Source organism: Sphingomonas gei (genome assembly GCF_004792685.1).
Taxonomy (GTDB): Bacteria; Pseudomonadota; Alphaproteobacteria; order Sphingomonadales; family Sphingomonadaceae; genus Sphingomonas; species Sphingomonas gei.
The window spans coordinates 1-55,800 of record NZ_SRXT01000007.1; the positions used below are offsets into that span (position 1 = coordinate 1).

The following is a 55,800-nucleotide window of genomic DNA, read 5'->3' on the forward strand; positions in this document are numbered from 1 at the left end:
GCGGATCGGCCCGACGGGGTCCGCACGCCACGGCCGGACGGGCCGCGCCAGGGCTGGTTCCGCCCGCGACCGGACGGCACGGGCACGCCGCCGGCGACACGACCGCGCGGCGGCCGGCCGGAGGGAGTATGGACGCGTCCCGAGCGCAGCGCGCCGTCGGTGTCCACCCCGCCGCGGGCTTCGTCGTCGCCTTCTGCTGAACCGCGCGCGTCTCCGCCGCCGCGCTCCTCGCCGCCGGCGCGATCGTCCGATGGCGGCGTGCGCGAACGCCGCGTGCCCGACCCCGACAAGCGGCTTTAGGGGGCGATCAGTTCGAAACGACCTGTTCCCCGGCGAAGGCCGGGGTCCAGTCGCGATGAGGCTTGAGAGCACGGTCTCCGTGCGTCAGTTCGCCGAGTCTGGGGCCCGGCCTTCGCCGGGGAACGGATTCAGGGAGCTGGATCAGGGTCCGGGCGGCTCGACGGGTGGTTCTGATCCCGACGAGCGGCTTTGGGGAATGCCCCTCCCTCTTAGGGAGGGGTTGGGGGTGGGTAAGAAAATGTCGGGCTCGCTGCCCGGTCTTTTCTTTTTCGAGCAGCTCGATGGGCTCGCCTTCGGCTCGCACCCACCCCCAGCCCCTCCCTTGCAGGGAGGGGAGTCAGCAAGCCTTGAACGGCAGCAACGTCTCGTATTGCGCGAGCGACGGCGCCGCCGCGATGACGCAGCGGTGGCGCAGCAGGAAGGCGTGGCGGACGATCTCGGCCTGTTGCTCGAGCCCGTATTTCTCAAACGGCTGGCCGGGCTTGAGCGCGTAATCGTAGCGGCAGAAGGGGTGGCGCTTGAGCGGCAGGAAAATGCCCTTCTGATGCTGCCAGATATGCGTCATCTCGTGGAGGAACAGCGCCTGGACGCCGAGCGGCGACTGGCTGAAATCCTCATGGTAGATCCCGCTCTTGGGATGAAAATGGATCGTCCCGCGCGGCGCCATCGTCGTGTTCGACGGCTGGAAGAATATCCACTTGCTGTTCGCGACTTTGGCGAGCGAATAGTCCACGGCATTTCCGAAGACCGATGCGCAGAGGCGGGTTTCGCCTTCGGTTAGCGGGCGGCTAGTCATTCCGGCAGCATGACGACTTCACGACTATTTGTCACCGGGGTTTGTCGGGAGTCCGATCGAACCCCAGGGTCTGTTTCATTTGGGCTGATTTGTTCCCCTGTGAAAACAGGGGTCCAGGGTCACAAGCGGGGTGTTCTCGGCTCCTGGGCCCCTGCGTTCGCAGGGGAACTGACCTGCTTCAACGTGAGTGGAATCATCTCTAGTGCAATGCCGACTTGTCTAGCACCATGCCACCGTTCGGCCGGATCGCCATCGTCGGCGTATCGACGGGCGATCCATATGACCTGCTCGGCCTGACAGGAGCCGGCGCGAACAATGCGTCGTCGCCGACGACGAACTTGCCCGCCTGGGCGGAGAGCGCGGTCACTTCGGCGCTGAGGTTGCGCGCGGCGGCCGAGGTCTGCTCGACCATGGCGGCGTTTTGCTGGGTCGCCTGATCCATCGTGCCGATCGTTGCGCTGATCTGGGTGATCGCAGTCGATTGTGCCTGATTGTCGGTGGCGATTCGGCCGAGCCATTCGTGCACTTCGCACACGCTGGCTGAGATGCCGGCGAGTGCGGAATCGACCTTCCGCACCATTTCCACCGCGGCAACGACCTCGGTCTGGGTTGCGGTCAACTGGTCGCGCGCGCGGCCCGCTTCTTCCTCGGCGCGCATCGCCAGTGCCGAGACGAGATCGGCGACCACTGCGAATCCGCGCCCGGCTTCGCCCGCACGGCCCGCCTCGACCGCGGCATTCATTGCGAGAACGCGCGTCTGGAAGGCGATCTTGTCGAGCCCCTCGATGACGCTGTCGATCCCCCTGGTGCTGTCGCTGACGCGGTTCATCGCCTGTACCGCGTCATCGGTGATGGCGCGGCCATCCGAGACGGCATCGATTGCGCCACCGGCGCGATCGACGGTGCGACCGGCAGCGTCGGCCGTTGCCTTGAGCTGGCCGTCCATCTGCGTGACTGCGGCCGAGGTCTCCTCGAGGTTCGCGGCGTTGCCCTCCGTGCGGCGGGCGAGGTCTTCGGACGCGCGGGCGATCTCGCTCGAGCCGTTGCGGATCGCTGCGGCGCTCTGGATCACCGTGCCGAGCAGCGACCGCAGGTTGGTCAAAGCCTCGTTGAAATTGGCTTTCAGCGCTGCATAGGCCGGCGGGAAGTCCGCGCGGATCTCCGCCGTCAGGTTGCCGTCGCTGAGCGCCGCGAGGCTCTCGCTGAGAGTCGCGGTGACGGCCTGTTGCTCGGCGGCGAGGCGGGCGTCGGCCGCCGCACGCTCCACCGCGGCCACGCGGAATTGCTCGACTGCCTGGGCGATCTCGCCGAGTTCGTCGCCGCGCCCGCGATGCGGAACGATCGCGGGCTCGCCTTTCGCCAGGCGCGCGGTTACCAGCGAAACTTCGACGAGCGGCCGCACGACCCTGCGCAGCAGGACGACCGCGCACGCGCCGATCAGTCCCAGGAGGACCAGGGCGAGAACGCCGAGAATGACGATCGTCGCGGCCAGCAGGCTGCTCGCGTCGCGCTCGACGGCGGACTGATAGGCAGTCGCATCCGCGACGAGCTTGTCGATCTGGGCACGATGCTCGGCGTAGCGCTGCGAGAGTGCGGCATAGCTTTGGGCCGCGGCGGTTCGGTCGCCGCGTGCGATCGCGGGAAGATACCGGTCCTCGATCTCGTGCCAGAAGGCAGCGGCGGGGCCGTGGGTGGCGCCGGTCACCCCCTGTTTCAGGGCGGGGTCCAGATTCGACTCGCTCCAGTAGACGTGGCGTACGTCATACTCTTCATGCAGTTTGCGCAGGCGCTTGCGCGCCTCGTCCAGCCGCCGGGGCTGCTGAAGCAGCAGCGTGGCCTCGAGATAGGATTCGATGACATATTCGGGGGGCGGAAGAACATCGGCGATCAGATCGGCGGTCTGGCGCGACTTGAGCTGCATCGCGCCGCCCATGCGGATCGCGTCGACTCGCGTGGCGGCGACGACGCCGCCGACCATAACCAACGCCAGGAGAGCCGCACTCCCCGCGCGCACCATGTTCGCGATCGTCATCCGAGCATTCCGCTTTGCCTCGATCCTCCATTATAGGACCGTTGGGCCAGGCGTGGGCTAAAGACGGTCTGCGGGCCGGCTGCGCTTGGCCGCTCAGGCGGCGCGGAGCCAGTGTTCGGCCTTGTCGAGCGCGGCGGGATCGTCGACGTCGATCCAGTCGAGGTCGCTGCAGTCTATCGTGAGCGCGGTGCCCGAGACGGCGAGGACGCGCATGCCTTCGGTGAGCGAAGGCGATTCGAGGCTGTTCAGCGCGGCGAACAGGCCGGGGCCGATCGCGAAGACGCCGGTGTCGAAACAGTCATAGTCGGGGAGGTGCTTGCCGATCGCGACGATCGCCTCGCCTTCGGTGCGCACGCAAGTGACGTCGTCGAGGTCGACCAGGTCGCTGGTGATGTTGCGGTCGATCGCGAGGCGCGCGCCGCGGCCCGCGCCGGCCCGGGCGACGCGCGCATAGAGCGCGGGATCGACGAGATGGTCGCACATCGCCAGCACGGCCTGCTCGCCGGCGAGCGCCGGTTCCGCTGCGAGCACCGAGACGCCGTTGGGCTGGCGATAGTCCCGCGTGCGGACGGTCTCGACCGCCAGCGGCCAGCGGCCCGCGGCGAGATATGCCTCGATCTGCTCGGCCTCGTAGCCGAGCACCACCACCACCCGCGCCAGCCCGGCCGCGGCGAACCCGTGGATCGCGTGATCGATCAGCGGGCGTCCGCCGACCGGGCAGAGCGGCTTGGACGGCGCCGCGGAACGAAGGCGGCTGCCTTCGCCCGCGGCGAGCAGGATAGCGGTGGTGATCATGGACTCAGGCAGCGGCGATGAATGCCTCGACCGCGGTCTGGGCGAGATCGTCGGTCATCTGGGTGCGCGGATGCTTGCAGAAATAGGCCGAGGCGGCGTCGATCGGGCCGCCGAGGCCGCGATCCTTGGCGAGCTTGGCGCAGCGGATCATGTCGATCGCGACGCCGGCGCTGTTGGGCGAATCCTCGACCGAGAGGCGCAGCTCGAGGTTCATCGGCACGTTGCCGAACATCGAGCCTTCCATGCGCAGGAAGCAGACCTTGTTGTCGTTCTGCCACGGCACATAGTCCGACGGGCCGATATGGACGTTCTCGTCCTCGAGCCGCTCGGCCGCGACCGACTGGACCGCCTCGGTCTTCGAGATCTTCTTCGAGGCCAGGCGGCGGTGGTTCGACATGTTGAGGAAGTCGGTGTTGCCGCCGGTGTTGAGCTGGTAGGTGCGCTCGAGCTTGACGCCGCGCTTGGCGAACAGGTCGGTCAGCACGCGGTGGACGATCGTCGCGCCGAGCTGGGCCTTGATGTCGTCGCCGATGATCGGGACGCCCGCCGCGGTGAAGCGATCGGCCCATTCGGGGTTGCTGGCGATGAAGACGGGGATGTTGTTTACGAAGGCGACGCCGGCTTCGAGCGCGCATTCGGCGTAGAATTCGGATGCTTCCTGGCTGCCGACGGGGAGGTAGTTCATCAGCACGTCGGTCTTGGTCGCGCGGAGCACCGCGATGACTTCTTCCTTGGTGGTCTCGCGGTCCTTGGCGACGATGAAGGTGCGATCGTCGTTATAGTCGGCCATGTGCTCGGCGACGCCGTCGAGGATGCGGCCCATCTGGACGGTGGTGCCGGTGGTCTCGATGCTCTCGCAGAACACCGCGGTGCAATTGGGCTTGGCGAAGATCGCCTCGGCGACGTCCTTGCCGACCTTGCGCGCGTCGACGTCCCATGCCGCGACGACATGGATGTCGCTGGGGCGGTAGCCGCCCAGGTCCCAGTGCATCAGGCCGACCGTGTCATTCGCGCCGTCGCGGTAATGCGAGAGCCCCTGGACGAGGGAGCTGGCGCAGTTGCCCACGCCTACGATCGCGATGTTGATGCTCTTCATTGCAGTTCAGGTCCTCTGAATGGGGATTGTGACGATGATTGGGATGCCGGTCCTGCACTGCGCAGGAGGCGGGTTTCGACGGAGCGATGCCAGACGAGGCCGGCGATCAGCACTGCGGTGAGCGGGAGCAGCTCGAACCAGAAGAACAGGCGCGGATCGGCGGCGAGGCAGGCGAGGAAGATCGCGAGCACGCGGGCATTGGCGGTCAGCAGCCGCATCAGCCCGAGCGGCGCGGCGGCGGACTCGCCATAAGCGCGGCCGAACGCAGCCGGATCGGGGGCGCGGCGCAGTGCCTCGTCGAAGCGGAAGGCAATGCGGTCGACGCTGCCGGCGACCGAATCGTAGAGGCGGACCAAGGGATTGGCGCTGGGCTCTGGCTGAGTCGCAGCTACGCCCTTGCAGCGGCGGTGGAAGCGGGCGCGCTCGCCTTCGTAGAGGCTCGACTGGACGGCGTGGAGGATTCCGGCGGCCCAGGCGAGGATCCAGCCCTCGACCGTGCCGACCGAGACGGCGAGCCCGATATAGAGAAGCGCGAACACGCCATGGTCGCAAATCCCGTCGAGCGCGCGGCCGAGCGCGCTGGCGGTGCCGGTGGCGCGCGCGATCATCCCGTCGAGTCCGTCGGCAATCAGCCATCCGGTCGAGAGGGCGAGGCCGAGGAAAACGAAGGGCCAGCTATGCCAATTGGCATAGGCAAGGGCAGCGAGCGTGCCGAGCGCCAGCCCGAGCACCGAGACCGCGTTGGCCGAAATGCCACGCGCTATGAACCAGGGAAGCAAGCGCCGCCCTGCCGGGTGAATGATCCAGAGGTTGGTCGGATCCTCGATCCGGCGATCCCGCGACCCGTCCGGCGGAGGAATAGTCATCGGCTCGTCACATACAGCGCGGGCCGCGCAATCATCAAGTCATTTGCGTCGAATATGCATGTAAGATGAAACGCGGGGCGGCAGGCGGGGCAACCGCGCGCCCGGCGTAACTGTCACAATCACTGTCATAATTCGGGGCTGGAGAGCGCGGGCGCATCGTCGCGGCCAGTCGCGGTGGCGGCCCGCCGAGCGCTTCGTTCGCCCTGAGCCCGTCGAAGGGCACCGTGCCGCGCCCGGTGCCCTTGGGATAGCCGTGCTTCGACAGGCTCAGCACGAACGGGGTTTTGGCGCAGTCTTCGTTGTTTACGCGAGTGGCTCGCCGAGATCCTCGTGCACCATGTCGATCTCGCGGACGCCGCGGCTGCGCCGGGCGGTGTCGACCAAGGTGCGGAGCGTCTCGCGGCGGGCGCGGGCATGGTCGACGTCGCGGATCACCAGCGGGGCGTCGCGGGTGGTCTCGTCGGACGAGGTGATGCTGATCGTGCCGAGATCGGCGAGCTGGTTGACGATGGTGAAATCGATGCGGACGTCCTTGATCCGATAGAGTTCGATCTCGTCGATCGATTTCCGCACGATGCCGCGGTGGAGGATCAGCCGGTCCTCGGTGACTTCGTAGGTGGTGGCGAGATTGGCGACCCATTTGGCGAGCAGGATCGCGACGCCGGCGACGAATGCGACCGGGAACAGCCAGGCCCAGCCGTCGACCGGGCGCTGGGCGAGCGCCCAGATCGAGCCGACCAGGCCGGCGAGCAACAGAAGAATCGTCCCCCAGCCGGCGAGCGTGCCGCGCAGCCAGCCGAGTGTGGAGGAACGGAAACAGTCGATCGCTTGCGGCATGATGGGCCTCCCTTGGCGGGGGAGGATAGCGGAACGGGGAGGGCGGGGAAGAGCCTAAATCCTCCCCCGGAAACCGGGGAGAGGTGGCGCCGAAGGCGACGGAAGGGGCCTCTCCACGAGCGTGTCGCCTGCGGAGGCGCCCCCTCCGTCAGCTTCGCTGCCACCTCCCCCGCTTCGCGAGGGAGAATTTTTAGAGAGTCGGTGGCGGATCGCCTGCGCCGACCACCTGCGCCTGCACCTCGAGCTTCTTGCCGCTGGCGAAGGCCAAAGCGAGCGGCACGCGGGTGCCGGGCTTCACGTTCGGGCCGAGATCGAACAGCATGACGTGGCGGCCGCCGGGAGTGAAGTCGAGCGCGTCCTTGGCGGGCACCGGCACGTCGCGGGTCGGCCGCATCGATTTGACTCCGCCCTGGTCCATCGTCTCGTGGAGTTCGGCGCGCAAGGCGGCGGGCGTCGATACCGCGAGCAGGGTATCCGCCTGCGCGCCGCCCTGGATCGTGAAATATGCCGCGCCGGGCCGGCCGGCGACCGCGGGGAGACGCACCCACGCCTTGCCTGCACTCAGTGCGGCGGGCTGGCCGCAGCCTGCCAGCAGCAGCGCCGCCGCAACGATCCCCGAAAATCCACGCATCCCGCTCTCCCAATTCGGGAAGGTTCCTAGAATTCCGTCCGTCTTGCGGCAAGCGGAAGCGCACCTATATCGCTTTCGCAACTGCTTCTCCGGCGTCGCCTGATCGGGGCGCGGGGCGGGCAAGTTTTTGACTTTGAACAACGAACATCTGGGGGCCACGAGGGACCATGGCTAAAGTTATCGGGATTGATCTGGGCACGACCAACAGCTGCGTCGCAGTGATGGAAGGCGGCAAGCCCAAGGTTATCGAGAATGCCGAAGGCGCGCGCACGACGCCTTCGATCGTCGCCTTCGCCAAGGACGGCGAGCGGCTGGTCGGCCAGCCGGCCAAGCGCCAGGCAGTGACCAACGGCGACAACACCATCTTCGCAGTCAAGCGCCTGATCGGCCGCCGTTTCGACGATCCGATCACCAAGAAGGACACCGAACTGGTGCCTTACACGATCTCGCGCGGCCCGAACGGCGACGCGTGGGTCAAGGCGGGCGGCGAGGATTATTCGCCTTCGCAGATCTCGGCGTTCACGCTGCAGAAGATGAAGGAAACCGCGGAGAGCTATCTCGGCGAGACCGTCACCCAGGCAGTGATCACCGTCCCCGCTTACTTCAACGACGCCCAGCGCCAGGCGACCAAGGACGCCGGCAAGATCGCCGGCCTCGAAGTGCTGCGCATCATCAACGAGCCGACGGCGGCTGCTCTGGCCTATGGGCTCGAGAAGAACGACGGCAAGACGATCGCGGTCTATGACCTTGGCGGCGGCACGTTCGACATCTCGGTGCTCGAAATCGGCGACGGCGTGTTCGAAGTGAAGGCGACCAACGGCGACACCTTCCTGGGCGGCGAGGACTTCGATTCGAAGATCGTCCAGTTCCTGGCGGACGAGTTCCGCAAGGCCGAGGGCATCGACCTCACCAAGGACAAGCTCGCGCTGCAGCGGCTCAAGGAGGCCGCCGAGAAGGCCAAGATCGAGCTGAGCTCGGCGCAGACCACCGAAGTCAACCTGCCCTTCATCACCGCCGACGCCAACGGGCCGAAGCATCTGGTCAAGGCGATCAGCCGCGCCGATCTGGAGCGTCTCGTCGACGATCTGATCCAGCGCACGCTCGAGCCGTGCCGCAAGGCACTTGCCGATGCGGGGCTCAAGGCGAGCCAGATCGACGAAGTCGTGATGGTCGGCGGCATGACTCGCATGCCCAAGGTGCGCGAAGTCGTGAAGCAGTTCTTCGGCAAGGAGCCGCACACCGGCGTCAACCCCGACGAAGTCGTGGCGATCGGCGCGGCGATCCAGGCGGGCGTGCTGCAGGGCGACGTCAAGGACGTGCTGCTGCTCGACGTGACTCCGCTGTCGCTGGGCATCGAGACGCTGGGTGGCGTGTTCACTCGAATGATCGACCGCAACACCACGATCCCGACCAAGAAGAGCCAGGTCTATTCGACTGCCGATGACAATCAGCAGGCAGTGACCATCCGCGTCTTCCAGGGCGAGCGCGAAATGGCGGCGGACAACAAGATGCTCGGCCAGTTCGACCTGATCGGCATTCCGCCGGCGCCGCGCGGCGTGCCGCAGATCGAAGTCACTTTCGACATCGACGCCAACGGGCTGGTCAATGTCAGTGCCAAGGACAAGGGCACCGGCAAGGAGCAGCAGATCCGCATCCAGGCTTCGGGCGGGCTCAGCGATGCAGACATCGACCAGATGGTCCGCGACGCCGAGAGCTTTGCCGAGGACGACAAGAAGCGGCGTGCCGCGGCGGAAGCCAAGAACAATGCCGAGAGCCTGATCCACACCACCGAGCGCCAGCTCGCGGAGAATGGCGACAAGGTCGACGAGAGCCTCAAGGCCGAGATCCAGGCGGCGGTCGACGCGGCCAAGGCGGCGGTCGAGAGCAACGACGCCGACGCGATGCAGGCCAAGAGCCAGGAACTCGCGCAGGTGGCGATGAAGCTCGGCCAGGCGATCTACGAGAAGCAGGCTGCCGAGAATGCGTCGCCGAACGCGGACGGAGCAGCCGCGGCGAACGAGGCGGGCGGCGAGGAAGTCGTCGATGCCGAGTTCTCCGAGGTGGACGACAACAAGGCGTAAATAGAATGAGCCCACTCCGTCATGCCGGCGAAGGCCGGCATCTCAGGCCGCAAAGCATGCGGCCTGAGGCCCCGGCTTTCGTCGGGGTGACGGACCGGGGGCGGGGGCCGAGTAAATGACCACCGAAGTCGATTATTACGAACTGCTCGAATGCGAGCGCACCGCCGACGATGCGACGCTCAAATCGTCGTATCGCAAGCTCGCGATGAAATACCACCCCGACAAGAATGGCGGGTGCAAGGATCACGAGGCCAAGTTCAAGGCAGTCAGCGAGGCCTATGAGTGCCTGAAGGATCCGCAGAAGCGCGCGGCCTATGATCGTTTCGGCCATGCCGCTTTCAAGAACGGCATGGGCGGCGGCGGTGGCCAGGGGCATGGCGCGCAGGATTTCGGCGCGTTCAGCGACATCTTCGAAAGCGTGTTCGGCGAGTTCATGGGCGGGCGCGGCGGACGGCCGAACCTGCGCGGCGCCGATCTGCGCTACGACATGGAGATCAGCCTCGAGGATGCCTGGCACGGCAAAGCGAGCGAGATCACCGTCGACGTCTCGGGAATCTGCGACAGCTGCGCGGGCACCGGCGCCAAGCCGGGGACGCACGCGCATCAGTGCAAGCAGTGCAATGGCCATGGCAAGGTCCGCGCGCAGCAGGGCTTCTTCATGGTCGAGCGGACCTGCCCGGTCTGCCACGGCGCCGGCGAAGTGATCGCCGACCCCTGCCGCGACTGCCGCGGCGAGGGCCGCACCGACAAGACCAAGACGCTCAAGATCAACGTGCCGCCGGGTGTCGACGAAGGCACGCGGATCCGGCTGAGCGGCGAAGGCGAGGCGGGTGCGCGCGGCGCGCCTTCGGGCGACCTCTACATCTTCCTCCACGTCGCCAAGCATGCGCTGTTCGAGCGACAGGGAACGACGCTGTTCGCGAACACGCCGATCAGCTTCACGACGGCGGCTCTGGGCGGCGAGATCGAATTGCCCGGCCTCGACGGCGAGATGATCAGCGTCAAGATCGCGCCGGGCACCCAGCCGGGCCGCGAAGTGCGGCATCGCGGCGCGGGCATGCCGGTGCTCCAGGGGCGCGGGCGCGGCGACCTGGTGGTGCGGCTCGAGGTCGAGATGCCCAGCAAGCTGAGCGCCAAGCAGCGCGAATTGCTCGAGGCATTCCGCGCGACCGAAACCGGGGACGAATGCCCGCAATCGAGCGGGTTCTTCGCCAAGGTTAAGAAGGTCGTCGGCGGCTGATTTCAGGCACGATTGCGCGCCCGCCGGTTTCGCGATAGCCTTCATCTTCCGGCAGCTTCTGGGCGCGTGCTGCCATTGCGATTTCTGGCCGAGGTGCAGTGGCAACGACCCTGCGCGCGGCAGGGGCGAGGGCGCATGACCGATGACGAACGTCAGACTCTGACGCAGACGCTGGATGCGCTCGATCGGCTGATGCGCATGTTCCAGGCCGAGCGGATGGTCTATCTCGCCTGCGCTTTCGCGTCCTTCGCATTGCTGATCTATGCCGGCGTGCTGATGTTCAGCTCGGGCAAGATCGACCCGACCCAGCTCGGGCTGATCTTCGGCGCGAGCGGGCTGACGTCGATCGCCGGGGGGCGCGTCGTGCTGTTCCTCAATCGCGCATTCAATCTGGTCGAGGACATCGTCCGCCGGCTCGCGGGGTTGCCCGGCCGTGCTGGATAAGGACGAGGCGAACGACCTGATCGCCGGGCTCGAGCGCGCGTCGCAGCGCTCGCGGCCCTATGTCGTCTTCGGGCTCGTCGCGATCGTCGCGGGGTTCGTGATCCTGGCGGTCTATCTCAATTATCAGCGCCAGGCCGCCGAGGACCTGCGCCGGGCCGCCGAGCAGCGCGCCGCCGAGCAGACGGTCAAGGTCGCCGATCTGACTGCGACGCTGACCAATGCGCGGCTGGTGGCGCGCGAGGCGCATCCGCCCGAACGCGCCGCCGAGCAATGGGAGCGCCTGTCGCGGCTGCTGCAACTGGCAAGCGGCGACGTCCGCGCGCTCGGGGACAGCGTCAACGCCGAGGTGGCCGAAGCCGCATCCGTCAAGGCCGGCGTGGCGCCGGTGGCGTCGCCCACCGCCACGCCCTCGGCGCGCGCGACCGCCGACGCCGTGCCGGCGCCTGCCGCGCCGCCACCGGTGGTGCGATTGTTCGTGCACATCGCCGATGAGAGCCAGCGGCCCGCCGCACAGGCGCTCGCCAGCGGCTGGGCCGGGCGCGAGATCGACGGCATTCCCGTGGTCGTGCCCGGGATCCAGCTCGCGCGCAGCGATCCCGAGAATACGCTGCGTTGCACCAAGGCACCGGCATGCGCGCGGCTGGTGCGCGTCTCGGGCTGGGTCAATGCCAGTCTCGCCAGCCCGCAGCTCAGGCCGATCGATGTCAGCCGACTCTATGTCAAATCGCGCGGGATCCGGCCGGGCAGCTACGAATTGTGGTTCGCGCCCGGCGAGATCGCGCCGGCGCGGGGTGTGTCTGCGAAATGAACGGCGTCTTCTGAAAGATCCGGCGTAAAGTCTCGCTTTCGTTTCGGAAGATCGCGATGCACGGGCCACCTAGAAACAGTTGAGTCCAGTTCCGATCAATAGAACCGGAATATTTGGACGCCGATTGCGCAAAAGGCTATGCTCGGTCCCCGGGGGGGGAGATTGCGATGCTCGCACGGCTCATCAAGGCGCTCTCGCGCCTGTTCCGTATATTCGGCTCCGGCAATTGGAATGAACCTCCCGATGGGGGCGAGCGCGCGATACCTGTTCCGCCCGTGGCCGAACCTGGCAAGCCGGGGCCTACGCCGCCCCCGACTCCCCCGTCGCCACCGCCCGCCCCGCCACCGCCGGTGGGCCCGACGCTCGCAATGCCGCAGCTGATGGCGATAGCGGGCGAATTTCCGCCGCACGCGGGCGGCGCGGCTTCGGCCGGTTTTACGCTCGGGATGATCCAGAGCTTCGCGGGGCGCAGCGGCGCGTACGGCGCGCCGCCGGCCGACGGGCGGCTGTTGCCGGTGGCGAGCAACCAGCCGCTGATGGCCGTGATCGGACTGACCTATGGCGGCGACGGCATTCAGCTGGCGCTGCCCAACCTCACCGGACGCACGCCGGTGGGCGGCCTGCAGCTGGGGCTCGAGCAGCCGCAGACGCTGGCGCTGACCTATCTGATCGCGACCGAGGCGGCGAGCGGTGCGCCGCTGCTGGGCATGATCGTCGCGTTCGGCGGCAATTATGCGCCGGTGGGGTGGTCGGCCGCCGATGGAACGATGCTGCCGATCTCGGCCAATGTGCCGCTCTATCAATTGATCGGGCAGACCTTCGGCGGCAATCCGGTAGCGTTCAACTTGCCCGATCTGGACGGCTTCGCCGCGATCGGCGCCGGGCACGGACCGGGATTGCCGCCGGTTGCGCTGGGCGGGCGCGTCGGCGAACCGGTGCCCGCGGTGGGGCTGAATTACCTGATCAATGTCGGTGGCGAGGCGCCACCCGCGAGCGGCGATGGTGCGTTTCCCCAGTTCGGGAGCTGGCTAGGGCAAGTCGTTGCCTATGCGGGGCCCGCGGCCCCGCCAGGCTGGGCGCCGTGCGACGGGTCGCTGCTCGATGCCGGGCAATATCCGGCTTTGTTCGCGGTGCTGGGCACGACTTATGGCGGGAGCGCGCAAGCGTTCGCGTTGCCCGATCTGCGCGGGCGGATCTTGCTCGGGGGGTAGGCTGTCCCGCAATTCGGTTCCTCTCCCTGTGGGAGAGGTAGCGCAGCTTGACGGCTTGCCGCCTAGCGGAGCTAGGTGAGGGTTTCCTGCTATCGAGAGGGTGATCCCCTCACCCAGCTCCGACTAGGGCCCGCTGAAGAAAGCGGACCCAAGTCTGCGCAACCCTCTCCCGACGGGGAGAGGGAAGGTTAATGCCCGTCGTCGCTCCAGTGGGGCGGGTCGGAGGCGAGTTTGATCACGCCGTAGGTGGCGCCGATCGCGTGGAGGTCCCGATTGGTGTCGCCCGCGCGCGGGGCGCCGATCGGGCGGACCCGGCCTGTCTTGTCGGAGAGCTGGATCGTGCCGGCCCAGCCGATCGTCATGTCGATCGCGCGGCCTTCGATGTGGCGCGAGGTGAGCGAAGGCTGGAAGGCGATGCCGAACAAGTCGACCATCTCCTGCGCGCCCTGTTTCGAGGCCGCGAGATTGCCGTGATCCCAGGCGATCGCGCAGCCGGGAATAGCTGGCACATCCTTGGGCGCGATCGAGCCGTGCGCGATGCGCCAGCTATAGTGCATCAGCTGCGCGCGGGTGCGGTTGCGCCGGGTGGCCGAGACCTTGACGGTGGCGCCCGCCGCCTTGAGCGCTCCGACAAAGGCAGTGACGGCGTCGCGAAAGGCGGGGACGAGATCGCCGATCGCGGCGCTGTTGGGGAAATTGGCCTGGTTGGCGTGCCACCATGTTCCCCCGCTAAGTGCCGCGGTGGGAGCGGGGGCGCCGGCTGCGCGAGTCGACAGCGCGTTCCAGGTCCGGCCGCCGGGATCGATGCGGGCATCGGGATTGGTCGCGCCGAGGACGCGGGTCTGGAAGGCTTCGATCGCGGCGATGGTGAGCGGCCCGCAATTGCCGGTGGTCGGCAGCAGTGTCTGGCGGGTATCGGCGAGCCAGTCGTTGAGCAGATGCTGGATGACGATGACGTCGGCGAGTGCGTTGGTCGCGCCTCTGCCTACCGGTGCTCCGATTGCCACGGCTGTTCCCCTGTTGCCCGGGGACAGGATACTCCAAAATGCGCGTCCGCGAAAGTCAGCGCGCGCGCAGCGCCTGCTCGAGCGCGTGGCCGAGGCTGGCAAGCGTGTAGGGCTTCTGGATCACTTGCGCGCCTTCGTGCTCAGCGGGCAGGCGGAGCTGCTCGCCATAGCCGGTGGCGAAGATGTAGGGCACGCCTTTGCCGCGCAGCGCATCGGCGATCGACAGGCTGGTTTCGTTGCCGAGATTGACGTCGAGCACGGCGATCTCGAAGGTGTCGCGATCGATCTCCTGCTGCGCCTGGCGGATGCTGGCCGCGGTGACGACGCGCGCGGCGCCGAGACGCGTGAGGATGTCCTCGGCATCCATCGCGATGATCAGGCTGTCCTCGACGAGCAATGCCGTGCCCGCCAGCACGTCGCGGCGGACATCGCCGTCGCTGGCGATGCTGACCGGAGCGGCCGGCACGCGCGCGGGATCGTCGGCGGCGACATGGCGGGCGGGGATGCAGAAATCGGCCTGGAGCCCGGTCAACGCGTAGCGGACTTCGGCCTTGCCGCCGAGATCATAGGGGATCGAGCGCTGGATGATCGTGGTGCCGAAGCCCTGGCGGGTGGGCGCCTTGACCGCCGGGCCGCCGCGCTCGCGCCACTCGATGGTCAGATCGCCTTCGTCGTCGAGCTGCCATTCGACGTGGACGGTGCCGCTGTCCGACAGCGCGCCGTATTTGGCCGAGTTGGTCATCAGCTCGTGGAACACCAATGCCAGCGTCGAGAAGGCATTGGGATGCAGCAGGACGGCAGGGCCGTCACAAACGAGGCGCTGGCTCTTGCCGCCGAGATAGGCCGCGGCTTCGGTCTCGATCAGGCGGCGCAGCGGGGCGGCGCTCCAATTGTCCTGGGTGATCTGATCGTGCGCGCGGGCGAGGCTCTCGATGCGGCCTTCGAGCAGCGCGACGGTGCTGCGCGTGTCGGCCTGCGGATCGAGCGACTGGCGGACGAGCCCGCGGATCAGGCTGAGGATGTTGCGGACGCGGTGGTTGAGCTCGGCGATGAGCAGTTCCTGGCGCTCGGAGAAGCGACGGCGCTCCTCCTGCGCATCGTCCGAAAAGCGCAGCACGACTTCGATCATCGAGACGCGCAGCATTTCGCCGACGCGGATTTCGGAGGCCGAAAACGGAGTAGCGCGGCCGCGGACTTCCTGGCTCCACAATTCGAAGCTCTTGCGCGGCGTGAGGCGCGCGCCATTGGGACCGAGCTGGGCGGGCTTATGCGGATCGCCGCCCCATTTGACCGTGCGCACCCTTTCCTGGCGGAACAGCAGGACGTAGTCGCGCGGGCTACGCGAGATCGGAATGGCGAGCATGCCGGCAGCGATATCGCCATAGGCCTCGGCCGAGGCGAGGGTGTCGGCGATCCGGTCGGTCGCGAAGATGCGTCCGGCCGCCATCGCGTTGAGCCGGCGGACGAGCGCGGGAAGCGCGTCGGGCGGCGGCGTCAGCCCGCTCTGGGAGCATTTGCCGTCGATCCAGATCGCGATGCCGTCGCACGGCACGGTCTCGCGCAGCATCGCGCCCAGCCAGTCGGGATTGTCGAGCAGAGTCGCGTCGCCGGCTATCGCGGCGAGTAGCCGGTCGCTGCTCGCGCGGGCGCGCGTCTCATAGGCCTGGAGCTCGCGCCGCTCGCGGCTTTCGAGCTTGAGTGCGAACATCTGGCCGAACAGTTCGGCGATCGAGCGCCGCTCGAAGCTCGGGCGGCGGGCGCTGTAATGGTGGCAGGCGAACAGCCCCCATAATTGCCCCTCGACGATGATCGAGATCGACAGCGACGCGCCGACGCCCATGTTCCTGAGATATTCGATATGGATCGGCGAGACCGAGCGCAGCACCGACAGCGACAGGTCGATCGCCGCGCCGCGCTCGTCGAGCCGTGGCAGGATCGGCACCGGATCGGCGTCGATATCGGCGATGATGCGGAACGGCGTGCGGACATAGAGCTTGCGCGCCTGTTGCGGGATGTCCGAGGCGGGATAGCGCAGGTCGAGGAAGCTGCCGATGCCCGCACGCGCGGCCTCGGCGACGACTTCGCCCGAGCCGTCGCGATCGAAGCGATAGACCATCACCCGATCGAAGCCGGTCAGCGCGCGGACCTGCCGGGCGCCTTCGCGGTAGAAGCTTGTGCCGTCGTCGGTGGCGTCGAGGCGCGCCATCATCGCGCGGATCGCCGAGCCGGCATCCGTTGCGACTTCGTCGCTGCTGTCCTCGCCCTCGACGATGATCAGGTCGCCGATCATGTGGAGCGCGAAATCGAACCGCCGGCCATTGGGAAGCGTGAGGCCGAACATGCGCTCGACCGAATCCGGCCCGCGCAGCATCGCCAGCCGATTGCGCAGCGTGTGGACGGCATGCTCGCCGAACAACGGGATCGCCGAGCCTCCGAGCAACTCGCCGGCGTCGATGCCTAAGAACTGATCGATGTTCGCCGAGGCGCGGCGGACCAGCCAGTCGGTCGACAGCGCGAGCAGGAACCCGAAGGGCTGAATGGCCCCCAGTTCGTGAATCGGTTCGCGATCGCAATTGGTGAGGTCGACCTCGAACTGATCGCTATCCGCCAAGTTCAGCCTTTCGCCCAGCGCTTCGCCGATTGTTCAAAGGCCGAGAACACATTGCGCGCGGCGATCAGGGCGGACTGGAGCTGGGCAGGCTGATACAGGATCGTTTCGAAGCCGACCAGTAAATTTCGCCAATTTTCAGACGGTTGATTTGCATCAAGATAGGCCCGGGGGAAGCCGCTTGGCAGCTGGCGGGCGAGGAAGCGGCCGCCGAGGCGCGAACCCTCGAGGACGTAGAGCGCGCCGGCGATGGCAGGGATGTTCCACTCTTCCCGTTCGCCGTCATCCCGGCGAAGGCCGGGATCCAGATTGGTAGAGGGCATCGCTTGTGACTCTGGACCCCGGCTTTCGCCGGGGTGACGAAGTTGGGAGGTGCGGAGGAAGGCGAGGTCTTCGCGTAACAGGTGCCCGCGCTTGCGGTCTTCCCAATCCGCAACGATCCGCTCGCCGGGAAGCGCCGCCTCGAGCGGCAGCAGCACCTCGGCATGCGCGCGGAGGAACGCGGCGTAGCGCTCGCGGTCGGTCAGGTCGAACGCCGCGAAGGCGGCGTCGACGCGGTCGTGCGCCTCGGCGGTGCCCGTGCGGAGCGCCTGGTGGACTGGGTTCAAGCGAAGACGCGCTCGAAGATCGTGTCGACCTGGGCGAAGTGATAGCCGAGGTCGAACTTGTCCTCGAGCTCCTCGACCGACAGCGCCGCGGTGACTTCGGGATCGGCCTTGAGCAATTCGAGCAGCGAGAGCTCGCCATCCGATTCCCACACCTTCATCGCGTTGCGCTGGACGAGGCGATAGCTGTCCTCGCGGCTGACCCCCGCCTGGGTGAGCGCGAGCAGGACGCGCTGTGAGTGGACGAGGCCGCCCATCCGATCGAGATTCTTCTGCATCCGTGCCGGGTAGACCAGCAATTTGTCCATCACCCCTGAGAGCCGAGCGAGGGCGAAATCCAGCGTGATCGTCGCGTCGGGGCCGATATAGCGCTCGACCGACGAATGGCTGATGTCGCGCTCGTGCCAGAGCGCGACATTCTCCATCGCGGGGATCGTCGCGCTGCGGACCATGCGGGCGAGGCCGGTGAGGTTTTCGGTGAGCACCGGGTTGCGCTTGTGCGGCATCGCGCTGCTGCCCTTCTGGCCGGGCGAGAAATATTCCTCGGCCTCGAGCACTTCGGTGCGCTGCAAGTGGCGGATTTCGGTGGCGAGACGCTCGATCGACGATGCGATCACGCCGAGCGTGGCGAAGAACATCGCGTGGCGATCGCGCGGGATGACTTGCGTGGAAACCGGCTCGATCGCGAGGCCGAGCTTCGCGGCGACATGCGCTTCGACGCGCGGATCCACATTGGCGAAGGTGCCGACCGCGCCCGAGATCGCGCACGTCGCGATGTCCGCGCGCGCGGCGACGAGGCGCTCCCGGTTGCGCTTGAACTCGGCATAGGCCTGGGCGAGCTTGAGCCCGAAGGTGACCGGCTCGGCATGGATGCCGTGGCTGCGGCCGATCGTCGGGGTGAGCTTGTGCTCAAAAGCGCGGCGCTTGAGGATCTCGAGCAACTGATCGAGATCGGCGATCAGGATGTCCGCGGCGCGGGCGAGCTGGACCGCGAGGCAGGTGTCGAGCACGTCGCTGCTGGTCATGCCCTGATGCATGAAGCGCGCTTCGTCGCCGACCTGCTCGGCGACCCAGGTAAGGAAGGCGATGACGTCGTGCTTGGTCACTGCCTCGATCGCGTCGATCGCGGCGACGTCGATCGCCGGCTTGGTCGCCCACCAGTCCCACAAGGCCTCGGCCGCGGACTTGGGCACTACGCCCAGCTCGGCGAGCGCCTCGGTGGCGTGCGCCTCGATCTCGAACCAGATCGCGAAACGCGTCTCGGGGGACCAGATCGCCGTCATTTCGGGCCGCGAGTAACGGGGAACCATGGGATGCCTTTCGCCGGGAGTTTGGCGCGCCGATAGCAAGCGCGCCCTAGACTTTCCAGCGGAAGCGCCCGGTGATCGGCCAGTCGCGCAATGCATCCTCCTCGCGCGCGCCGCGGCCGATATTGTGGAGGATCCTCGGCGCGTGCGCGCCGGGCACGTCGGAGACCAGGCCGATATGCGTGGCAGCGCCGCCGACGATCGACGTGAAGATGTCGCCGGGCTGCCAGCCCTTGCCGTCGGCGGGGATGGGCAATTGCGCTCCCATCCGCGCGAGGAAGACGGCGAGGTTGGGCACGCGGCGATGATCGATGCTGGGATCGGGCCGCTTCAGGCCCCATTTCCTCGGATAGGCGGCGAACGCCCTGCGCATGTCGGCATGGACCAGCGCCTGCAAGTCGACCCCGAAAGCGTCGCGATAGGCGCGGATCAGCACGTCGGTGCACACGCCCTTGGCGCGCGGCACGTCGCCGTTCGGGAAGGCGAGGGCGGTGTAGGCCGGGTCGTAGCGCAGCGTCGTGCCGATCTGGGCGCGGGCGACGGCGATCAGCTTGCCGGCCCGGTCGCTCGATTGCAGGCGCGACTGGGGGGCGGCCGCGGCGGGCGCCCGTGTGCCGCACGCGCTCAGTCCGGCGGCGATACCCAGCAACAGCGTTCGGCGATCGATCATCATGCCATCCTGCACGAGCCGTTGCCAGTGCGCCACAGCGCAAACGAAATGCGACGAAACGTCAAATTCCAGAGATGAGCTGTTCACCGGTCGTTCATGCCGGGGAACAACGGCTTCAGTTCATAGGTTCATGTTTGTGAATAGGGACAGTTCATCCGCTCCACCAGCGTAGATCGGCAGGAGCGAACACCAGGAGCTACAACAATGCTGAAGACAGTTCTTCTTGCTACGTCCATGCTTATTGCTGCGCCGTGCTTTGCGCAGGACAAGCCCGTGACCGAAACTACGCAAACCAAGCCGCAGGCGCCGGCATCGACTCAGCCGACGGCACCAGCTCCCGCGACGACCGACGACGCCGCGCCGGGCACGCAGGGCGCGGGAACGGCCGAGGCGCCCGCCGCCGAGCCTGCGCCGGCGACCGAGGCCGCACAGCCCACGCCGAACCAGCCGGCGCCTGCCCAGCCCGTAGCTGCGCCGGCCACGACGGTGGCGCCCGCATCAGCACCGGCCCAGCCGGCCGCGGCTCCGGTGCCCGCCAAGCCGGCGGCGACGCCCGAGCAAGTTTCCCAGGCAGTGACTCGCGACTTCGGCACGTACGACAAGGATGCCAATGGCAGCCTGACCCAGGCCGAGTTCGGCGCGTGGGTGGGCAATTTGCGCAAGGCGTCCGAGCCGAGCTTCGTGCCGGGCTCGCCGGAAGCGAACACCTGGCTCGGCCAGGCCTTCACCGCCGCCGATACTGACAAGAACAAGACGGTCAACCAGGCCGAGCTGGCGACTTTCCTGACCCCCAAGCCCTAAGTTTCGTCGCGCACCGCATGGCGCATCCGAACGGCCGCCGGATTGTCTCCGGCGGCCGTTTTCGTGCTGGCTCTAAATCAGTCCCTGTGCGCGCAGGCTGGTATGGCCCTCCGCGCCGAGGATGATGTGATCGTGCACCGCGATGCCGAGCCGCTTGCCGGCTTCGGCGACCTGGCGGGTGATCTCGATATCGGCGCGGCTGGGCGAGGGGTCGCCCGAGGGGTGGTTGTGGACGAGGATGATCGCCGCCGAGCCGAGGTCGATCGCGCGGCGGATGACTTCGCGGACATAGACCGGGGCCTCGTCGAGCGAGCCCTCGTTCATCAATTCGTCGCGGATCAGCATGTTGCGCGCGTTGAGATGGAGCACGCGAACGCGCTCGATCGCGTGGTGCGCCATCTCGGCGCGGAGATAATCGAGCAAGGCCTGCCAATTGGCAAGCACCGGCCGCGCGGCGACCTGGCCCCGGAGCAGGCGCAGCGCCGCTGCGTGGGCGGCCTTGAGCGCAGCGACGCTGGTCTCGCCCATGCCGGGGATTCGGGCGAGCGCCTCGGCATCGGCGGTCAGCAGCCCGGCGATGCCGCCGAACTCGGTTAGCAGCGCCTTGGCGAGCGGCTTGGTGTCGCGCCGGGGGATGGCGAGCGCGAGGAGATATTCGATGAGCTCGTGATCGAGCAGTGCATCGGGGCCGCCTTCGAACAGGCGCTGGCGCAGGCGGGCGCGGTGGCCGGTGTTGTCGGGCTCGGTCGCCATCCCGCCTGTATAGATCAGCGCGTGCGCAAGTCGATCCGCCGGAAGTTTATCGGTTCCGGGGGGGCTCACGAATGCGCGGTCATCACCGCGAGCACCCGCTCCGCCTGTTCTGCCGGGAGTCGATCGAGCGCCTGGGTGAGGATCACGCCGGTCCGGCACTGATCGGTCTCGCTGAGCGCGCGCGCCGCGGACCCGTCGAGAAAGGCGGCGAGCTGGCGGTCGCCGAGGCCCGCGCGCTTCATCTGCGTGACCAGCGCCTCGCCGTCGGCCGGCGCCAGCGTGTCGACCTGGCGCTTCGCGGGGGTTTTCTGGCCCGCCGCGATCGCGCGGAACTGGACCGCGCCGATATCCGCGAGCAGCTTCTGGACCTTGGGCGACGGCGTGCTGCCGGGCTGGATCGCCGAGAAGGTATATTGGGCACACATCTTGTCCGATTCCGCGGCCAGCCCGTTCATCAGCGCGGCCTGACTCTTCTGAAAGGCCTGGAGCTCGGGAGAGGGCGCTAGCGCCAACTCGCGGACATGCGCCTTGCGGAATGCCGCCATCCGATTGAAGCCGAGCAGATTGAGCGAGGCGGGCGTGGCACCGGCACGATGTTGCGCGACCATTTCGGTTTTCAGCGCGGCATAGTCGTTCGGGAAATACTGGCGAAAGGCCTGGAACATCGGCCCCATGGTCGGATCGTTCTGCACCGCGGTTTCGAACTCGGCCTCGAGCTTTCCGGGGCGGTTCTCGAAGCTGTTCCATGCCAGTTTACCTAGAAAAAAACCGGCAATTACGGCGATCAGGGTGCCGAGAATCTTGGCTGCCGATGGATTTCGGACTGAAGCGGCCATTCGCATTCCTTTGTGTCTTGGAAATCCCGTTGCCGTTGCCGGCCACCCGATCTAGCCGAGAAGCCGCGCGGCTGGGAAGCGCCTGCGCAGCCCTCGGGTTCGGGCGCTGGTGTTGACTCGGACCCGAGCCCTTCCTAAAGCGCCCCTGCCTTGGCGGGCTCGCCGCTCGGCACATGCGTCTGGCCTGCCGGAAACGGTTGATAGGAGAGGCAATTGGCCGAGAACGAGCCCGGACTGGACCCCTTGCCCGAGGATGCCCGCCTGAACGCGCTCGACGCGCGATTGCGGCGAGCAAAGACGGAAGAGGCGATCAGAAGCGGCGCCGTGGATACCAAGGGCGATGCCAGCTATCGCCTCGGGAACCGCGTGCTGGCCGAACTGATCGGCAGCATGGTTGGAGGGGCAGTGATCGGCGGTACGCTCGATTGGCTGCTGGGAACCTCCCCATGGCTCCTGCTCGTGCTCCTGTTCCTCGGAATAGGCAGTGCGTTCAGGAACATCATCAGGATTTCGAACCAGCGCTCGAAGTAGCTCTTCGGGCGCTTTGGCTAATGAAACGGATCAACGCGCGTGGCGGCTGAATCAGGCAAGATCGACCCGATGCACCAGTTCGAGGTGCAGACGATCTGGGACGGCTTCAACATAGCCGGGCACCAGATCGCCTTCACGAACTCGGCACTGTGGATGTGCATCGCGGCCCTCGTCCTCTGGGCATTCATGCTCGGCGGCATGAAGCGTGCCGTCGTGCCCGGCCGCTGGCAGATGCTGGTCGAGAATTTCACCGGCTTCATCGATTCGATGCTGGCGCAGAATATCGGCAAGGAAGGGCGGGCCTATCTGCCTTATATCTTCTCGCTGTTCATGTTCATCCTGTTCGCCAACGTGCTCGGGCTGCTGCCCTTGGGCCTGGTCGGCATCCACCCGTTCACCTTCACCAGCCACTTCACCGTCACCGGCGTGCTGGCGATCCTGAGCTTCTCGATCGTGCTGATCGTCGGCTTCTGGAAGCACGGGCTCAAGTTCTTCAGCCTGTTCGTGCCGCACGGCACGCCTTTGTGGCTGATCTGGCTGATCCCGGCGATCGAGTTCGTCTCGTTCATGGTACGCCCGTTCAGCCTGGGCCTGCGACTGTTCGTCGCGATGATCGCCGGGCATATCCTGCTCAAGGTGCTCGCGGGCTTCGTGATCAACGCCGGCAATGCCGGGATCATCCCCGGCCTCGGCGTCGGCATCCCCAGCTTCGCATTGATGGTCGGCATCTCGGCGCTCGAGATCCTCGTCGCCGGCATCCAGGCCTATGTCTTTGCCTTGCTCACGTCGCTGTACATCAACGACGCCGAGCATCTGCACTGAGTTTTTCCGTAACGTTATCAACTGAATACACGCAGGAGTGATTTGAAATGGACGCAGAAGCAGCAAAGCTCATCGGTGCGGGTCTCGCGGCGATCGGCGCCGGCATGGCCGCCATCGGTGTGGGCAACGTGTTCGGCAGCTTCCTCGAAGGCGCGCTGCGCAATCCGGGCGCGGCCGACGGCCAGCAGGGCCGCCTGTTCATCGGCTTCGCGGCTGCCGAGCTTCTCGGCCTGCTCGCGTTCGTCGTCGCGATGATCCTGATCTTCGTCGCGTAACTAGATCCACCCCGTTCGGGCCGAGCTTGTCGAAGCCCGGGCGCCCCACAGGCGAAATGCCTGCGGATAGGCGCCCTTCGACAGGCTCAGGGCGAACGGGGGAGGACTGACACGGAAACCCAATGCCTCAGATCTCCCAACTCGCCGAAACCTTCGCGTCGCAGCTGTTCTGGCTGCTGGTGACGTTCGGCTTCGTCTTCTTCGTCGTGGGCAAGATGATGCTGCCCAGGGTGATCTCGACGGTCGACGCGCGCGATCAGTCGGTCGCCGGCGACCTCGCGGCTGCCGAGGCGGCGCGTGCCGCTGCCGATCAGGCGGAAGAGAATTGGCGGGCTGAGGAAAATGCCGCACGCGAAGGCGCCCAGAAGCGCATTGCGGAGGCGCGTGCCCAGGGCAATGCCGCGGCCGCGCAAAGGCTCGCCGCGGCGCATGCCGAGACCGACGCGCGCATCGCGGCAGCCGAGGCGCAGATCGCCGCGGCGACAGCTGCGGCGAGCGACGAGATCGAGGCCGTGGCGGCCGATGCGGCACGCGACATCGTCGCGCGCTTCTCGGGCGCCGAAGTCACGGCCGCAGAGGCCCAGAATGCAGTGAAGGCGGCGCTCAATGGCTGAGGCAGCAACTCCCGTGACGACCGATCCCGTTGCGCAGAACCTCACCGCCGCCGAGCATGGCAAGGGCATGGCGGTTCCCGAAACGGGCACCAAGGCAGTGACGATCGAGCATGGCGGGCCGAGCGAGGCGCATGCCGATCCGTCGCTGTTCGGGGTGCTCGACGCCACCGTCTGGGTGTCGATCGCGATGGCGGTGTTCATTGCGATCCTCGTCTGGAAAAAGGTGCCCGGGCTGATCACGCGCGGACTCGACAACCAGATCGCGGCGATCCGCACCCGGCTCGACGAAGCCAAGGCGCTTCGTGCCGAAGCAGAAGCGCTGCGCGACGAATATGCGCGCAAGATCGCCGGTGCCGAGGCGCAGGCGCAGGCGATGCTCGCCCATGCCGGCGAGGAAGCCAAGGCAGTGCTCGCCAAGGCCGACGCCGATGCGACCGAGCTGACTGCCCGTCGCGCGCGCATGGCCGAGGACAAGATCGCCGCCGCCGAGCGCGCCGCGATCCAGGCAATCCGCGCCAAGGCGGCCGATGCGGCGACTCGCGCGGCGGCGGCGATCATCGCCGAGAAGCACGGCGCCCAGGCCGACAAGGCGCTGGTCGACAAGACCATTTCGGGGCTCGGCCGGCTCAACTGAGACTGCGGACCTTTTGCCTGATCCGTTCCCCCCGCAAAGGCAGGGGGCCAGGCTCGACAAATCCGGTGCGCTGGACTGTCCTCTCGAACAGCATCGCGGCTGGGCCCCGGCCTTCGCCGGGGAACAGTGCGCTTCAAACTTGCGGGATCACTCGCTAAGGCCGGGCGATGGCTCCTCAACAACCTGACAAGCAGCCCCCTCGCCGTGACGGACAGGGCGCCATACGCTGGCTCGGGATCGGTGGCGGGATTTCGCTCGTGCTGGCGGTGCTTGCCGCCCTGCTCGCCTGGCAGCGTGCGTCCGACGAGCATCGCGCGGCGCACGACGTCAAGGCCCGTGTCGAAGCCGAGATGAACCGAATCGAGGCCGAAGCGCGAAGGATCGAGCGCGAAGCATCGAAATGAATGCATCCGCCGCGGGAACGGTGTCCGTCGTTATATTGACGTTTACGTAACTCGCCGGATTTTCGGTAGTTGGCTTTAACTTCGCCGTTGATCTGATTCGGCGGCGAATTCATTTGCTCTTGTTGCCGCGCTGGGCAAAGCGAATGCGATGATCCGGAAACGCCTGAGGGTAGACCGCGTCGCGCTGCTATTGGGGCTGGCTCTGATCTGCGCGGCGGTTGCCGGCACCTTCCTGCTGCTTCGCGCCGACCAGCGCGCCGATGCCGCAGTCGTCGAGACGCTGCGCGTCCAGGAGCGGCTGAACAGCCTGATCACGCGTGCGCAGGAGGCGCTGCTCGGCGAGAGCGGCTATCTGATCGCCGGCGACGAGCGCTTCATCGGGCGTTATGGCGAGGCACGCGACAAACTCTATGTCGAACTTGCCGCGCTGACGCGCCAGGTTGCCGGCTATCCGGCGCAGAGTGCGGCGGCGCGGCGGCTGGATCGCTGCTGGCGCTCGCGGCTGGCTTATACCGACGGAAGAGTCGCGTTGGTGCGCGCGGGACGGGCGGAGGAGGCCCGGCGCTCGCTGCGCATGGTGCTCGACCGGCCGATCACCGACCGTTGTCGCGCGATCGTGGCCGCCTTGAAGGCCGAAGCGGTGCGGCAGTTCGGCGTGCAGCGCAAAGCGGCGGATCGCCAGGCGACCTTGCTGTCGGGCTGGTTGCTGCTGTGCGCGGCGGCAGTGATGGCGTTTGCGCTGCGCTCCACTTTGATGGCGCTTTCTACCGCGAACAAGGTCTCGGCAGCGCGCGATCAGTTGCTCAACGCCAATGCGCGCCTGCACGAAGAGGCGGCGAGCCGCGAAGCCGCGGAGGGCGAGTTGCGCCAGCTGCAGAAGATGGAATCGATCGGCAAGCTGACCGGGGGGATCGCACACGACTTCAACAACATGCTGGCGATCGTGATCGGTTCGCTGGATCTGGCCCGTCGCCGGATCCAGCACGACGTCAAGCGTGCGCAGGAGCATATCGACACTGCGATGTCGGGCGCGCAGCGTGCCGCCCAGCTTACCTCGCAGTTGCTCGCGTTCGGGCGCCGCCAGCCGCTCGCGCCCAGCGCGTTCGATGCCAGCCAGCTGATCCGCCGTCTGTCCGAACTGCTGCGGCGGACGATCGGCGGCACGGTCGATTTCCAGATCGATCCGGCGAGCGGGCTGTGGCCGATCTGTGCCGATGTCGGCCAGCTCGAGAGCGCGCTGGTCAATCTGTCGCTCAATGCGCGCGACGCGATGATCGATGGCGGCAGGCTGGTCGTCAGCACGGCAAACGTAACGCTCGATCGCGCTTACGCGGCGGCGCATCCCGACGTGGCGCCCGGCGACTATGTCCGCATCACCGTGCGGGACAGCGGCGGTGGGATGCCCGCCGACGTGCGCGATCGGGCATTCGAGCCCTTCTTCACCACCAAGCCGATGGGCAAGGGCACGGGGCTCGGGCTGAGCCAGGTCTATGGATTCGCCAAGCAATCGGGCGGCCATGCCGCGATCGAATCCGAGCCCGGCAAGGGCACTGCGATCAATCTCTATCTCCCGCGCCACAAGGGCAAGGTAGCCGCGACCGAAAGCTGGCACGCCGGACCGGAAACGCGGCTGCCCGGCGCGCAGGGGAGCGAGATCGTCCTCGTCGTCGACGATGAGGACAAGGTGCGCCAGCTCGCGGTCGATGCACTGCGCGAACTCGGCTATATCGTGCTGTCGGCACCTGGCGGGGAATCCGCCCTGACCTTGCTCGAAACCCAGCCGCGCGTCGATCTGTTGCTTACCGACGTGCTGATGCCCGGGATGCACGGTACGCAGCTGGCGGCGCAGGTCGAGACGCGGCGCCCCGAGATCAGGCTGCTCTACATGAGCGGCTATCCGAGCGACGGGATCGTCAGTGATGGCGTGGTAGCGGACGGCGTCGCGTTGCTGTCCAAGCCATTCACCGTCGCGCAGCTTGCCGCCAAGGTGCGGCTGGTGCTGGATGGCGAGAAGGCGGCGACCGCTTAAAGTTGGATCCACTTGCGTTGCAGCAAGCCAGTTCCCCTGCGAAGGCAGTGGCCCGGAGGCCAGAGCGCACCGCTTGTAACCCTGGTCCCCCTGCTTTCGCAGGGGATCGGATCAGGTGACTGGATCAAACTCAGCGCGGCTTGCGGAAGCGGAAGACGAACTGGTCGGTCTTGCCGCGGATCGACGGGTCGAACACGATCGCGGTGTGCGGATCGGCGGCGTTGGCGAGCAGCGGCAGGCTGCCGTCGAACTTGAACCCCGCGGCCTGGATTTCCGCGCGCGCCGCCGCCGGATCGATGCGGTGGAGCTTGTCGGGCGCGGTGAAGCCGGGATCGTTGGCCGCGACGTGATCGACCACCAGCAGCACGCCGCCCGGCTTGAGCGCATCGTAGAGCCGCTTGGCCATCGCCGCGGCGAAGCCGGGGGGCGACATTTTGAGGTGGAGATCGTGCCAGTTCTGCACCGTGACGATCGCGTCGAGCGGCTCGGCGAACTTCACGGTGCCGAGCGAATCGCTGAGCGGCGTGACGTTGGCAAACCCCGCGACGGCGGCTTTCTGCTCGTCGCCATACGCCGCACGGTACTGGATGAACTCGGCGGGCTGATAGGCATAGACGCGACCTCTGGGGCCGACGGTCCTGGCGAGGATCCGAGTGAAATAGCCGCCGCCCATGATGAAGTCTGCCACCTTGTCGCCCGGCTTGACGCCGGCGAAGGCGAGCAGTTCGCCGGGATGGCGGGCGGCGTCGCGCTCCTTGTCGGCGGCCGGGCGGGCGGAATCGGCGAGCGCGGCGGTGACCGCGGGGGAGACGGCCTGGGCTTGGGCGGCGAGCGGGGCGGCGAGTGCGAGCAAGGCGACGGAAAGGGTGAGCTTCATGGCGACTCTCCTGCGGTGTCTTGCAGGGTTATGGCACCTATTTTCTCGCTCGTCACCTGCGGTGCTCCTGCGATAGCAGGAGCCGAGAGTCGCGAAGGAGGGGCGCTTGTGATTCTGGGCTCCTGCTTACGCAGGCGCACTGAGAAGGTGGGTACGAACGGCGGCATAACGGGTAGCGAGGCGAGCGCGGACTCCCTAAGTCGGTCGCAATGTCCGACCCCAATTCCCCCAACCGATTCAACGAGGAACAGGCCACCTACGCCGTGCGCGGCGAGGGGGCGCCCGATCTCGACGCGGGCGTGGCCGCGATCCGCAACGTGCTCAAGACGTTGCCGGTGCGGCCCGGCGTGTACCGGATGCAGGATGCCCGCGGCGACGTGCTGTACGTCGGCAAGGCGCGGGCGCTCAAGAATCGGGTGAACAATTACACTCAGGTCACAAGGCTGTCGAAGCGGCTGCAGCGGATGGTGGCGCAGACGCGGTCGATGACGATCGTCACGACCAACAACGAGGCCGAGGCGCTGCTGCTCGAGGCACAGCTGATCAAGCGCTATCGCCCGCCGTACAATGTGCTGCTGCGCGACGACAAGAGCTTCCCGTTCATCCTGCTGCGGCAGGACCACGCCTTTGCGCGGGTCCAGCTCCATCGCGGCGCGCGGCGCTACAAGGGCGATTATTTCGGGCCGTTCGCGGGGGCGGGGCAAGTGCGCAAGACGCTCAACGCGCTGCAGAAACTGTTCCTGCTGCGCAGCTGCACCGACGGCTTCTTCGCGACGCGCGACCGGCCGTGCCTGCTCTACCAAATCCGCCGCTGCTCGGCGCCCTGCGTCGGCCGGATCGATGCGGACGCCTATGCCGAGCTGGTGAACGATTCGCGCGACTTCCTGATGGGCAAGAAGACCCAGGTCCAGGCTAAGCTCGGCGCGCAGATGGAGGCGGCGGCGGCGAATCTCGATTTCGAGCTGGCGGCGATCCTGCGCGACCGATTGAAGGCGCTGACCTTCATCCAGGGCAGCCAGGCGATCAACGCCGAGGGCGTCGGCGATGCCGACATCTTCGCGCTCGCCTGCAAATCCGGGGTGATGGGAATCCAGGCCTTCTTCATCCGCGGCGGGCAGAATTGGGGGCATCGCAGCTTCTTCCCGGCGCACACCGCCGAAGTGCCCGAGGACGAAGTGCTCAGCCAGTTCCTGATGCAATTCTACGAGGAAGTGCCGCCGCCCAAGACGATCTTCGTCGATCGCAATCTCGAGGAGGCCAAACTGATCGCCGAGGCGCTGGCCGAGCGCGCGGGGCACCGGGTCGCGCTCGGCGTGCCGCAGCGCGGGCCGCGCCGCCGGCTGCTCGAACAGGCGCAGCGCAACGCGGTCGAGGCGCTCGACCGGCGGATGGCCGAAAGCACGACGCAGGCCAAGCTGCTCGCCGAAGTCGCCGATCTGTTCGAACTGCCCGAGCCGCCCGAGCGGATCGAAGTCTATGACAACAGCCATATCCAGGGGACCAGTGCGCTCGGCGCGATGGTGGTCGCGGGGCCGGAGGGGTTCCAGAAGGGCCAGTATCGCAAGTTCAACATGAAGCGCCCTGAGACCATTGCAGGCGACGATTACGGGATGATGCGCGAGATGTTCAGCCGGCGCTTCGGCCGCGCGCAGGACGAGGATCCCGACCGGACGCAGGGCAATTGGCCCGACCTGGTGCTGATCGACGGCGGGCGGGGCCAGCTCAACGCCGTCAAGGGCGTGCTCGAGGATCTCGGCATCGAGGATGTCTGCCTGGTCGGCGTCGCCAAGGGGCCGCATCACGGGCGCGACGGGCGCGAGGTTTTCCACTTGATGGACGGGCGCGAGCTGACCCTGCCGGTCAATTCGCCGGTTTTGTTCTTCCTCCAGCGGCTGCGCGACGAAGTCCACCGCTTCGCGATCGGCGCGCATCGCGACAAGCGCAGCAAGGCGATCGGGGCGAGCCCGCTCGACGAGGTTCCGGGGATCGGGCCGGCGCGCAAGAAGGCGCTGCTGATGCATTTCGGCACGGCGCGGGCGGTGCGCGGCGCGAGCCTCGAGGATCTGCGCAAGGCGCCGGGGGTGTCCGCGGCGGTGGCACAGCAAGTGCACGACTATTTCAATTCGCGCTGAACGCGCGGGCATCTGCATCGAAGCTGCACTGGAATGGCACGCGAACGGCTCTTGAGTGCGGCGCGGCAAAAGCGCTAGCGTCGAGGCACTTGATCGGGGGATTGCATGCTGGGGCGAATGACGGTGGCGGCGGTGCTGGTATGCGCGCCGGCGATGGCGTGGGCGGGGGACAAGCCGCTCTATCAACCGGCGCCGGCCTGGGTGAAGCCGGCACCTCCGCTCGACGTCTCCAAGCTCGGCGATGCGGATCCGATCCTGCTGGTGATGGACCAGCAGCAGCGCTTCGCGAATGGCGAAGTCTCGGTCTATGCCGACATGGCGATGCGGATCGCCTCGCCTCAGGTGCTGACCCAGGCCGGCACGGTGCCGCTGCCCTGGGACCCCGCCAAGGGCGACCTGATCGTCCATCGCATCGAGATCCTTCGCGGTGCCGAGCGGATCGACGTGCTGGCAGGAGGCAAGCGCCTCCAGGTCCTCCAGCGCGAGCAGCAGCTGGAACGCGCCACGTTGAACGGCATGCTGACCGCGACGCTGCCCGTCGAGGGGCTGCGGGTAGGAGACGTCCTGCGCGTGAATTTCTCGATCACGCGCAAGGACCCGGCGTTGCACGGCCATGTCCAGTCGATGGCGCAGTTGCTCCCGGCACCGATGCGGCTGCAGTTCGGCCGCGTGCGCCTGCTCTGGCCCAAGGCGATGGACCTGCGCTGGCGCGCCTACAGCAAACTGCCCGATCTCAAGCCGGTGACCACGCCGGACGGCTATAACGAACTCGTCATCGACTTGCCGACGGCCAAGCCGGCGGACGTGCCGAACGACGCGCCGCTGCGCTTCCGCCCGTTGCCGCTGCTCGACGCCACCGATTATGCCGACTGGGCCGATCTGTCGCGTGACATGGCGCCGCTGTACGGCACCGAGGGCAGCATCGCGCCCGGCGGCCCGATCGCCGCCGAAGTCGCGCGCATCGCCGCGGCGACTGCCGATCCGCGCCAGCGCGCCGCCATGGCGCTCGAGACCGTGCAGGACAAGATCCGCTATCTGTTCCAGGGCATGGACAATGGCGACTATGTTCCGCAGGCGCCCGCCCAGACCTGGTCGGCGCGCTACGGCGACTGCAAGGCCAAGACGTTGCTGCTGCTCGCGATGCTGCGCGCGCTTGGGATCGAGGCCGAGGCGGTGGTGGTGAGCACCGATATGGGCGACCTGGTGTCGAAGCGGCTGCCGATGCCGGGCGCGTTCAACCATGTCATCGTCCATGCCACGATCGCCGGAGAATCGCTGTGGCTCGACGGCACCGGCGGCGGTTCGCGGCTCGAGGATCTGGGCGACGTGCCGCCCTTCCGCCACGCACTGCCGCTGCGCCCTGCGGGCGGTGGGCTGATCGAAATGCCGCTGCGACCCAACACGCGTCCGATCACCGATGCCGAAGTCGAGCTGGACGGTCGCGCGGGCGTGCTTTTCCCGATGCCTTATACCGTAAGGGTGACGGTGCGCGGCGCGCAGGCCGAGCTGCTCCGCGTGGTCGCCGCGCAGGCGGGCAAGGAGCAGCTCGACAAGAGCATCGACAATCTGGTGAGCGGATTGCTCAACGAGCCCGAGACCGTCGAGCGCAGCTTCAAATATGACGAAGCCAGCGCCAGCGCGATGATAACGGCTTCGGGCATCACGTATCCGAACTGGTCGAAGGAGGATGGCCGGTATCGCGTGGCGCTGGACAATGCGGTTTCGGGCATCACCTTCTCGCCCGATCGGGCGCGTCCGGCGTGGCGCGAGATCCCGGTGAGCAGCGGCGACTATGCCGATACGCGCGTGCGGACGCGGATCCGCCTTCCAGGCGGCGGCGGGTTCGAAACCGAGGGCGACCGCACGCTGCCGGCGACGCTGGCCGGCGTGGCGCTCAAGCGCAGCGTGACGCTGGACGGCGGCGTGCTGACCGTCGACGATCGCGCGGTCACCGGCATCGCCGAAGTCAGTCCGGCAGACATCCCGGCGACGCGGGCCCAGGTGGCGCAGGCCAAGGGGCGACTGCTCAAGGCGATCGCGCCGAAGGAGACGCCGCCGTTATATCTGCAGGTGGAAGCGGCGCGGCGCGGCAAGGCGCTCGATCCGATCCTCGCCGTCTACGCGAAACAGATCGCACAGGCGCCCGACGAGTCGAGCAGCTATTCGGATCGCGCCTGGTTCCTCGACCGCATCTATGATCGCAAGGGCGCGATCGCGGACCTGACCAAGGCGATCGCGCTCGAGCCGACTGCCGATCGCTATCTATGGCGCTCGCGGCTCTATTCGGCGCTGAAGGACGATTCGCATGCCATGGCCGACGCGCGCGCAGCGCTCGAGATTGATCCGGGTTCGGCATCGGCGGTGGGGCGCGTCGCCGAACTGCTTGCCGAGCAGGGCAAGCGCGACGAGGGTCTCGCAATGCTAGCCGAACGCGCCGACCAGGGCGGCGACGACAAGAACAGCTATGTGAACAGCCAAGCGACGTTGCTCGCCGGTGGCGGGCGTTTCGACGATGGCATTGCGCTGCTCGACACGCTGATCGCCTCGGCGCCGGGCAAGGCCGATCTGCTCAACTCGCGCTGCTGGCTGAAGGCGACCGGCAATGTCTCGCTCGACACCGCGCTCAAGGATTGCAGCAAGGCGATCGAACTGGCCGAAAGTCCCGCGTCGATCCTTGACAGCCGCGGTCTGGTCTATTTCCGTCTCGGGCGCATCGACGATGCGCTGGCGGATTACGAGGCGGCGCTGGAGCAGGTGCCCGACATGGCCGCCAGCCTCTATATGCGCGGCGTCATTCGCAAGCGGACGGGTGCCGGCGGCGGCGACGCCGATCTCGCCGCCGCGCGGATGATCGCGCCGCGGATCGATGAGGATTATACCCGCTACGGGATCAAGCCGTAGAGCGGAGCGCCAGTCACTTTTCCTCCCTCGGAGCGTAGCTCCGGGGGAGGGGGGCCGCCCGCGCAGCGGGTGGTGGAGGGGGAGTGGTCGCGTGCCGTACGCTTGCGGCCAGACCCCCTCCGTCGCGCTGCGCGCGCCACCTCCCCCCGCTCCTGCGGAGCGAGGGAGGAACTGCGGTATCCTGAATGTAGATTGGGAGTTTCTTCACTCGGGCATATTAGGAAGGCAGCATGCCGACGCGTGTGTTCCTGACTGTCGATACCGAGCTGATGTGGCGTCACCATGTTGCCGGGCTCGCCCCCGCGACGATCGTCCAGCGCTCGCTCGAACCGGCGGGCGTGGGGGTTGGCTGGCAGCTGGCGCAGCTGGCGGCGCATGGGCTCAAGGCGTGCTTCTTCGTCGATCCGATGCCGGCGCTCGTCTACGGCCTCGACCCGATCAAGCGCGTGGTGGATGCGATCCTCAAGGCGGGGCAGGAAGTGCAATTGCATCTCCATCCGAATTGGACCGGCGCGCAGGCAGGCGATTGCGGCGCGGCATATGGCCCGTTCGAGCTGATCGACTACAGCCTCGCCGAGCAGCGCGATCTGATCGCCGGCGCGGCCGACATGCTGATCGCGGCGGGGGCGCCCGATCCGGTCGCGTTCCGGTCGGGCTCCTATTCGGCGAGCGACGATACGCTCGCGGCGCTGGCGCAGCTCGGTTTCACCTATGATTCGAGCCACAACGGCTCCGAAAATCCCTGGCCGAGCGCGATCAGCCTCGCGCCGCGCCAGATCGCCCCGATCGCGCATCGCGGCGTGATCGAAGTTCCGGTGACCCTGATCGAGGACCAGAAGGGGCATTTGCGCCATTTCCAGATCTGCGCGCTCTCCGTGGCCGAGATGAAGGCGGCGCTGGAGCATGCGGTGCGCGAGGATCATGCCGCGGTGACGATCGTGAGCCACGGCTTCGAGCTCGCCAACCGCGCGGGGACGCGCGCCAATGGCGTGCATGTGCGGCGGTTCGAGGCATTGTGCCAGATGCTCGCGGAGCGGCGGGACGTGCTGGCGACCGCGCATTTCGCCGACCGGCCGGAGATGGCGCTGGACCGGGACGATGCGCCGCTCGCCCCCAGCGTGCTGCGGACCCGGCTGCGCCAGGCCGAGCAGCTCTGGTCCAACTGGGTCGAGGAACGTGCGGCGTGAACGCAGTGCGCGAAATTGTCGCGGCGCCGCGGCCGGTGCGACTCAAGTTCGAGATCGGCGCGCGGACGTTGTTCACGGTCCGCCGCGCGTTGGTGCGCGTGCCGCTGACCCTGGCCGAGGCGCGCAGCGGATTGGCGCCGGTGCTTCCGCCGATCGATCGCGATGCCGACGGCTATCTGGTGACCTCGCTGCCCGAGGACCGGATGGCGACGCTGGTCGCGGGGGCCGGCGCGATGCTGCCTTTCGTGCGGCAGCGCTACACGCGCTATTTTCTCGATTTCGCGGGCGATTATGACGCCTGGTTCGCCAGCCTGTCGTCGAATGCCCGGCAGGGACTGCGGCGCAAGGCCAAGAAGATCGCGGCGGCTTCGGGCGGTACGCTGGACGTCCGGCGCTTCCGCACGATGGAGGAACTGGTGGCGTTCCATTCGGTGGCGCGCGCGATTTCGGCGACCACCTATCAGGAGCGGCTGCTCGGCTCGGGCCTTCCCGAGGGGGCGGACTTTCTTCGTGCGATGAGCGCGCTCGCCGCCGCCGATCGGGTGCGCGCCTGGCTGCTCTACATTGCAGGCGAACCGGCTGCCTACCTTTATTGCCCGATCGAGGGGGAGACGGTCATCTACGCCTATGTCGGGCATGATCCCAGGTTCAACGACTGGTCGCCGGGCGCGGTGCTCCAGCTCGAGGCGATGCAGGATCTGTTCGGCGAGGGGCGCTTTGCAGCGTTCGACTTCACCGAAGGCGAAGGCCAGCACAAGCGCCAGTTCGCGACGGGCGGGGTGGAATGTTTGGATTTGCTGTTGCTGCGGCCAACGCTGGCCAATCGGGCGACGATGGCGGCGCTGGGCGGGTTCAATCGCGCGGTGGCAGGGGCGAAGCGCTTGGTACAGGGTGCGGGGCTTGCGGCACTGGCGAAGCGGGTGCGGCGGGGCGCCTGACCGGTTCGTCACCCCGGCCCAAGGCCGGGGTGACGGGTTGTTGCCGGCCGGGTAAGCCCCTTCTCATGAACCTGCGCGCCGAAGCCATTCTCCTCAGTGTCCGCGCGCATGGCGAGCATGGTGCCGTCGTGCGTGCGCTCACCGAAAGCGACGGGCTCCAGCCGGGCTATGTCCGCGGCGGGCGGTCGCGCGCGTTGCGGCCGGTGCTGCAGGCTTCGAACCTCGTGCTCGGCGAATGGCGGTCGCGGACCGAGGAGCAATTGGCCGGGCTCAGCCTGGAGCTGATCCACAGCCGCGCGCCTCTGTTCGGCGAGCCGCTGCCCGCCGCGGCGCTGCAATGGGCGACGGCGCTGACTGCGTCGGTGCTCCCCGACGCGCAGCCATATCCGCGGCTCTACTCTGCGCTCGACGGCGTGCTCTCCGCGATTGAGGCGGCGCCGGCCGCGCGGGGCTGGGCGGTGGCTCTGGTGCGCTATGAATTGCTGCTGCTCGCCGAGCTCGGCTTCGGGCTCGATCTCGAGCGGTGCGCGGCAACGGGGCGCAACGACGATCTGATCTTCGTCAGCCCGAAGAGCGGAGTCGCGGTGAGCCGGATCGGGGCGGTGGGATATGAGCGCCAATTGCTGCGGCTGCCGGCCTTTCTGATCGCGGGCGGCGCGGCGGAATGGGACGACATTGTCGACGGGCTGCGGCTGACCGGGCATTTCCTTCAGCGCGATCTGCTGATCGGCAAAGGCGCGGAGATTCTCGCCGCGCGGTCGCGGCTGGTCGACCGGCTGATGCGGGCGGTTGCCTAACGCGGCGGGGAGCGGCAAAGCGGCGTGCAAATATAGGGAAATCGAATGCCGTTGATTGCTGTTCTGCCCGGCGACGGGATCGGGCCCGAAGTCACCCGTGAGGCGCGCCGCGTGCTCGAAGCGCTCGATCTCGGGCTGCAGTTCGAGGAAGCGCCGGTCGGCGGCGCGGGCTATCTCGCGGCTGGGCGGCCGCTTCCGCCCGATACGCTGGCGCTGGCCAAGCGCGCCAATGCGGTCCTGTTCGGCGCGATCGGCGATCCGCGCTTCGATGCGCTCGAACGGCAGTTGCGGCCCGAGGCGGCGTTGCTCGGGATCCGGCGCGAGCTCGGGCTGTTCGCCAATATCCGGCCGGCGGCCTTGTTCCCGGGGCTGGAGGACGCATCGCCGCTCAAGCCCGAGATCGTCGCCGATCTCGATATCGTCATCGTCCGTGAGCTGACCGGCGACGTCTATTTCGGCGAGAAAGGCCGGCGGACCAATGTCGAGGGCCTGCGCCAAGGCTATGACGTGATGAGCTACAACGAAGCCGAAGTGGAGCGCATCGCCAGGGTCGGCTTCGAGATGGCGAAGCGGCGCAAGCGCAAGCTGTGCTCGGTCGACAAGGCCAATGTGCTCGAGACTTCGCAATTGTGGCGCGACGTGGTCAACGAAATGAGCACCGATTATCCCGAGATCGCATTGACTCACATGTATGTCGACAATGCCGCGATGCAGCTCGTCCGGCGGCCGACTGACTTCGACGTCATCGTCACCGGCAATCTGTTCGGCGACATCCTCTCCGACCAGGCGAGCATGTGTGCGGGCTCGATCGGGATGCTGCCGTCGGCATCGCTGCGCGCGTGGAGCGGCGACAACGGCATGTACGAGCCGATCCACGGCAGCGCGCCCGACATTGCCGGGCGGGGCAAGGCCAATCCGTGCGGGGCGATCCTCTCGGCGGCGATGCTGCTGCGGCACAGCCTGAACGACGAGGCGTCGGCGCGGCGCATCGAAAAGGCCGTCGCGAGCGCGCTCGCCAAGGGTGCGCGGACCGCCGATCTGGGCGGCAGCCTGACCACGGCCGAAATGGGCGACGCGGTGCTGCGGGAAATCGTGTGACCTCCGACCTGCTCGAGCTTGCGATCGTCATCCCGACGTTCAACGAGCGCGGCAACGTGCCCGCGCTCGTTACCAGGCTCGATCAGGCGCTCGCCGGCCGCAATTGGGAAGCGATCTTCGTCGACGACAACAGCCCCGACGGCACCGCGCAGGCGGCGCGCGAGCTGGGCCGATTCGACAAGCGCGTGCGGGTGATCCAGCGAATCGGGCGGCGCGGGCTGTCTTCGGCGTGCATCGAGGGGATGTGCGCGACGGCCGCCCCGTTCGTCGCGGTGATCGATGGCGATTTGCAGCATGACGAGACGATCCTGCCGGCGATGCTCGATGCGCTGGAGGGGGACGACAGCCTCGAAGTGGTGGTCGGCTCGCGCTTCGTCGCGGGTGGCGGCACCGGCGAGTGGGACCGCGACCGCGTCGCCAAATCGGCGTTCGCGACGCGGCTCTCGCGCAAGGTGCTCAAGGCCGATCTCAGCGATCCGATGAGCGGCTTCTTCATGATCCGCACCCAGATCGTCCGCGATCTGGTGCCGACCCTGTCGGCGATCGGCTTCAAGATCCTGCTCGACATCATGACCGCGGCGCCGCGCCCGCTCAAGTTCCGCGAACTGCCTTATACCTTCCGCATCCGCACCGAAGGCGAGAGCAAGCTCGATCACGTCGTCGCGATGGAATATCTGATCGCACTCTACGATCGCATGTTCGGCAAGGTCGTGCCGGTCCGCTTCGCGATGTTCTCGGCGATCGGCGCATTGGGAGCGGCGGTGCATTTCGTCGTGCTCGCCGCGCTGTTCGGCGGGCTCGGCTGGCCGTTCCTGTCCGGAACGATCGTCGCCACCTTCGTCGCGATGACCTTCAATTTCTTCCTCAACAATATGCTGACGTACCGCGAGCAACGGCTAAAGGGCGCGCAGGCGCTGATCGGCGGCTGGGTGAGCTTCTGCCTGGTCTGCGCCGTGGGCGCGGCGGCGAATGTCGGGGTGTCGGCGTTCCTGCACAATGTCCAGCACGGCGACTGGCGGCTGTCGGCGCTGGCGGGGATCGCGGTCGCGGCGGTGTGGAATTTCGCGCTGTCGTCGCGGTTCACCTGGGGGCGGTACTAACCCGCTCCCCTACCGCCAGCTGTTGAACCAGGTCCAATGGGTGAAGCCCTGATCGTTGGGCAGCGCCGAGGCGGCGAGGATAGGGTAGAAATAGACGAACATCGCGAGCGCGGCGAAGAGAAACCATTCCTCGCGGCCCTTGCCCCGGCCGCGGTCGAAATGGTGGAACGCCGCCGCGAGCGCGAGGCACAGGAAGATCGCCGAAAGGTGGTAATAATAATAGAAGCCGATCGACTTGGGGATCACGACATAGATGGCAAGGCTGGCGATCCAGAGGAATGCCAGCGCCAGCGGACGGTGCGCCTTCTCGCGGGACCCTGCCCAGAGGCAGGCGAGCACCGCGACCAGCCCGCCCCACATGATCACCGGATTGCCGATCAGCAGCACGCCGCGCTGGGCACCCGCGTCCCATTCGTAGAAATACCAGATCGGCCGGAGCATCAGCGGCCAGCTCCACCAGTCGGATTGATAGGTGTGCTTGGCCAGCACCTGCGTCTGGAGCGCGTACATCTCCTGCTGAAGCGGGATCAGCCCGGCGAGCGTGAGCGGATCGCGTTCGTAGAAGAAGGCGGGAAGGAAGGTCAGCAAATAGGTGGCGATGCTCACCGTGCCGAGAATCAGCAGCCCCACGACGATGCCGAGGCCGGGCCAACGGGCCGGCCTCTTGACGCGGATGACGAGGAAGGCGAGGCCGGCCAACGCGACATAGGGGATCGCCGCCCATTTGGTGCCGACCGCGAGCCCGAGCAGGACCGCTGCGCCGACCCAGCGGCGGCGGACCTGGCGCGGCGTGCCGCGCATCGCCCACAGCATCAACACCATCGCCCAGAGCAGGAACGCGCCGAGGAAGACGTCGAGCATCGCAGTGCGCGCCTGGACGTAGACGCTCTGATTGAGCGCGGTCAGTACCGCACCCACCAAGGCGGCGCGCATCGAGCCGAGCAGCAGCCAGAGGAAGGCGAAGGCGCCGAGCACCGTCGCGGTGCCGGCGAACGAGGAGAAAGCGCGCCAGCCGATCGGATTGTCGCCGAACAGCACGATTCCGGCGCCGATCAGCTCCTTCCCGACCAGCGGGTGCTCGACGTTGCGCGGGCCTTCGAGATCGAGCAGCGCCTGCGCGGCGGGGACGTAATGGACCTCGTCGAACATGATCCGGCTCGGCCGGTCGAGATGGAAGGCGAACAGCGTTTGCGCAGCTAGCCCTAGCAGGAGGGCGACGAGATAGGGGCGAGTGCGGAGAGCCTTGAGGCGGTCGAGCATGGTTGCGGGTGGTAGCGTGTTGCGCCCGTCCCTGAAAGGGAGGGGCGCGTAGAGGGGAGAAGTGGTTGACGCGGGGCGCTTCCCCCCTGCAAAGCAAAATCATGAAACGCCGTACTGGTCAGGACCGCAGCGTCACCCGCAATTGGAAGCCCGCAACGCAGGCGATCCGCGGCGGCACGATGCGATCCGAATTCGGCGAGACCAGCGAGGCGCTGTTCCTGACCTCGGGCTATGCCTATGATTGCGCTGGCGATGCGGCGGCGCGGTTCGCCGGCGAGCAGCAGGGCATGACCTATTCGCGGCTGCAGAACCCGACGGTGCAGATGCTCGAGGAGCGGATCGCCTTGCTCGAAGGCGCCGAGGCGTGCCGGACGATGGCTACGGGCATGGCGGCGATGACCGCGGCGCTGCTCTGCCAGCTGCAGCAAGGCGACCATCTGGTCGGCGGGCGGGCGGCGTTCGGATCGTGCCGCTGGCTGACCGACACGCTGCTGCCCAAGTTCGGCATCGAGACGACGATCGTCGACGCGCGCGACCCGCAGCAGTTCGAGGATGCGATCCGCTCGAACACCAAGGTGTTCTTCTTCGAGACCCCCGCCAATCCGACGATGGACGTGGTCGATCTCGAAGCGGTGTGCGCGATCGCGAAAAGGCACGGGATCACGACGGTGGTCGACAATGCCTTCGCCACCCCGGCGCTGCAGCGGCCGATGGAATTCGGCGCCGACGTGGTGGCCTATTCGGCGACCAAGATGATGGACGGGCAGGGGCGCGTGCTCGCCGGCGCAGTCGCCGGCAGCGAGGATTTCATCAACAACGTGCTGCTGCCGTTCACCCGCAACACCGGGCCGACCTTGAGCCCGTTCAATGCGTGGGTGGTGCTCAAGGGGATCGAGACGCTCGATCTGCGCATTCGGCGGCAGAGCGCGAATGCGCTCCAGGTCGGCCGCTTCCTCGAGGGCCGGGTGCCCAGGATCAACTTCCCGGCCTTGCCCAGCCACAAGCAGCACAATTTGTTCACCCGGCAGATGGACGATGCCGGCCCGATCTTCTCGTTCGAAGTCGAGGGGCGCAGCCAGGCGCATGCCTTGCTCGACGCGCTCGAACTGATCGACATCTCGAACAATATCGGCGATTCGCGTTCGCTGATGACGCATCCTTCCTCGACGACGCATTATGGCGTTTCCGAGGAGAAGCGGATCGAGATGGGGGTAACCGAAGGCATGCTGCGCCTCAACGTGGGGCTCGAGGATCCCGAGGACCTGATCATGGATCTCGATCAGGCGCTGGGCCGGGCCGGCCTGTGAGCGACGCGATGATGAAGGCGCTGTTCGCGCAGGAGGCCGAGACCCGCGGCATCGTCGTGCGCGTCTCCGTCTCCTATCTGCCCGAACAGTCCGAGCCGCAGCGCGGTCGCTGGTTCTGGGCCTATCATATCCGAATCGAGAATGCCGGGCCGTTCACCGTGCAGTTGCTTACCCGGCATTGGGTGATCACCGACGGGCGCGGCGCGCGGCACAGCGTCGAAGGCGAAGGCGTTGTGGGCGAGCAGCCGATGATCGAGCCGGGCGCGAGCTTCGACTATGTCTCGGGCTGCCCGCTGTCGACGCCGACCGGGCACATGCAGGGCAGCTATCACATGATCGGCGAAGACGGCGCTGCGTTCGACGTGGCGATCCCGAAGTTTGCGCTGATCGCGCCGGCGGTGACGGGGTGAGGGGCGCTAAACCTATCACCGTTCGTGCTGAGCTTGTCGAAGCACTGCCTTTCTTTGGCGCGAAGAGAGAAGAGCAGCCCTTCGACAAGCTCAGGGCGAACGGCGAGAGGGCGTGGCGCCATCGGGAGCGTAGTAAGTGAAGCGGACCCACCTTCCGCTCAACGGCCTGCGCGTGCTCGACGCCGCGGCGCGGCATCTCTCCTTCACCCGCGCCGCCGACGAACTGGCGGTGACCCCCGCCGCGGTCGGGCAGCAGATTCGCGCGCTCGAGGATACGCTCGGCGTGGTGCTGTTCCGGCGGACGACCAAGGGGCTCGAACTGACCCCCGAGGCCGAGGCGGGGCTTGTCGCGTTGCGTGCGGGCTTCCTCCAGTTCGAGGAATCGGTGCGGGCGATGCAGGCACAGCAATCGTCCAAGTCGCTTACCATCGCGGCGCCGCGCGATCTGAGCGCCAAGTGGCTGATGGCGCGGCTCGCCGAGATCGCGCGCGGGGACGGCGAATTGCGCTTCAGGCTGGTTCCCGCCGACGAGGCGCTCGACTTCACCGAGGCCAATCTCGACCTCGCCATCCGCTGGGGCGAGGGCCCCGGCGAGCATGAGGGCGAGGCGCTGGAAAGCGACGGCATGGTCACCGTCGAGCGGCCGGGCGGCGGCATCGACACACCGATCGCCTGGGCGGGCTGCCTGGCCGAGGATGCGGGATCGCTGGTGCGCGTCGCCGATGCCGGGCTCGCGCTCGACGCCGCGGCCGAGGGGTTGGGGCGCGCGACGGTGCCCGAGATCATCGCGCGTGCGGAGCTCGCGAGCGGACGCGTCGTGCCGGTCGGCGAGGCCAAGTCGTCGCGGCTGGGCTATTGGCTGGTCGCGCCGCTGCCGCAATGGCGCCAGAAGAAAGTGAAGGCGTTGGTCGAAGCCCTGGGCGCGTGACGCCGCGCGAGACGCCAGTGCTGGAAACCGCGCGCCTGCGGCTGCGGCCCGGCACCCCCGCCGATGCCGAGGCGCTGCACCCGGCCTTTGCGGATCCGGAAATGATGCGCTGGTGGTCGAACCCGCCGCATCATTCGGTCGAGCAGACTCGCGCCGATTTGGCCCAGCGCGCGCCCGAATGGCGCCGCTGGATCATCACGCTGAAGGAGGACGGCCGCGCGATCGGCTTCGTCGCGGTCGGCGAGAAGCGGCAGGGCAATGTCAGCGAGATCGGCTATCTGCTGCGCCGCGAATATTGGGGTACCGGCATTGCCGCCGAAGCCGCCACTCGCGTGATCGACCAGCTCTTCGCCGAGGGGCAGCGGCGCGTGTTCGCCGATACCGATCCCGACAATGTCGCGTCGCGGCGGCTGCTCGAACGGCTGGGCTTCAAGCTGGAGGGCGTGCTGCGCGGCGAATGGGAAACGCATATCGGCGTGCGCGACACGACCTTGTACGGGCTGCTGCGCGAGGATTGGCATGGCGGCGCCTGACCTGAAGGATCCTGCCTATCGGCGCGAGCTCGGCGGGGTGGCGCTGCGGATGCGGCGCTGGGGGATCGGGATTTCGCTGGGCGGCGCGCTGCTAGTGCTGGCCTGTCGGCGCGGGTTCGGCGTGCCGCTCTGGGTCGGCGCAGGAGTGCTCGGCCTGGGCATATTGGTGCTGATCGCGGCGATTTCGACGCGGGCAACCTATCATCGGCTGCGGACGCGGGGGTAAGTCGTACGCCGACAGACGCGAACGACGGCTATCAATCAATTCCAGACGTTCGGTGCTCCTGCGAAAGCAGGAGCCTGGGGTAGTTGAGTGCTTCGCCATCCTGGGCTCCTGCTTTCGCAGGAGCCCTAGACAGTCAGGCGGTCATCGTTCGGCCGCCAGCTCCGCGGCGCGGGAGATCAGGCTGGCGAGGCGTGCTTCGCTCACGGCTTGCGCCGGATCGTTCCAGCCGGCGGTGAGCACGTACCAGTCGCCGGCCTTGGCCTGGAGCAACAGCGTCATGTTCATCACCCCCGGCTCCGAGCCGCCCTTATAGCCCACCCATTGCCATTTACCCGCCGCGCCGGGCGTAATGCCGGGGTTCTTCGACAGCACCGCACGCGCATCGGCACCCTTCGGACCTTCGGTGTTGCGGCGCAGCCAGTCCATCACGCGCACCAAATCGGCGGGCGACAGAAACCATTCGAGCGTGTCGATCCGCACCGGCTTGCCGTCGCGGAACAGGGTCGGGCGGATCATCAGCGCCGGCAGCCTCGCGACTTCGCCGTCGAGGATGCTGCGGCGGCCGGCTTCGTCGGCGGCGAGATAGCGGCCGGGAAGGTCGTTCGCCTCGATCCCCTTGAGCTTGAACAGCTCCATCGTCGACAGGAACGGCCGGTTGCGCGCCGGATCCGCGACTCCGACGACCGGGAGCATCGCCTCGACCTTAGCGCGGCCGAGCGTCTTCAGCAGGATGTCGGTCGCACTGTTGTCGCTGATCGAAATCATCTGGGTGGCGAGTTCGCGCAACGAGATCTGGCTGCCCTTGGGCTTGAGGTTATAGCCGCCGCCGGGAAGTTCGGACCCGTCGAGAGTGACCATGTCGTCCCAGTTGCGCTCGCCGGCATTGGTGGCGCGGACGATCTCGTCGAGAATGATCAGCTTGAACGCCGAGCCGATCGCGAGAGGATTGTCGGGCCGGTGCGTCGAGAGCAGTTGCGGGGCGCCGCTGCCCAGCCTGGCCCAGGCAAATCCCGAAATGCCAGGGAGCTGGGCCAGTGTCGTGGCGACGTCCGCCAGCGTCCGTTCGCGCGCCACCGTCCCGGCGACCAGCAGGCCGGCAACGCGATGCGGCGCAGCGGGCTCCACGGCGATCCGAAGCGATGCGACAGCATCGCGATAGCCGATTTCGACTTCGGCGCTGAATGGATCTCGGACTTCGATACGCTCGACGCGCTGCAGTGGACCGAATGCGACCGTCAGTTGCGCGGCTATCGTGTCGAGCGTTGTCTTGGGTACCTGCGTCTGGAAGGCGGGCGTGAAGAAGGTCTCGTAGCTGCCGGTTCCGGAAAGGATTCCGGGCAGCTCGCGGACGCGCGTCTGCAATTCTGGCGAGGCTTCCACGCTGGCTTGGGATGGCGGCGTCTGGGCAGCGAGCGGGGAAGCCGCGCAGAAAAACAGCGGCCAGAGCCGCAGGGCATGGTGCATATCGGGACCTTCTGTCAGGCGCGTTTGCGGGAGCTTGTCGGCGGTCAGGGCTTTCCGACCGGCTTGTCGCCAGGCGCTGCGGAAGGTGTCGCCTCGGCGGTGAGATCGAGCGACGAGATCCGGCCCCAGGACGAGCGCACGCGCAGGCGCGAGCCTGTCGGGCGGTATACGTCATAGACCATCGTGAACCGCTCGACTTTGGTCAAACCGTCCGACCCGGCGGGGAGTGCGAACGGCGCGTAGCGGCGCTGGGCGAGATTCTCGCGCACCGTCTTCGGCCACGTCGCCTGGAAGTTTGACGATTCGCGCAATGTCTCGATGTCGTTCACCGTGCCGTCGGCGGCGATGCGATAGCGCACGTCGATCCATTCGGGCACCTTGTTGATGTTGCGGCCGTCCCTGAAGCGGCCCGATTCATGCCCTTCGGCACGCTGGATCAGCAGCGGCGGCGCGAAGACCAGCACCGGCCGATCGAGCCTGTCCCGCTTGAACGCGGCCAGCGCCGTATCGAGTGCCGCGGGGTCGCCGCGTTCCGACGCGAGCCGTGCGCGGAGCAGCCGCGCGGCGAAGCGGAATTCGGCGAATGCAGGCTCGGGGGTCTGCTCGATCGCCTTGATCCGGCGTTCGGTGCCTTCGCGATAGGCGGGGTTGGAATAGCTCGCCGCGGCATAGATCATCGCCTCGCGCAGCATCGCGAAACCGGCCACCGTCGGCAACCCGGCCTTGCGCGCCTGTCTGGTAACTTTGGCATAGACGTCGACCGCGGCCCGAAATCTTCCGCGCTTGCCGAACTGGTCGCCGACCATCAGCCGCTGCATCAGCACGCGCGAATCGCCTTTGTCGAGCCCGGCCTTGAGCGCGTCGAGCGCGTCGATCTGGAGGGTGCGCCCGAGGTCCGGATAGCCGTCGACTTCGGTCAGCCGTCCGTAAGCGCGCGTCAGATCCGCGACTTCGACCGGGAAGGCTGCGGCATGGCGCGCATTGCGGCTGCGCGCTGCGGCCAGCGTCTTGCGGGCCTCGTGATATTGGCCGGCGACGAACTGGTTCTCGGCATGCGCGAGGCTGGCGTCGATATCGTCCTTGGGCGGGCATTTCCGCGCCAAGCAGTCCTTCAGCGCGGCTTCGGTCTGCCATAAAGGCGTGCCGGTGACGACGATCGTCTGGTCCGACTCGGGCGCGTCCTGCGCGTTTGCCGGAAAGGCGGCCGCCAAGGCGAGCACCGCACACGCACTACGCAACAGCATATCCATTTCCCCTCACGCCAGACCGAGTCGATCGCAAGTTCGGCGATGCTACCATCGACCGGCCATACGTCACCAGTCCAGTCATCACTGCGCGTCCCGATCGAGCGCGGCGATCGCCACGTCGAGGCGGCGCGCGGCGGCGCGGTTGAGCCAGTGGATGCCCCAGAACATCGCGCCCACGAGGGTGCCCGCGACGCCGCTAGCCGCCAACGCTACCGCGAGCGGCATGTGTTCGGCCGAAGCGCGGGCCGCGGCGAGCAGGAAGAGTACCATCCCCGGCACGATCGGCGCGAGATACCAGCGCCAGACGCTGAGCAGCAGGTCGCGCTGGGCGACGAGGTTCGCGCGGTGGAAGGCATGGCTCGCAGCGCCGAGCGCGGCATCGGGCGCCTTCGGGCGGCGGCGCCAGAGGTTGCGCATTACGACCACGGTGCCGAGGATGATCGCAGCGCAGGCGATGCGGATTTCCCAATCGGCGGCGTGAACGGCGATGTTGGCGAAGATGCCGGCGCCCAGCAGCCCGGCAAGATATTCGACGCTATCGCGGATCCGGATGCGGCGGCGGAACCGCGCGTCGGCGCGGGCGAGCGCTTCGGCGTCGAGCGGCGCGGCATCGTGCTGCTGCTGCGTCCACAAAGTGGCGAGCGAATCGGTCATGCCGCCTCTCCCGAATGGAAGCGCCGCGCAAGCAGCGCCTTGATGCGGTGGATTTTTACCGCGATGGTTCCAGCAGTGAGGCCGGTAACTTCGGCGATCGCCGCGGCGTCGAGCCCTTCGAGATAGAGCAGGATGACCTGGCGATCGGGCGGCTGGAGGCGGCGGATCAGCGCGTGGAGCCGCGCGATCGTGTGGGCCTGGCCGATCTCGGCCTCGGGGTCGCCCTCGGCGAGCAGGGCTTCGTCGTCAAGCGCGACGCGCTTCGCCTGGCGCGCGCCGCGCGCGGCGTGACTGGCGGCGACATTGTGCGCAACGCGATAAACCCAGGTCGAGAGCGCGCAACGGCGATCGAAGCCGGCGAAGCTGCGCCAGAGCGCGAGATGGATCTCCTGCTCGAGATCGCGGGCATGATCGGGATTGGCCTCGACCGAGCGGGCGAGGCGCGCGATCGCCGGGGCATGCGCGGCGCCCGCCTCGGCATAGAGCGCGTCCTGCCTTGTTCGGTCGCTGCGCATCGTCTGGACTTCCCCTCCCGTTCACTCCGTTAGTCGGCGGGGGGCAGGGATTCTTACACGGGCTCGCGAAAAAATAGCGTCAGGCGTCGATGACTTCGCCGTCGAGCCTTGCCGCATTTTCCTGGATGAAGGCGAAGCGGTGCGCGGGGTTGTTGCCCATCAGCCGGTCGACCAGGTCCTTCACCCCGGCACGCTCTTCATATTCCTGCGGCAGCGTGACACGCAGCATGCCGCGCGTCTTGGGGTCCATCGTGGTTTCCTTGAGCTGGTTGGGGTTCATCTCGCCAAGGCCCTTGAAGCGGCTGACCTCGACCTTCTTGCCCTTGAACGCGCCCTCTTCGATCTCGATGCGATGCGCATCGTCGCGGGCATAGAGGCTCTTCGCGCCGACGGTGAGGCGATAGAGCGGCGGCTGGGCGAGATAGAGATGCCCGCGACGGACGATGTCGGGCATCTCCTGGAAGAAGAAGGTCATCAGCAACGTCGCGATATGCGCGCCGTCGACATCGGCGTCGGTCATGATGACGATGCGCTCGTAGCGCAGATTCTCCGGCACGCAGTCCTTGCGCGTGCCGCAGCCCATTGCGAGGATCAGGTCGGCGATTTCCTGATTGGCGAAGATCTTGGCGGTGGTGGCGCTGGCGACGTTGAGGATCTTGCCGCGGATCGGCAGGATCGCCTGGGTCTTGCGGTCGCGCGCCTGCTTGGCCGAGCCGCCGGCCGAATCGCCTTCGACGATGAACAATTCGGTGCCTTCGGGGCTGTCGGCGGCGCAGTCGGTGAGCTTGCCGGGGAGGCGCAGCTTGCGCGACGAAGTCGCGGTCTTGCGCTTGACTTCGCGCTCCTGCTTGCGGCGCAGGCGATCGTCCATCCGATCGATGACATAGGAAAGCAGCGCCTTGCCGCGGTCCATATGGTCGGACAGGAAATGGTCGAAATGGTCGCGGACGGCCTTTTCGACCAGACCCGTCGCCTCGGGTGAGGTGAGGCGGTCCTTGGTCTGCGACTGGAATTGCGGCTCGCGGATGAACACCGAAAGCATCAGCTCGGAGCCGGTCATCACGTCGTCGGCGGTGATGTCCTTGGCCTTTTTCTGGCCGACCAGCTCGCCGAAGGCGCGGATGCCGCGGGTGAGCGCCTGGCGCAGGCCCTGTTCGTGGCTGCCGCCGTCGGGGGTGGGAATGGTGTTGCAATACCAGCTGTAGCTGCCGTCGCTCCACAAGGGCCAGGCGACTGCCCATTCGACCCGGCCCTGATCCTCGCCGGGAAAATCCTGCTGCCCCGTGAAGAACTCGGACGTCGCGCATTCGCGGCCGGCAATCTGTTCCTTGAGGTGGTCGCCGAGCCCGCCGGGGAACTGGAACACCGCCTCGGCCGGGGTCTCGTCCGAAAGCAATTCGGGCGCGCATTTCCAGCGAATCTCGACCCCGGCGAACAGATAGGCTTTCGAGCGCGCGAGCTTGTAGAGCCGCGCGGGCTTGAAGTGCATCTCGCCGAAGATCTCGGTGTCGGGCGTGAACGCCACCGAAGTGCCGCGCCGGTTGGGGGTGCCGCCGAGATGCTCGAGCGGGCCCAGCGTCTGGCCCTGGCTGAAGCGCTGGCGATAGAGCTGCTTGTCGCGCGCGACTTCGATGACGGTATCCACCGACAGTGCGTTGACCACGCTGATGCCGACGCCGTGCAGGCCGCCGCTGGTGGCATAGGCCTTGCCGGAGAACTTGCCGCCCGAATGGAGCATCGACAGGATCACTTCGAGCGCCGACTTGTCGGGGAATTTGGGATGCGGATCGATCGGCATGCCGCGGCCATTGTCGACGATCGTCAGCCGGTTGCCCGCCTCGAGCTCGATCTCGATGCGGGTGGCGTGCCCGGCCACTGCCTCGTCCATCGCATTGTCGAGCACTTCGGCGGCGAGGTGATGCAGCGCGCGCTCGTCGGTGCCGCCGATATACATTCCGGGGCGGCGCCGGACCGGCTCCAGCCCTTCGAGCACTTCGATCGAGGAGGCGTCATAGGTCCCCGACGGTACGCCCGGGGCGGCAAACAGGTCTTCAGCCATGAGGAGGGTATAGGGTCACGCCGAATTGCGGCGCAAGGGACGCACGGTCCTGCGGGCGCGCAAACGGGCAATCTCGTGCATTTCGCCGAGAATCGCGCCGATGCTGCGCGCCTCGCGGCCGCGCGTGTCGCCGAAGTTCGACCATTCGCCGGGCTGTACGAACATGATGTGCGTCCTCCTTGCTTCGCTCCTAGCAGAACGATGTCTGCCGGAAAAGAACAAAAAGAGAACTGCGAGCGTGATCGAGGTCCCTGGCGCTTCAGGCGGGGAGTGGATCCGCGCGGATCGGGTCGCGCCGGCCGAAGCCGATCACGAACACCAGGGAGGCGAGCACCGCGAAGACGCCGGCGGCGACGAATGCCGGGGTATAGGTCCCGACTTGCTCGCGGATCACGCCGGCACCGAAAGCGGCGACCGCGGCGCCGATTTGGTGCGCGACGAGCACCCAGCCGAATATGATCGGCGCATCGCGCTCGCCGAACGACTGGTTGGCGAGCTTGACCGTCGGCGGCACGGTGGCGATCCAGTCGAGACCGTAGAAGATTGCGAATATCGTGAGGCTCACCGGGCCGAAATCGATGAACGGCAGCGCCAGCAGCGAGAGCCCGCGCAAGCCGTAATAGACTGCGAGCAGCCGGCGCGGGTCGTAGCGGTCGGTGAGCCAGCCCGAGGCGGTGGTGCCGATCAGGTCGAAGAAGCCCATCATCGACAGCAACCCCGCAGCGGCGACTGCGGCGATGCCATGGTCGCCGCAGAACGCGATCATGTGGGTGCCGACCAGGCCATTGGTGGTGAGTCCGCAGACGAAGAAGGTGCCGGCGAGCAGCCAGAAGATCGGCGTTCGCGCAGCGCGGACCAGCGCCTCGATCGCCAGCCACGGCGTTGCCGCCTGCTTGAGCGGGGCGGGCGGCGGGGTGTCGTCCGCCTCGCCGAAGCGGCGGACGTTGCGCGCTTCGGGATGTTCGGGAATGAGCAAGGCGACGATCGGAATCAGCGCCGCGCAACCGAGGCTGACCGCGAGCGCGACCGGCTTCCACGCGCCGCCCTGCGACAGCCAGGCGAGGAAGGGCAGGAACACCAGCGCGCCGGTCGCCGTGCTCGCGCTCAGCAGCCCCATCACCAGTCCCTGCCGCGTGGCGAACCAGCGATTGACCACCGCGGCGCCGAGCACCGAGGCGACCGCGCCCGAACCGATCCCTGACAACACGCCCCAGCTCAGCACATAGTGCCACGGCGCGGTCATCCATTGGCTAGCGAAGGTCGATACCGCCATCAGCGCCAGGCCGACGAGCATCGTCCGCTTGATCCCGAAGCTCATCATCAGCGCCGCGGCGAACGGCCCGACGAGTCCGTACAGCAGCAGGCCGAGCGCGGCCGAGAAGGAGATCGTCGCGCGGTCCCAGCCGAAATGCTGCTCGAGCGGGAGCATCATGACCCCCGGCGCCGAGCGCAGCCCGGCCGAGAACAGCAAGGCGAGGAAGGTGACGGCCACGACCAGCATGGCGGGGTGGTAGCGGCGGGCTGGGCGGATCATTTCAGCGGACTAGCCAAAAGCGCGCGCCGTGCCGAACGAAGATATATTGCGGGGCCGGCAGGATTGCTTGGAGCGTCTTGCCGGCGCTCGCGAGGCGAAGTTAGGCTTCGGTAAGATCGAGGCGGCGTTTGATCAGCCCGATATCGCCGCGAATATGATCGAGCTCGGAATTGATTCGGGCGACATCGCCATGGATGGAGGCGATGTCGCCTGCCATGGCCGCCTGTTGCTGCTCCAACGAGCCGAGCCGCATCTTGATCGAAGCCTGATCGCGCCGAAAGTCCGCGAACTCGGCGTGGAGCCGTTTCAGAAGCTCGAAGGTGAGTTCTGCGGTGTCGCTCATGCGCGCAACTTACCGTCCGAACGACAGCGAGTCGATGAACGACACCCGAGGCCTCAGCGAACCCGCGGGCCGCCGAAGGGCAGCGGGGGCGGGGGGCGGCGATCGCGGCGGGGGAGCTGCGCCTGATAGGCGTGGCCGCAATGCGCGACGCAATACGGGAAACCGGGGTTCACCTTGTCCCCGCAGAAATGGAAGTCGGGCTCGCCGGGATGGCCGAGCGGCCATTTGCAGATCCGGTCGTTCAGATCGAGCAGGCCGGTCTTGCCGGCGATCGCATCGCTGGGCTTTGCCGGGACCAGGCGGCGCGGCGGCGCGGGGGAGATCGGCGGAGTCTGCTCGCCGGGATTCTGACGGACGAAGCCGCCGGGGCCGACCGAGCGGAGTACCGGTGCGCTGGGTTCACGCGGCTCGGCCGGCGCGTCAGCCGAAGCCGAGGCGGGCGCGGGCGTTGCGGCCCGCGGCGCGGGCTCTGCAGCCGCTCGCGGCGCAGGCGCGACCGCAGCGGCAGGCTGCGCGGCGGGCTTGGGCGCGGGCGCTATGGCCTCTGCCTTGGCTTCGTTGGGCTTGACCGGCGACGGGCGCGACTGGAGGCCCAGCCGGTGCGCCTTGCCGATCACGGCGTTGCGCGACACGCCGCCGAGCTCCTCGGCGATCTGGGTGGCGGTCATCCCGCTGTCCCACATCTTCTTCAGCGTATCGATACGCTCTTCGGTCCAGCTCACTTCTCTTCCTTCAACTTGCGGGCGGCGCGGGCAGCGTTTACGCGGACACGCGATGAACAGCCACCCGGAATCGAGCCCCAAAATCAGCCATGATCTCCCCGAACCCGGCGTTCCGGTGATTCGCAACGTGAATTGGGGAGGACTGCGCACGCTCTATATCAAGGAGGTGCGCCGTTTCTTCAAGGTGCAGCTCCAAACCATCTGGGCGCCGGCGGTCACCACCTTGCTGTTCCTGGTGATCTTCACCGTCGCGCTGGGCGGCAGCGGGCGAATGGTCGCGCTGCAGGGGCACCAGATCCACTTCGCCGATTTCATCGCGCCGGGGCTGATCGTGATGGCGATGCTCCAGAACGCGTTCGCCAATTCGAGCTTCTCGCTGCTGGTCGGCAAGATCCAGGGAACGATCGTCGATTATCTGATGCCGCCGTTGTCGACCGGAGAACTGCTCGCCGGGCTGTGCGGCGGCGCGGTGACGCGGGCGTTCTGCGTCGGCGGCGCGGTTTGGCTGGCGATGGTGTTCTGGCCCGGGGTGCACGTGATCCCGCAGCATTTCTGGGCGGTGTTGTGGTTTGGCTTCCTCGGCGCCTTGTTCCTGTCGCTGCTCGGGGTGCTGACCTCGATCTGGGCGGAGAAGTTCGATCATGCCGCGGCAGTGAGCAATTTCGTCGTGGCGCCGCTGTCGCTGCTCTCGGGCACCTTTTATTCGGTCGACCGGCTGTCGCCGACCTTCCAAGCGATCAGCCACCTCAACCCGTTTTTCTACATCATCTCGGGCTTCCGCTACGGCTTCCTCGGAGTGGCCGATTCGCCGGTGCTCCAGGGCAGCCTGATCATCCTCGCGCTCGACGCGGCTTTGGGGCTGCTCTGCTACGCGCTGCTGCGCAAGGGCTGGAAGCTCAAGAGCTAAGGGCACTCGTCATGGCTCGCAGGCATAGTCCGCGCCGAAACGAATATTGACGCAGCTGCGACGGTGCCCGTAAACACTCGCTCCGGGCGGTCCGGTTGACCGCCCTTTTGCGTTTCTGGGACTTCAGCCAGCTCTCTCGAGGAGGTACCGTTGCCATGCCGATCACGCCGCTCATGCCCGTTTATCCGCGGTGCGGCGTGCGGCCGGTGCGCGGCGAGGGCGTGTACCTCTATGGCGAGCAGGGCGAGCGCTATCTCGACTTCGCCGCGGGTATCGCCGTCAATGCGCTGGGGCACGGCCATCCGCATCTGGTGAAGGCGATCTCCGACCAGGCGGCGACATTGATGCACGTCTCCAACCTCTACGGATCGCCGCAGGGCGAGGCGCTGGCGCAGCGGATCATCGACGTCAGCTTCGCCGACACGGTGTTCTTCACCAATTCGGGGGTCGAGGCGATCGAGTGCGCGATCAAGACTGCGCGGCGCTATCACTATGTCAACGGCAACCCGCAGCGGCACAAATTGATCACGTTCAAGAACGCGTTCCACGGCCGCTCGATCGGGGCGATCTCCGCTACCGACCAGCCCAAGATGCGCGACGGCTTCGAGCCTTTGCTGCCGGGCTTCGATTATGTGAAGTTCAACGATCTCGACGCCGCGCTCGCCGCAATCGACGACGAGACTGCGGGCTTCCTGGTCGAGACGGTGCAGGGCGAGGGCGGGATGACCGCGGGCACGCAGGAGTTCATCCAGGGGCTGCGCAAGGCCTGCGACGAGCACGGGCTGCTGCTGATCCTCGACGAGATCCAGTGCGGCTATGGTCGCACCGGCAAGATGTGGGCCTATGAGCATTACGGCATCGAGCCCGACATCATGACCGTTGCCAAGGGTATCGGCGCGGGCTTTCCGCTCGGCGCCTGCCTGGCGACCGAGGAGGCCGCCAAGGGCATGGTGATCGGCACCCACGGCTCGACTTATGGCGGCAATCCGCTGGCAATGGCGGCCGGGCAAGCGGTGCTCGACGTGATGCTGGAGGACGGCTTTCTAGAGAATGTCGAGAAGATGGGGGACCGGCTGCGCCAGGCGTTCGAGCAGATGATCCCCAACCACGATCATTTGTTCGAGGAGATTCGCGGCAAGGGGCTGATGCTCGGCATCAAGCTCAAGGAGCCCGCGGTGGCGCGCGATTTCGTGGCGCATCTGCGCGACAATCACGGGCTGCTGACCGTGGCTGCGGGCGAGAACGTGTTCCGCGTGCTGCCGCCCTTGGTGATCGACGAGGGGCATATCGCCGAGTGCGTCGAGCTGCTGAGCGCCGGGGCGCGGAGCTATGCGGTGGCTGGTGAATAGCTCCCTCTCCCATCGGGAGAGGGAAGGGGCCCGCTCGGCGCAGCCGAGTGGGAAGGGTGAGGGTGACGCACACTTCATCCCGCCCACCCTCACCCTTCCGCCGCTTCGCGGCTCCCTCCCTCTCCCGATGGGAGAGGGATTTTGACGCGCCACTTCCTCGACCTGTCGGATGCTGGCGGCGATGGCGTCGCCGCGATGCTCGCCGATGCGCTCGAGCGCAAGGCAGCGCGGCAGGGCTGGCCCAAGGGCAGGGCGGACGCCGATGCGCCGCTCGCAGGCCACACGCTGGCGATGATCTTCGAAAAGAATTCGACGCGCACCCGCGTGTCGTTCGACATGGCGATCCGCCAGCTCGGCGGCACCAGCATCGTGATGGACGCGGGCAGCATGCAGCTCGGCCGTGGCGAGAGTATCGCCGACACGGCGCGGGTGCTCTCGGGCTATGTCGACGCGATCATGATCCGGACCGACGATCACGCCAAGGTTGTCGACATGTCGAAATATGCCAGCGTGCCGGTGATCAACGGGCTGACCGACGCGTCGCATCCCTGCCAGATCATGGCCGACCTGCTGACGATCATCGAGAGCGGCCGCGCGCTGCCCGGCCTCAAGGTCGCGTGGCTGGGCGACGGCAACAATGTTCTCGCCTCGATCATGGAAGCCGGCGGGCTGATGCATTTCGACGTGGTCGCCGCCTGCCCGCAGGGTTTCCAGCCGAGCGACGAGGATGTCGCGCGCGGCAGGGGCCGCGCGCGGGTGGTAGGCAGTGCGCGCGAGGCGGTTGAAGGCGCCGACGTGATCGTCACCGATACCTGGATCTCGATGGGGCAGGACCATGCCGAGACCAAGCTCGCCGCGATGATGCCGTTCCAGGTCGACGAGGCGCTGATGGCCGCGGCCAAGCCCGGCGCCGCGTTCCTCCACTGCCTGCCGGCGCATCGCGGCGAGGAAGTGGTCGACGCAGTGATCGACGGGCCGCAGTCGCTGATCTGGGCCGAGGCCGAGAACCGGCTGCACGCGCAGAAGTCGGTATTGCGCTGGGTATTCGGCCAGATCGGCTGAGTTGAAGCGGGGGGCACCGGTTCTTATCTGAGCCCGGACCCAGAAAACCCCGTTCGCGCTGAGCTTGTCGACGCGCCGTTCTTCTTTCGCGATGGCGGAGGAAGAAAGGACGGGGCTTCGACAAGCTCAGACCGAACGGGAAATGTTATGATCAACACTGCCCCCACCGACCTCGACCGCGTCGCCGGTTTCACCATCCCCAGCCGCCACGCGCGCGGCCGCGTCGCGCGGCTCGGGCCGGTGCTCGACCGGATTCTGTCGGCGCACGCTTACCCGCCGGTGATCGAGAAACTGCTCGCCGAGGCGCTGACCCTGACTGCCTTGCTCGGCGCGACGCTCAAGGGCGGGCAGGGGCAAATGACCCTCCAGGCGCAGGCGCCGGGGGCGATCGTCAACCTGCTGGTGTGCGATTACAAGGATGGCGAACTGCGCGGCTATGTCCAGTTCGATGCCGAGCGGCTGTCGCAGCTGGGCAAGAACCCGACGCTCAATGCCTTGTGCGCCAAGGGCTATCTCGCGGTGACCTTCGACCAGGTTACGACCAAGGAGCGCTATCAGGGGATCGTGCCGCTCGACGCGCGCTCGATCGGCGCGGCGGCGGAGCAATATTTCCTGCAGTCCGAGCAGATCCCCAGTCTGATCCGGTTGGGCACCCGCCGCGACGCGCAGGGCAAGCTGATCGCCGGCGGCCTGTTCCTCCAGCATCTGCCCGAGGGTGAGGTCGGCCGCGAGCGGCTGCACGTGCGGCTCGATCATCCCGAATGGCAGCATGTCGAGGCGCTGGCGACGACGATGGGTGCCGACGAACTCGCCGACGCCGGCATTCCGCTCGAGAATCTCGTCTGGCGGCTGTTCAACGAGGAGCCCGAGGTGCGGCTGATGGGCGGCACCGAACTCACCCGCGGCTGCCGCTGCGATGCCGCCTATATCAGCCAGGTTCTCGCCAAGTTCCCGGCAGAGGAACGCGCCGAGATGGCCGATGAAGACGGCGTGATCAGCGTTGATTGTGCGTTTTGCTCGACGAAGTTTCCGCTCAAGCTCACCGATTTTGTTTCACAGCCGTTGTAAACGAGCGCGGATTTTCCATATCTCCGGCGAACCGGGCGCAGGTTGGTTGGGGCACCGTAGTTTGTGCCCGGTTGGGGAGTTAATGATGGTGCTTAAGCGTTTGATGCGCCCGATGATATTGGGAGCGTTGCTGCTGTTCGGCGCGGCCG

At 67.2% G+C, this 55,800-nt stretch carries 55 protein-coding genes (1 of these 55 only partly in view); 30 read left to right on the forward strand and 25 right to left on the reverse strand.

Annotated features, from left to right (window positions below; genetic code table 11):
• Positions 1 to 637 precede the first annotated feature (637 nt).
• From E5A73_RS16895 to E5A73_RS16925, 7 genes are all read right to left on the reverse strand, one after another.
• Positions 638 to 1,096, reverse strand: a complete 459-nt coding sequence (locus tag E5A73_RS16895; protein WP_135965033.1) for a vgr related protein — start codon at positions 1,094 to 1,096, stop codon at positions 638 to 640.
• A 199-nt stretch (positions 1,097 to 1,295) separates the two neighbouring features.
• The gene (locus E5A73_RS16900) at positions 1,296 to 3,128 is read right to left on the reverse strand and encodes a methyl-accepting chemotaxis protein (protein ID WP_240700234.1); all 1,833 of its coding nucleotides are present in this window, start codon (positions 3,126 to 3,128) and stop codon (positions 1,296 to 1,298) included.
• A 93-nt stretch (positions 3,129 to 3,221) separates the two neighbouring features.
• Positions 3,222 to 3,923, reverse strand: coding sequence for a phosphocholine cytidylyltransferase family protein (locus E5A73_RS16905; protein ID WP_135965034.1), 702 nt, complete (start codon positions 3,921 to 3,923; stop codon positions 3,222 to 3,224).
• Positions 3,924 to 3,927: 4 nt separating this feature from the next.
• Positions 3,928 to 5,019, reverse strand: a complete 1,092-nt coding sequence (locus tag E5A73_RS16910; protein ID WP_135965035.1) for an inositol-3-phosphate synthase — start codon at positions 5,017 to 5,019, stop codon at positions 3,928 to 3,930.
• Positions 5,016 to 5,885 carry a CDP-alcohol phosphatidyltransferase family protein gene (locus E5A73_RS16915; protein WP_135965036.1) on the reverse strand — a complete coding sequence of 290 codons (870 nt, stop codon included), beginning with the start codon at positions 5,883 to 5,885 and terminating at the stop codon, positions 5,016 to 5,018. The genes E5A73_RS16910 and E5A73_RS16915 overlap by 4 nt, the downstream gene beginning before the upstream one ends.
• 303 nt (positions 5,886 to 6,188) lie before the next feature.
• Positions 6,189 to 6,722, reverse strand: coding sequence for a PH domain-containing protein (locus tag E5A73_RS16920; RefSeq protein ID WP_135965037.1), 534 nt, complete (start codon positions 6,720 to 6,722; stop codon positions 6,189 to 6,191).
• Positions 6,723 to 6,912: 190 nt separating this feature from the next.
• Positions 6,913 to 7,353 (reverse strand): copper chaperone PCu(A)C, encoded by a 441-nt coding sequence (locus tag E5A73_RS16925; RefSeq protein WP_135965038.1) that lies wholly within the window; start codon positions 7,351 to 7,353, stop codon positions 6,913 to 6,915.
• 167 nt (positions 7,354 to 7,520) lie between these two features.
• Between E5A73_RS16925 and dnaK the strand changes: the two genes are divergently transcribed.
• From dnaK to E5A73_RS16950, 5 genes are all read left to right on the forward strand, one after another.
• Positions 7,521 to 9,434 (forward strand): molecular chaperone DnaK, encoded by a 1,914-nt coding sequence (gene dnaK, locus E5A73_RS16930; protein ID WP_135965039.1) that lies wholly within the window; start codon positions 7,521 to 7,523, stop codon positions 9,432 to 9,434.
• A gap of 115 nt (positions 9,435 to 9,549) precedes the next feature.
• Positions 9,550 to 10,674 (forward strand): molecular chaperone DnaJ, encoded by a 1,125-nt coding sequence (dnaJ, locus tag E5A73_RS16935; RefSeq protein ID WP_135965040.1) that lies wholly within the window; start codon positions 9,550 to 9,552, stop codon positions 10,672 to 10,674.
• A 135-nt stretch (positions 10,675 to 10,809) separates the two neighbouring features.
• Positions 10,810 to 11,118: a hypothetical protein gene (locus tag E5A73_RS16940; protein WP_135965041.1), complete on the forward strand. Its 309-nt coding sequence runs from the start codon at positions 10,810 to 10,812 to the stop codon at positions 11,116 to 11,118.
• Positions 11,108 to 11,926: a hypothetical protein gene (locus tag E5A73_RS16945; protein ID WP_135965042.1), complete on the forward strand. Its 819-nt coding sequence runs from the start codon at positions 11,108 to 11,110 to the stop codon at positions 11,924 to 11,926. Before E5A73_RS16940 ends, E5A73_RS16945 begins: the two co-directional genes overlap by 11 nt.
• Before the next feature lie 167 nt (positions 11,927 to 12,093).
• Entirely contained in the window at positions 12,094 to 13,137 is a 1,044-nt protein-coding gene (locus E5A73_RS16950; RefSeq protein WP_135965043.1) for a tail fiber protein, read from the forward strand.
• 188 nt (positions 13,138 to 13,325) lie between these two features.
• Here E5A73_RS16950 and E5A73_RS21625 read toward each other — a convergent pair whose 3' ends face one another.
• Genes E5A73_RS21625 through E5A73_RS16975 form a run of 5 tightly spaced genes read right to left on the reverse strand, consistent with a single transcriptional unit; the run spans position 13,326 to position 19,334 of the window.
• Entirely contained in the window at positions 13,326 to 14,144 is an 819-nt protein-coding gene (locus E5A73_RS21625; RefSeq protein ID WP_206366527.1) for a hypothetical protein, read from the reverse strand.
• Positions 14,145 to 14,199: 55 nt separating this feature from the next.
• Entirely contained in the window at positions 14,200 to 16,755 is a 2,556-nt protein-coding gene (locus tag E5A73_RS16960; RefSeq protein ID WP_135965044.1) for an HWE histidine kinase domain-containing protein, read from the reverse strand.
• Positions 16,756 to 16,757: 2 nt separating this feature from the next.
• The gene (locus tag E5A73_RS16965) at positions 16,758 to 17,360 is read right to left on the reverse strand and encodes a biliverdin-producing heme oxygenase (protein WP_135965045.1); all 603 of its coding nucleotides are present in this window, start codon (positions 17,358 to 17,360) and stop codon (positions 16,758 to 16,760) included.
• Positions 17,357 to 18,667 (reverse strand): adenylosuccinate lyase, encoded by a 1,311-nt coding sequence (gene purB / locus E5A73_RS16970; RefSeq protein ID WP_135965046.1) that lies wholly within the window; start codon positions 18,665 to 18,667, stop codon positions 17,357 to 17,359. Before purB ends, E5A73_RS16965 begins: the two co-directional genes overlap by 4 nt.
• Positions 18,668 to 18,713: 46 nt before the next feature.
• Positions 18,714 to 19,334: a DUF1287 domain-containing protein gene (locus E5A73_RS16975; protein ID WP_206366528.1), complete on the reverse strand. Its 621-nt coding sequence runs from the start codon at positions 19,332 to 19,334 to the stop codon at positions 18,714 to 18,716.
• A 273-nt stretch (positions 19,335 to 19,607) separates the two neighbouring features.
• Between E5A73_RS16975 and E5A73_RS21930 the strand changes: the two genes are divergently transcribed.
• On the forward strand, positions 19,608 to 20,135 hold the full coding sequence (locus E5A73_RS21930; protein WP_135965048.1) for an EF-hand domain-containing protein: 528 nt from the start codon (positions 19,608 to 19,610) through the stop codon (positions 20,133 to 20,135).
• Between the two features lie 72 nt (positions 20,136 to 20,207).
• On the opposite strand, the gene radC is transcribed toward E5A73_RS21930, so the two are convergent.
• Both radC and E5A73_RS16990 read right to left on the reverse strand, forming a co-directional pair.
• Positions 20,208 to 20,888 (reverse strand): RadC family protein, encoded by a 681-nt coding sequence (gene radC, locus E5A73_RS16985; protein WP_135965049.1) that lies wholly within the window; start codon positions 20,886 to 20,888, stop codon positions 20,208 to 20,210.
• 65 nt (positions 20,889 to 20,953) lie between these two features.
• On the reverse strand, positions 20,954 to 21,724 hold the full coding sequence (locus E5A73_RS16990; protein WP_135965050.1) for a hypothetical protein: 771 nt from the start codon (positions 21,722 to 21,724) through the stop codon (positions 20,954 to 20,956).
• 213 nt (positions 21,725 to 21,937) lie between these two features.
• On the opposite strand from E5A73_RS16990, the gene E5A73_RS16995 reads away from it, so the two are divergent.
• The 7 genes from E5A73_RS16995 to E5A73_RS17025 all read left to right on the forward strand — a co-directional run bounded on the left by E5A73_RS16995 (position 21,938) and on the right by E5A73_RS17025 (position 27,033).
• Positions 21,938 to 22,255: an AtpZ/AtpI family protein gene (locus E5A73_RS16995; protein WP_135965051.1), complete on the forward strand. Its 318-nt coding sequence runs from the start codon at positions 21,938 to 21,940 to the stop codon at positions 22,253 to 22,255.
• A gap of 39 nt (positions 22,256 to 22,294) precedes the next feature.
• Positions 22,295 to 23,077 carry a F0F1 ATP synthase subunit A gene (locus tag E5A73_RS17000; protein WP_240700235.1) on the forward strand — a complete coding sequence of 261 codons (783 nt, stop codon included), beginning with the start codon at positions 22,295 to 22,297 and terminating at the stop codon, positions 23,075 to 23,077.
• A gap of 47 nt (positions 23,078 to 23,124) precedes the next feature.
• Positions 23,125 to 23,352 carry a F0F1 ATP synthase subunit C gene (locus tag E5A73_RS17005; RefSeq protein ID WP_044330387.1) on the forward strand — a complete coding sequence of 76 codons (228 nt, stop codon included), beginning with the start codon at positions 23,125 to 23,127 and terminating at the stop codon, positions 23,350 to 23,352.
• Between the two features lie 122 nt (positions 23,353 to 23,474).
• Entirely contained in the window at positions 23,475 to 23,966 is a 492-nt protein-coding gene (locus E5A73_RS17010; protein ID WP_135965052.1) for a F0F1 ATP synthase subunit B family protein, read from the forward strand.
• Positions 23,959 to 24,600, forward strand: a complete 642-nt coding sequence (locus E5A73_RS17015; RefSeq protein ID WP_420822586.1) for a F0F1 ATP synthase subunit B family protein — start codon at positions 23,959 to 23,961, stop codon at positions 24,598 to 24,600. The genes E5A73_RS17010 and E5A73_RS17015 overlap by 8 nt, the downstream gene beginning before the upstream one ends.
• A 167-nt stretch (positions 24,601 to 24,767) precedes the next feature.
• Positions 24,768 to 25,004, forward strand: coding sequence for a hypothetical protein (locus E5A73_RS17020; RefSeq protein WP_135965053.1), 237 nt, complete (start codon positions 24,768 to 24,770; stop codon positions 25,002 to 25,004).
• A gap of 148 nt (positions 25,005 to 25,152) precedes the next feature.
• Complete coding sequence (locus E5A73_RS17025) at positions 25,153 to 27,033, forward strand: response regulator (protein WP_135965054.1); 1,881 nt, start codon at positions 25,153 to 25,155, stop codon at positions 27,031 to 27,033.
• Between the two features lie 130 nt (positions 27,034 to 27,163).
• Here E5A73_RS17025 and E5A73_RS17030 read toward each other — a convergent pair whose 3' ends face one another.
• Positions 27,164 to 27,910 (reverse strand): class I SAM-dependent methyltransferase, encoded by a 747-nt coding sequence (locus E5A73_RS17030; protein ID WP_135965055.1) that lies wholly within the window; start codon positions 27,908 to 27,910, stop codon positions 27,164 to 27,166.
• A 209-nt stretch (positions 27,911 to 28,119) separates the two neighbouring features.
• Here E5A73_RS17030 and uvrC point away from each other — a divergent pair, with 209 nt between their 5' ends.
• The 7 genes from uvrC to E5A73_RS17060 all read left to right on the forward strand — a co-directional run bounded on the left by uvrC (position 28,120) and on the right by E5A73_RS17060 (position 38,063).
• Positions 28,120 to 30,042: an excinuclease ABC subunit UvrC gene (uvrC, locus tag E5A73_RS17035; protein WP_135965056.1), complete on the forward strand. Its 1,923-nt coding sequence runs from the start codon at positions 28,120 to 28,122 to the stop codon at positions 30,040 to 30,042.
• Between the two features lie 105 nt (positions 30,043 to 30,147).
• Positions 30,148 to 32,943 (forward strand): DUF3857 domain-containing protein, encoded by a 2,796-nt coding sequence (locus E5A73_RS17040; RefSeq protein ID WP_135965057.1) that lies wholly within the window; start codon positions 30,148 to 30,150, stop codon positions 32,941 to 32,943.
• A 230-nt stretch (positions 32,944 to 33,173) separates the two neighbouring features.
• Complete coding sequence (locus E5A73_RS21630; RefSeq protein WP_206366529.1) at positions 33,174 to 34,130, forward strand: polysaccharide deacetylase family protein; 957 nt, start codon at positions 33,174 to 33,176, stop codon at positions 34,128 to 34,130.
• Positions 34,127 to 35,068: a GNAT family N-acetyltransferase gene (locus E5A73_RS17045; protein WP_240700236.1), complete on the forward strand. Its 942-nt coding sequence runs from the start codon at positions 34,127 to 34,129 to the stop codon at positions 35,066 to 35,068. Before E5A73_RS21630 ends, E5A73_RS17045 begins: the two co-directional genes overlap by 4 nt.
• 65 nt (positions 35,069 to 35,133) lie before the next feature.
• The gene (recO, locus tag E5A73_RS17050) at positions 35,134 to 35,865 is read left to right on the forward strand and encodes a DNA repair protein RecO (protein WP_135965059.1); all 732 of its coding nucleotides are present in this window, start codon (positions 35,134 to 35,136) and stop codon (positions 35,863 to 35,865) included.
• A gap of 45 nt (positions 35,866 to 35,910) precedes the next feature.
• Entirely contained in the window at positions 35,911 to 36,963 is a 1,053-nt protein-coding gene (gene leuB / locus E5A73_RS17055) for a 3-isopropylmalate dehydrogenase (protein WP_135965060.1), read from the forward strand.
• The gene (locus E5A73_RS17060) at positions 36,960 to 38,063 is read left to right on the forward strand and encodes a glycosyltransferase (protein ID WP_135965061.1); all 1,104 of its coding nucleotides are present in this window, start codon (positions 36,960 to 36,962) and stop codon (positions 38,061 to 38,063) included. The genes leuB and E5A73_RS17060 overlap by 4 nt, the downstream gene beginning before the upstream one ends.
• Positions 38,064 to 38,072: 9 nt before the next feature.
• Here the strand turns inward: E5A73_RS17060 and E5A73_RS17065 are convergent, their stop codons facing one another.
• Positions 38,073 to 39,323, reverse strand: coding sequence for a phospholipid carrier-dependent glycosyltransferase (locus E5A73_RS17065; RefSeq protein ID WP_135965062.1), 1,251 nt, complete (start codon positions 39,321 to 39,323; stop codon positions 38,073 to 38,075).
• A gap of 101 nt (positions 39,324 to 39,424) precedes the next feature.
• Between E5A73_RS17065 and E5A73_RS17070 the strand changes: the two genes are divergently transcribed.
• The 5 genes from E5A73_RS17070 to E5A73_RS17095 all read left to right on the forward strand — a co-directional run bounded on the left by E5A73_RS17070 (position 39,425) and on the right by E5A73_RS17095 (position 42,727).
• The gene (locus E5A73_RS17070; protein WP_135965063.1) at positions 39,425 to 40,630 is read left to right on the forward strand and encodes a trans-sulfuration enzyme family protein; all 1,206 of its coding nucleotides are present in this window, start codon (positions 39,425 to 39,427) and stop codon (positions 40,628 to 40,630) included.
• A gap of 11 nt (positions 40,631 to 40,641) precedes the next feature.
• On the forward strand, positions 40,642 to 41,040 hold the full coding sequence (gene apaG, locus E5A73_RS17075) for a Co2+/Mg2+ efflux protein ApaG (RefSeq protein ID WP_135965370.1): 399 nt from the start codon (positions 40,642 to 40,644) through the stop codon (positions 41,038 to 41,040).
• Positions 41,041 to 41,176: 136 nt separating this feature from the next.
• A complete protein-coding gene (locus E5A73_RS17085; RefSeq protein WP_135965064.1) occupies positions 41,177 to 41,968 on the forward strand; it encodes a LysR family transcriptional regulator in 792 nt (263 codons plus the stop codon).
• The gene (locus E5A73_RS17090; RefSeq protein ID WP_240700237.1) at positions 41,965 to 42,501 is read left to right on the forward strand and encodes a GNAT family N-acetyltransferase; all 537 of its coding nucleotides are present in this window, start codon (positions 41,965 to 41,967) and stop codon (positions 42,499 to 42,501) included. Before E5A73_RS17085 ends, E5A73_RS17090 begins: the two co-directional genes overlap by 4 nt.
• Positions 42,488 to 42,727, forward strand: coding sequence for a hypothetical protein (locus E5A73_RS17095; RefSeq protein ID WP_135965066.1), 240 nt, complete (start codon positions 42,488 to 42,490; stop codon positions 42,725 to 42,727). Before E5A73_RS17090 ends, E5A73_RS17095 begins: the two co-directional genes overlap by 14 nt.
• A 141-nt stretch (positions 42,728 to 42,868) precedes the next feature.
• Here the strand turns inward: E5A73_RS17095 and E5A73_RS17100 are convergent, their stop codons facing one another.
• From E5A73_RS17100 to E5A73_RS17135, 9 genes are all read right to left on the reverse strand, one after another.
• On the reverse strand, positions 42,869 to 44,191 hold the full coding sequence (locus E5A73_RS17100) for a serine hydrolase (protein ID WP_135965067.1): 1,323 nt from the start codon (positions 44,189 to 44,191) through the stop codon (positions 42,869 to 42,871).
• A 44-nt stretch (positions 44,192 to 44,235) separates the two neighbouring features.
• On the reverse strand, positions 44,236 to 45,435 hold the full coding sequence (locus E5A73_RS17105) for a hypothetical protein (RefSeq protein WP_135965068.1): 1,200 nt from the start codon (positions 45,433 to 45,435) through the stop codon (positions 44,236 to 44,238).
• Between the two features lie 84 nt (positions 45,436 to 45,519).
• The gene (locus E5A73_RS17110; protein WP_135965069.1) at positions 45,520 to 46,092 is read right to left on the reverse strand and encodes a hypothetical protein; all 573 of its coding nucleotides are present in this window, start codon (positions 46,090 to 46,092) and stop codon (positions 45,520 to 45,522) included.
• Positions 46,089 to 46,607, reverse strand: a complete 519-nt coding sequence (locus E5A73_RS17115; protein ID WP_135965070.1) for an RNA polymerase sigma factor — start codon at positions 46,605 to 46,607, stop codon at positions 46,089 to 46,091. The genes E5A73_RS17110 and E5A73_RS17115 overlap by 4 nt, the downstream gene beginning before the upstream one ends.
• A gap of 79 nt (positions 46,608 to 46,686) precedes the next feature.
• A complete protein-coding gene (gene parE, locus E5A73_RS17120) occupies positions 46,687 to 48,666 on the reverse strand; it encodes a DNA topoisomerase IV subunit B (RefSeq protein WP_135965071.1) in 1,980 nt (659 codons plus the stop codon).
• A gap of 15 nt (positions 48,667 to 48,681) precedes the next feature.
• Positions 48,682 to 48,831, reverse strand: a complete 150-nt coding sequence (locus E5A73_RS21475) for a hypothetical protein (RefSeq protein WP_168355969.1) — start codon at positions 48,829 to 48,831, stop codon at positions 48,682 to 48,684.
• A gap of 94 nt (positions 48,832 to 48,925) precedes the next feature.
• Complete coding sequence (locus E5A73_RS17125; RefSeq protein ID WP_135965072.1) at positions 48,926 to 50,200, reverse strand: MFS transporter; 1,275 nt, start codon at positions 50,198 to 50,200, stop codon at positions 48,926 to 48,928.
• A gap of 100 nt (positions 50,201 to 50,300) precedes the next feature.
• Complete coding sequence (locus tag E5A73_RS17130) at positions 50,301 to 50,543, reverse strand: hypothetical protein (RefSeq protein WP_135965073.1); 243 nt, start codon at positions 50,541 to 50,543, stop codon at positions 50,301 to 50,303.
• A 53-nt stretch (positions 50,544 to 50,596) separates the two neighbouring features.
• Positions 50,597 to 51,265, reverse strand: coding sequence for a GcrA family cell cycle regulator (locus tag E5A73_RS17135; protein WP_135965074.1), 669 nt, complete (start codon positions 51,263 to 51,265; stop codon positions 50,597 to 50,599).
• Between the two features lie 52 nt (positions 51,266 to 51,317).
• On the opposite strand from E5A73_RS17135, the gene E5A73_RS17140 reads away from it, so the two are divergent.
• The 5 genes from E5A73_RS17140 to E5A73_RS17160 all read left to right on the forward strand — a co-directional run.
• The gene (locus E5A73_RS17140) at positions 51,318 to 52,172 is read left to right on the forward strand and encodes an ABC transporter permease (RefSeq protein WP_135965075.1); all 855 of its coding nucleotides are present in this window, start codon (positions 51,318 to 51,320) and stop codon (positions 52,170 to 52,172) included.
• Positions 52,173 to 52,327: 155 nt separating this feature from the next.
• Positions 52,328 to 53,521, forward strand: coding sequence for an aspartate aminotransferase family protein (locus E5A73_RS17145; RefSeq protein WP_135965076.1), 1,194 nt, complete (start codon positions 52,328 to 52,330; stop codon positions 53,519 to 53,521).
• Positions 53,522 to 53,716: 195 nt separating this feature from the next.
• Positions 53,717 to 54,583: an ornithine carbamoyltransferase gene (gene argF, locus E5A73_RS17150; RefSeq protein WP_240700265.1), complete on the forward strand. Its 867-nt coding sequence runs from the start codon at positions 53,717 to 53,719 to the stop codon at positions 54,581 to 54,583.
• 147 nt (positions 54,584 to 54,730) lie between these two features.
• Positions 54,731 to 55,651, forward strand: a complete 921-nt coding sequence (hslO, locus tag E5A73_RS17155) for an Hsp33 family molecular chaperone HslO (protein WP_135965078.1) — start codon at positions 54,731 to 54,733, stop codon at positions 55,649 to 55,651.
• Between the two features lie 85 nt (positions 55,652 to 55,736).
• Positions 55,737 to 55,800: the 5' end (the start) of a DUF3617 domain-containing protein gene (locus tag E5A73_RS17160; protein ID WP_135965079.1), read on the forward strand. The gene runs 341 nt beyond the window's last position; the window shows 64 of its 405 coding nt (coding positions 1-64); it begins with the start codon at positions 55,737 to 55,739; its stop codon lies off the right edge, out of view.

Excerpts from the sequence above, each read along its gene's own strand:
- E5A73_RS16895 (WP_135965033.1), bottom strand. The coding sequence starts at position 1,096 with ATGACTAGCCGCCCGCTAACCGAAGGCGAAACCCGCCTCTGCGCATCG.
- E5A73_RS16900 (WP_240700234.1), bottom strand. The coding sequence starts at position 3,128 with ATGACGATCGCGAACATGGTGCGCGCGGGGAGTGCGGCTCTCCTGGCG.
- E5A73_RS16905 (WP_135965034.1), bottom strand. The coding sequence starts at position 3,923 with ATGATCACCACCGCTATCCTGCTCGCCGCGGGCGAAGGCAGCCGCCTT.
- E5A73_RS16910 (WP_135965035.1), bottom strand. The coding sequence starts at position 5,019 with ATGAAGAGCATCAACATCGCGATCGTAGGCGTGGGCAACTGCGCCAGC.
- E5A73_RS16915 (WP_135965036.1), bottom strand. The coding sequence starts at position 5,885 with ATGACTATTCCTCCGCCGGACGGGTCGCGGGATCGCCGGATCGAGGAT.
- E5A73_RS16920 (WP_135965037.1), bottom strand. The coding sequence starts at position 6,722 with ATGCCGCAAGCGATCGACTGTTTCCGTTCCTCCACACTCGGCTGGCTG.
- E5A73_RS16925 (WP_135965038.1), bottom strand. The coding sequence starts at position 7,353 with ATGCGTGGATTTTCGGGGATCGTTGCGGCGGCGCTGCTGCTGGCAGGC.
- dnaK (WP_135965039.1), top strand. The coding sequence starts at position 7,521 with ATGGCTAAAGTTATCGGGATTGATCTGGGCACGACCAACAGCTGCGTC.
- dnaJ (WP_135965040.1), top strand. The coding sequence starts at position 9,550 with ATGACCACCGAAGTCGATTATTACGAACTGCTCGAATGCGAGCGCACC.
- E5A73_RS16940 (WP_135965041.1), top strand. The coding sequence starts at position 10,810 with ATGACCGATGACGAACGTCAGACTCTGACGCAGACGCTGGATGCGCTC.
- E5A73_RS16950 (WP_135965043.1), top strand. The coding sequence starts at position 12,094 with ATGCTCGCACGGCTCATCAAGGCGCTCTCGCGCCTGTTCCGTATATTC.
- purB (WP_135965046.1), bottom strand. The coding sequence starts at position 18,667 with ATGGTTCCCCGTTACTCGCGGCCCGAAATGACGGCGATCTGGTCCCCC.
- E5A73_RS16975 (WP_206366528.1), bottom strand. The coding sequence starts at position 19,334 with ATGATCGATCGCCGAACGCTGTTGCTGGGTATCGCCGCCGGACTGAGC.
- radC (WP_135965049.1), bottom strand. The coding sequence starts at position 20,888 with ATGGCGACCGAGCCCGACAACACCGGCCACCGCGCCCGCCTGCGCCAG.
- E5A73_RS16990 (WP_135965050.1), bottom strand. The coding sequence starts at position 21,724 with ATGGCCGCTTCAGTCCGAAATCCATCGGCAGCCAAGATTCTCGGCACC.
- E5A73_RS17005 (WP_044330387.1), top strand. The coding sequence starts at position 23,125 with ATGGACGCAGAAGCAGCAAAGCTCATCGGTGCGGGTCTCGCGGCGATC.
- E5A73_RS17010 (WP_135965052.1), top strand. The coding sequence starts at position 23,475 with ATGCCTCAGATCTCCCAACTCGCCGAAACCTTCGCGTCGCAGCTGTTC.
- E5A73_RS17015 (WP_420822586.1), top strand. The coding sequence starts at position 23,959 with ATGGCTGAGGCAGCAACTCCCGTGACGACCGATCCCGTTGCGCAGAAC.
- E5A73_RS17020 (WP_135965053.1), top strand. The coding sequence starts at position 24,768 with ATGGCTCCTCAACAACCTGACAAGCAGCCCCCTCGCCGTGACGGACAG.
- E5A73_RS17025 (WP_135965054.1), top strand. The coding sequence starts at position 25,153 with ATGATCCGGAAACGCCTGAGGGTAGACCGCGTCGCGCTGCTATTGGGG.
- E5A73_RS17030 (WP_135965055.1), bottom strand. The coding sequence starts at position 27,910 with ATGAAGCTCACCCTTTCCGTCGCCTTGCTCGCACTCGCCGCCCCGCTC.
- uvrC (WP_135965056.1), top strand. The coding sequence starts at position 28,120 with ATGTCCGACCCCAATTCCCCCAACCGATTCAACGAGGAACAGGCCACC.
- E5A73_RS17040 (WP_135965057.1), top strand. The coding sequence starts at position 30,148 with ATGCTGGGGCGAATGACGGTGGCGGCGGTGCTGGTATGCGCGCCGGCG.
- E5A73_RS21630 (WP_206366529.1), top strand. The coding sequence starts at position 33,174 with ATGCCGACGCGTGTGTTCCTGACTGTCGATACCGAGCTGATGTGGCGT.
- recO (WP_135965059.1), top strand. The coding sequence starts at position 35,134 with ATGAACCTGCGCGCCGAAGCCATTCTCCTCAGTGTCCGCGCGCATGGC.
- leuB (WP_135965060.1), top strand. The coding sequence starts at position 35,911 with ATGCCGTTGATTGCTGTTCTGCCCGGCGACGGGATCGGGCCCGAAGTC.
- E5A73_RS17065 (WP_135965062.1), bottom strand. The coding sequence starts at position 39,323 with ATGCTCGACCGCCTCAAGGCTCTCCGCACTCGCCCCTATCTCGTCGCC.
- E5A73_RS17070 (WP_135965063.1), top strand. The coding sequence starts at position 39,425 with ATGAAACGCCGTACTGGTCAGGACCGCAGCGTCACCCGCAATTGGAAG.
- apaG (WP_135965370.1), top strand. The coding sequence starts at position 40,642 with ATGAAGGCGCTGTTCGCGCAGGAGGCCGAGACCCGCGGCATCGTCGTG.
- E5A73_RS17095 (WP_135965066.1), top strand. The coding sequence starts at position 42,488 with ATGGCGGCGCCTGACCTGAAGGATCCTGCCTATCGGCGCGAGCTCGGC.
- E5A73_RS17100 (WP_135965067.1), bottom strand. The coding sequence starts at position 44,191 with ATGCACCATGCCCTGCGGCTCTGGCCGCTGTTTTTCTGCGCGGCTTCC.
- E5A73_RS17105 (WP_135965068.1), bottom strand. The coding sequence starts at position 45,435 with ATGCTGTTGCGTAGTGCGTGTGCGGTGCTCGCCTTGGCGGCCGCCTTT.
- E5A73_RS17110 (WP_135965069.1), bottom strand. The coding sequence starts at position 46,092 with ATGACCGATTCGCTCGCCACTTTGTGGACGCAGCAGCAGCACGATGCC.
- E5A73_RS17115 (WP_135965070.1), bottom strand. The coding sequence starts at position 46,607 with ATGCGCAGCGACCGAACAAGGCAGGACGCGCTCTATGCCGAGGCGGGC.
- parE (WP_135965071.1), bottom strand. The coding sequence starts at position 48,666 with ATGGCTGAAGACCTGTTTGCCGCCCCGGGCGTACCGTCGGGGACCTAT.
- E5A73_RS21475 (WP_168355969.1), bottom strand. The coding sequence starts at position 48,831 with ATGTTCGTACAGCCCGGCGAATGGTCGAACTTCGGCGACACGCGCGGC.
- E5A73_RS17125 (WP_135965072.1), bottom strand. The coding sequence starts at position 50,200 with ATGATCCGCCCAGCCCGCCGCTACCACCCCGCCATGCTGGTCGTGGCC.
- E5A73_RS17130 (WP_135965073.1), bottom strand. The coding sequence starts at position 50,543 with ATGAGCGACACCGCAGAACTCACCTTCGAGCTTCTGAAACGGCTCCAC.
- E5A73_RS17140 (WP_135965075.1), top strand. The coding sequence starts at position 51,318 with ATGAACAGCCACCCGGAATCGAGCCCCAAAATCAGCCATGATCTCCCC.
- E5A73_RS17145 (WP_135965076.1), top strand. The coding sequence starts at position 52,328 with ATGCCGATCACGCCGCTCATGCCCGTTTATCCGCGGTGCGGCGTGCGG.
- argF (WP_240700265.1), top strand. The coding sequence starts at position 53,717 with ATGCTCGCCGATGCGCTCGAGCGCAAGGCAGCGCGGCAGGGCTGGCCC.
- hslO (WP_135965078.1), top strand. The coding sequence starts at position 54,731 with ATGATCAACACTGCCCCCACCGACCTCGACCGCGTCGCCGGTTTCACC.